Annotated in this window: 40 protein-coding genes, 1 riboswitch and 1 other annotated feature (1 of these 42 cut by a window edge); of the genes, 5 read left to right on the forward strand and 35 right to left on the reverse strand. The window is 35.9% G+C overall.

Going from position 1 to position 45,483, the window contains the following annotated elements:
- The 4 genes from ADH99_RS01065 to ADH99_RS01080 form a co-directional block, all read right to left on the reverse strand.
- A protein-coding gene (locus ADH99_RS01065; RefSeq protein ID WP_049555468.1) for a GNAT family N-acetyltransferase crosses the window boundary here: on the reverse strand, window positions 1-70 show its start. 347 nt of this gene lie to the left of the window's left edge; only the first 70 of its 417 coding nucleotides appear in the window; the start codon lies at window positions 68-70; the stop codon falls past the left edge of the window.
- 110 nt (window positions 71-180) lie between these two features.
- On the reverse strand, window positions 181-792 hold the full coding sequence (rpsD, locus tag ADH99_RS01070; RefSeq protein WP_005605618.1) for a 30S ribosomal protein S4: 612 nt from the start codon (window positions 790-792) through the stop codon (window positions 181-183).
- 206 nt (window positions 793-998) lie between these two features.
- The gene (locus ADH99_RS01075; RefSeq protein ID WP_244266388.1) at window positions 999-1,742 is read right to left on the reverse strand and encodes an acyl-[acyl-carrier-protein] thioesterase; all 744 of its coding nucleotides are present in this window, start codon (window positions 1,740-1,742) and stop codon (window positions 999-1,001) included.
- 21 nt (window positions 1,743-1,763) lie between these two features.
- Window positions 1,764-2,354 (reverse strand): immunity protein Imm33 domain-containing protein, encoded by a 591-nt coding sequence (locus ADH99_RS01080; protein WP_244266387.1) that lies wholly within the window; start codon window positions 2,352-2,354, stop codon window positions 1,764-1,766.
- 116 nt (window positions 2,355-2,470) lie between these two features.
- On the opposite strand from ADH99_RS01080, the gene ADH99_RS01085 reads away from it, so the two are divergent.
- Window positions 2,471-3,751 (forward strand): hydroxymethylglutaryl-CoA reductase, degradative, encoded by a 1,281-nt coding sequence (locus ADH99_RS01085; protein WP_049555466.1) that lies wholly within the window; start codon window positions 2,471-2,473, stop codon window positions 3,749-3,751.
- Window positions 3,752-3,799: 48 nt separating this feature from the next.
- Here the strand turns inward: ADH99_RS01085 and ADH99_RS01090 are convergent, their stop codons facing one another.
- From ADH99_RS01090 to ADH99_RS01180, 19 genes are all read right to left on the reverse strand, one after another.
- Window positions 3,800-4,327, reverse strand: coding sequence for an adenine phosphoribosyltransferase (locus tag ADH99_RS01090; RefSeq protein WP_049555465.1), 528 nt, complete (start codon window positions 4,325-4,327; stop codon window positions 3,800-3,802).
- A gap of 24 nt (window positions 4,328-4,351) precedes the next feature.
- Complete coding sequence (gene recJ / locus ADH99_RS01095; protein WP_049555464.1) at window positions 4,352-6,667, reverse strand: single-stranded-DNA-specific exonuclease RecJ; 2,316 nt, start codon at window positions 6,665-6,667, stop codon at window positions 4,352-4,354.
- Between the two features lie 12 nt (window positions 6,668-6,679).
- Window positions 6,680-7,477, reverse strand: a complete 798-nt coding sequence (locus ADH99_RS01100) for an SDR family NAD(P)-dependent oxidoreductase (protein ID WP_049555463.1) — start codon at window positions 7,475-7,477, stop codon at window positions 6,680-6,682.
- Window positions 7,464-8,408, reverse strand: a complete 945-nt coding sequence (rnz, locus tag ADH99_RS01105) for a ribonuclease Z (protein ID WP_049555462.1) — start codon at window positions 8,406-8,408, stop codon at window positions 7,464-7,466. The genes ADH99_RS01100 and rnz overlap by 14 nt, the downstream gene beginning before the upstream one ends.
- 1 nt (window position 8,409) lies before the next feature.
- Window positions 8,410-10,233, reverse strand: coding sequence for an acyltransferase family protein (locus tag ADH99_RS01110; protein ID WP_049555461.1), 1,824 nt, complete (start codon window positions 10,231-10,233; stop codon window positions 8,410-8,412).
- Between the two features lie 12 nt (window positions 10,234-10,245).
- Window positions 10,246-11,553: a GTPase ObgE gene (gene obgE / locus ADH99_RS01115; protein WP_049555460.1), complete on the reverse strand. Its 1,308-nt coding sequence runs from the start codon at window positions 11,551-11,553 to the stop codon at window positions 10,246-10,248.
- A gap of 31 nt (window positions 11,554-11,584) precedes the next feature.
- Complete coding sequence (gene glyS / locus ADH99_RS01120) at window positions 11,585-13,654, reverse strand: glycine--tRNA ligase subunit beta (protein ID WP_049555459.1); 2,070 nt, start codon at window positions 13,652-13,654, stop codon at window positions 11,585-11,587.
- A 20-nt stretch (window positions 13,655-13,674) separates the two neighbouring features.
- A complete protein-coding gene (gene glyQ, locus ADH99_RS01125) occupies window positions 13,675-14,559 on the reverse strand; it encodes a glycine--tRNA ligase subunit alpha (protein WP_005605637.1) in 885 nt (294 codons plus the stop codon).
- A 14-nt stretch (window positions 14,560-14,573) separates the two neighbouring features.
- The gene (locus ADH99_RS01130; RefSeq protein WP_049555458.1) at window positions 14,574-14,816 is read right to left on the reverse strand and encodes a hypothetical protein; all 243 of its coding nucleotides are present in this window, start codon (window positions 14,814-14,816) and stop codon (window positions 14,574-14,576) included.
- Window positions 14,817-15,100: 284 nt separating this feature from the next.
- On the reverse strand, window positions 15,101-15,883 hold the full coding sequence (gene recO / locus ADH99_RS01135) for a DNA repair protein RecO (RefSeq protein ID WP_049555457.1): 783 nt from the start codon (window positions 15,881-15,883) through the stop codon (window positions 15,101-15,103).
- Window positions 15,884-15,894: 11 nt separating this feature from the next.
- The gene (gene era, locus ADH99_RS01140) at window positions 15,895-16,803 is read right to left on the reverse strand and encodes a GTPase Era (protein ID WP_005605640.1); all 909 of its coding nucleotides are present in this window, start codon (window positions 16,801-16,803) and stop codon (window positions 15,895-15,897) included.
- A gap of 9 nt (window positions 16,804-16,812) precedes the next feature.
- Window positions 16,813-17,193, reverse strand: a complete 381-nt coding sequence (locus ADH99_RS01145) for a diacylglycerol kinase family protein (RefSeq protein WP_049555456.1) — start codon at window positions 17,191-17,193, stop codon at window positions 16,813-16,815.
- Window positions 17,183-17,671, reverse strand: coding sequence for an rRNA maturation RNase YbeY (gene ybeY, locus ADH99_RS01150; protein WP_049555455.1), 489 nt, complete (start codon window positions 17,669-17,671; stop codon window positions 17,183-17,185). The genes ADH99_RS01145 and ybeY overlap by 11 nt, the downstream gene beginning before the upstream one ends.
- A 151-nt stretch (window positions 17,672-17,822) precedes the next feature.
- Window positions 17,823-20,015 (reverse strand): HD family phosphohydrolase, encoded by a 2,193-nt coding sequence (locus ADH99_RS01155; RefSeq protein WP_239652321.1) that lies wholly within the window; start codon window positions 20,013-20,015, stop codon window positions 17,823-17,825.
- Window positions 19,996-21,003 carry a PhoH family protein gene (locus ADH99_RS01160; protein ID WP_049555453.1) on the reverse strand — a complete coding sequence of 336 codons (1,008 nt, stop codon included), beginning with the start codon at window positions 21,001-21,003 and terminating at the stop codon, window positions 19,996-19,998. Before ADH99_RS01160 ends, ADH99_RS01155 begins: the two co-directional genes overlap by 20 nt.
- A gap of 22 nt (window positions 21,004-21,025) precedes the next feature.
- Complete coding sequence (locus ADH99_RS01165) at window positions 21,026-21,472, reverse strand: GatB/YqeY domain-containing protein (RefSeq protein WP_049555452.1); 447 nt, start codon at window positions 21,470-21,472, stop codon at window positions 21,026-21,028.
- 95 nt (window positions 21,473-21,567) lie between these two features.
- Window positions 21,568-21,741 carry a 30S ribosomal protein S21 gene (gene rpsU, locus ADH99_RS01170; protein WP_005605651.1) on the reverse strand — a complete coding sequence of 58 codons (174 nt, stop codon included), beginning with the start codon at window positions 21,739-21,741 and terminating at the stop codon, window positions 21,568-21,570.
- 156 nt (window positions 21,742-21,897) lie between these two features.
- A complete protein-coding gene (locus ADH99_RS01175; RefSeq protein WP_239652322.1) occupies window positions 21,898-22,392 on the reverse strand; it encodes a Fur family transcriptional regulator in 495 nt (164 codons plus the stop codon).
- A gap of 1 nt (window position 22,393) precedes the next feature.
- Window positions 22,394-23,296 carry a deoxyribonuclease IV gene (locus ADH99_RS01180; protein WP_049555451.1) on the reverse strand — a complete coding sequence of 301 codons (903 nt, stop codon included), beginning with the start codon at window positions 23,294-23,296 and terminating at the stop codon, window positions 22,394-22,396.
- 142 nt (window positions 23,297-23,438) lie between these two features.
- On the opposite strand from ADH99_RS01180, the gene ADH99_RS01185 reads away from it, so the two are divergent.
- The gene (locus ADH99_RS01185) at window positions 23,439-24,857 is read left to right on the forward strand and encodes an N-acetylmuramoyl-L-alanine amidase (RefSeq protein WP_049555450.1); all 1,419 of its coding nucleotides are present in this window, start codon (window positions 23,439-23,441) and stop codon (window positions 24,855-24,857) included.
- Between the two features lie 50 nt (window positions 24,858-24,907).
- On the opposite strand, the gene thiI is transcribed toward ADH99_RS01185, so the two are convergent.
- The 4 genes from thiI to ADH99_RS01205 all read right to left on the reverse strand — a co-directional run bounded on the left by thiI (window position 24,908) and on the right by ADH99_RS01205 (window position 31,817).
- Window positions 24,908-26,125: a tRNA uracil 4-sulfurtransferase ThiI gene (gene thiI / locus ADH99_RS01190; RefSeq protein WP_049555449.1), complete on the reverse strand. Its 1,218-nt coding sequence runs from the start codon at window positions 26,123-26,125 to the stop codon at window positions 24,908-24,910.
- A gap of 13 nt (window positions 26,126-26,138) precedes the next feature.
- Window positions 26,139-27,263 carry a cysteine desulfurase family protein gene (locus ADH99_RS01195; protein ID WP_049555448.1) on the reverse strand — a complete coding sequence of 375 codons (1,125 nt, stop codon included), beginning with the start codon at window positions 27,261-27,263 and terminating at the stop codon, window positions 26,139-26,141.
- 22 nt (window positions 27,264-27,285) lie between these two features.
- Window positions 27,286-29,700 carry a leucine--tRNA ligase gene (gene leuS / locus ADH99_RS01200; RefSeq protein ID WP_049555505.1) on the reverse strand — a complete coding sequence of 805 codons (2,415 nt, stop codon included), beginning with the start codon at window positions 29,698-29,700 and terminating at the stop codon, window positions 27,286-27,288.
- A gap of 46 nt (window positions 29,701-29,746) precedes the next feature.
- Window positions 29,747-29,942: a binding site (T-box leader), on the reverse strand.
- A gap of 18 nt (window positions 29,943-29,960) precedes the next feature.
- A complete protein-coding gene (locus ADH99_RS01205; protein ID WP_244266386.1) occupies window positions 29,961-31,817 on the reverse strand; it encodes a LysM peptidoglycan-binding domain-containing protein in 1,857 nt (618 codons plus the stop codon).
- 151 nt (window positions 31,818-31,968) lie between these two features.
- Here ADH99_RS01205 and ADH99_RS01210 point away from each other — a divergent pair, with 151 nt between their 5' ends.
- Window positions 31,969-32,571: a tRNA (mnm(5)s(2)U34)-methyltransferase gene (locus ADH99_RS01210; RefSeq protein WP_082160281.1), complete on the forward strand. Its 603-nt coding sequence runs from the start codon at window positions 31,969-31,971 to the stop codon at window positions 32,569-32,571.
- A gap of 43 nt (window positions 32,572-32,614) precedes the next feature.
- Here the strand turns inward: ADH99_RS01210 and metK are convergent, their stop codons facing one another.
- Window positions 32,615-33,787, reverse strand: a complete 1,173-nt coding sequence (gene metK / locus ADH99_RS01215; RefSeq protein WP_049555446.1) for a methionine adenosyltransferase — start codon at window positions 33,785-33,787, stop codon at window positions 32,615-32,617.
- Window positions 33,785-33,865: riboswitch (SMK box riboswitch) on the reverse strand. (Overlaps the previous gene by 3 nt.)
- Before the next feature lie 146 nt (window positions 33,866-34,011).
- The gene (locus ADH99_RS01220) at window positions 34,012-35,577 is read right to left on the reverse strand and encodes an LPXTG cell wall anchor domain-containing protein (RefSeq protein WP_049555445.1); all 1,566 of its coding nucleotides are present in this window, start codon (window positions 35,575-35,577) and stop codon (window positions 34,012-34,014) included.
- A gap of 285 nt (window positions 35,578-35,862) precedes the next feature.
- On the opposite strand from ADH99_RS01220, the gene ADH99_RS01225 reads away from it, so the two are divergent.
- Window positions 35,863-36,684, forward strand: a complete 822-nt coding sequence (locus tag ADH99_RS01225) for a hypothetical protein (protein ID WP_049555444.1) — start codon at window positions 35,863-35,865, stop codon at window positions 36,682-36,684.
- 29 nt (window positions 36,685-36,713) lie between these two features.
- Here the strand turns inward: ADH99_RS01225 and nth are convergent, their stop codons facing one another.
- The 6 genes from nth to ADH99_RS01255 form a co-directional block, all read right to left on the reverse strand.
- Window positions 36,714-37,352, reverse strand: a complete 639-nt coding sequence (nth, locus tag ADH99_RS01230) for an endonuclease III (protein WP_049555443.1) — start codon at window positions 37,350-37,352, stop codon at window positions 36,714-36,716.
- Between the two features lie 3 nt (window positions 37,353-37,355).
- Window positions 37,356-38,045: a DnaD domain-containing protein gene (locus tag ADH99_RS01235; RefSeq protein WP_049555442.1), complete on the reverse strand. Its 690-nt coding sequence runs from the start codon at window positions 38,043-38,045 to the stop codon at window positions 37,356-37,358.
- Window positions 38,046-38,112: 67 nt separating this feature from the next.
- Window positions 38,113-39,414, reverse strand: a complete 1,302-nt coding sequence (gene asnS, locus ADH99_RS10405) for an asparagine--tRNA ligase (protein ID WP_049555503.1) — start codon at window positions 39,412-39,414, stop codon at window positions 38,113-38,115.
- Between the two features lie 30 nt (window positions 39,415-39,444).
- A complete protein-coding gene (locus ADH99_RS10410; protein WP_049555441.1) occupies window positions 39,445-40,632 on the reverse strand; it encodes a pyridoxal phosphate-dependent aminotransferase in 1,188 nt (395 codons plus the stop codon).
- Window positions 40,633-40,645: 13 nt separating this feature from the next.
- Window positions 40,646-41,122 (reverse strand): DUF5590 domain-containing protein, encoded by a 477-nt coding sequence (locus ADH99_RS01250; protein ID WP_049555440.1) that lies wholly within the window; start codon window positions 41,120-41,122, stop codon window positions 40,646-40,648.
- Window positions 41,123-41,221: 99 nt separating this feature from the next.
- Window positions 41,222-43,849 (reverse strand): exonuclease domain-containing protein, encoded by a 2,628-nt coding sequence (locus tag ADH99_RS01255; protein WP_049555439.1) that lies wholly within the window; start codon window positions 43,847-43,849, stop codon window positions 41,222-41,224.
- 274 nt (window positions 43,850-44,123) lie between these two features.
- On the opposite strand from ADH99_RS01255, the gene ADH99_RS01260 reads away from it, so the two are divergent.
- Window positions 44,124-45,440, forward strand: a complete 1,317-nt coding sequence (locus tag ADH99_RS01260) for an ISL3 family transposase (RefSeq protein WP_049554475.1) — start codon at window positions 44,124-44,126, stop codon at window positions 45,438-45,440.
- Window positions 45,441-45,483 lie beyond the last annotated feature (43 nt).

The following is a 45,483-nucleotide window of genomic DNA, read 5'->3' on the forward strand; positions in this document are numbered from 1 at the left end:
ATTCTACTGCTTCATATATAGGCAATACATCTACTAAAGTGATTTCTGGATTATCAACATAGCGAATCATATGATTCAACCCCTTTAACTTTTTTTCGTTTATTTACTCTCGTAAAAATTATAAATAAAAAAACTGGAATCCACAATAGTGAATTCCAGTTCTGAAATTGTCTAATAAGATTAGCCAAGTTTGTTATAGTATTCAACGACTAGTGATTCGTCAACTTCAGAAGTTAACTCGTCACGTAATGGTAGACGGTTTAATGAACCTTCTAATTTTTCTTCGTCGAAAGTAACGAACTCTGGACGACCATATAAAGCTTCTAAAGCTTCTTTAATGATTGTTAAGTTACGTGATTTTTCACGAACACCCACAACATCGCCAACTTGTACTTGGAATGAAGGGATATCTACGCGTTTACCGTTCACAGTGATGTGACCGTGGTTTACTAATTGACGTGCTTGACGACGAGTAGTTGCTAAACCTAAACGGTATACTACGTTATCTAAACGTTGTTCAAGAAGAACCATGAAGTTTTCACCATGTTTACCTTCTTTAATTTTGCCAGCTTTTTTGAATAAAGTAGCAAATTGACGTTCGTTCATACCATACATATGACGTAATTTTTGTTTTTCTTGTAATTGTTGACCATACTCAGATAATTTTTTACGGCTGTTTGGTCCGTGTTGACCTGGTGCGTATGGACGACGAGCGATTTCTTTTCCTGTTCCTGAAAGTGAAATGCCTAAACGACGAGATAACTTCCAGCTTGGTCCAGTGTAACGTGACATTGAACATTCCTCCAATAATTGTTTATTTTTTTGGAGTAAAATAATCGCGAAATCTTCGATTCGTGCAGTCACTACAAGGGTTCACCTTTGCAGCCGTGGTTACTACCTTACCCTAAAGGCTAGGACTGTTGACGAGCTTCTATATTTCTGCTGCATATTTTACACAAAAAGTATTGTACCCTATTTCCTATGAAAATACAAGGATTTTACTTCACTTCCCATTCAAGAGATAGGTGGCAACATTTTTGATTATCGGATTCCAATTGATGGAAAGTTCGAACTCCATTTTCACTTTCGCGTATTTCATAAAAACTCTTAACTGTAGCTTCGGGTAAAATTTCCTTATCATATTTTACAAGAACTGATTTTAAAGAATGAGTCTTAATAAATTCCATGCCAAGGCTATCCATCACCCAATCGAAATACTTTGCGTTATTCACATGGTGATTATAATCGATATCATTCAAGCGAACGCGGTACGTTTGAACATTTGCTTTCTCCAAGTCGATTTTTGGAACTCTTGGATTCCGACGATTATCCTTTTTATTCTCAATTGGATATTCGTTAAGCACTTCTTCATCTAGTGAGATGAGTTTTCGCTCTTCAATATTAATCATTGAGAAAGTTGTTAATGCATCTACTAGTACTTCTTCTTCTAAAGACAAAATTGTATAACGACGGAACGTAAAGAACTTGTTATATCCAACAGGCTCCGTTTCGACAATAATTTCTTCTTCTAATTTAGGAAGACGATTAACCGTTAATTGGTTTTGAATCACAATCCATGAAAGACCTTTTTGATAGATCAAATCAGGATGCGCTAGACTACGTTCTTGTTTGCGAGAAGCTAACATCATAATCCCAACAACATGACTTAGAGATAACTCTCCTTTCCAATTACACTCATACGCCTTCACAACATGATTCATACGACAAATTGATTCTACCATAGTACATCCTTTCGTTATTGACTAGTTCCATACATCTTCGCTATCTGTATTCAATACTGAAACAATGTCATGCCCCTTGAATAAGATAATATAGTCGGTTGGTAAATGCATTACTTCATATAATTCTGGGTAATCTGGAAAGATTTCATACGCTTGATTTCCTTCTAGTGGTTGAGGATCAATCGTTTGATCGATTGGAGCAATATACCAAGTTTCATCATCAAAACGGTGTGCATACCACTCATCCACTTCAAAAGTATGGTTAGCAATCACTAATGGTCCATCGAAACGGAATGGAATCAGATGGCCTAATGTTTTCGTACGTTTTCCAGTTTGAATCGTTTTACGAATAATATCTAGGAAATAAGAGAAATCTTCCACCCATTCATCTAATAGTTTATGTTCGTAATTTTGAACGACTACTTGGAAATCTTCCCCTTTAGGAATGACTTTCACTTGTCCATAATGAATTGGAATTAAAGTGTCGACCTCGTCCCAATTCTCCTCAAAATATTCTTCTACGAAAGTAAGCAACTCTTCTGCTTCTTTTTGGTACTCTTCATCCGCCACTAAAATCAGACGGCGACCATTCACTTCACGAATAAATTCCATAAAATCTCTCCTTTCACGTTTACTAGTGTACCTCATTTTTAAAAATTTTACCTGTATCATACCCGCAAACTCTAAAAATTTGTTATACTGAATGAAAGCATGAAAGGAGCACATTGATGCAAAACAACCCTTTTTACAAGTTTTATCAAAAATCTCTTGACGAAAGAAAAGAAATATTATTCAATCATCCTACTTTGACTAGTAAAGCTAAAGAGCAACTAAACAAAGGTCTAGCGCTACCTGAATCCATCGCAAACCAAATGGTCGAAAACCAAATTGAAATATACGGCCTACCCTATGGAATCGTTCCAGAATTAATCGTGAACGGAAAAAGTTATATCGTTCCAATGGTAACGGAAGAACCTTCTGTTATTGCTGCAGCGAGCTATGCTTCAAAATTAATCAACTTAGCTGGTGGAGCCACAACGTTACAAGAAAAGCGCGAAATGATTGGAGAAATTGCCATTGTTAAATCTCCTCTAACACTTGAAGAAGTAAAAACTAAACTAGAACAACAAAGAGAATCGCTCTTTTCGATTGCGAATAATGCTCATCCTTCTATCGTGAAACGTGGCGGAGGAATTCGAGAAATATGGGTCGAAGAAAAGTCTACTGACAAAGAAGGATTTTTCATTTTCTACGTATCAGTTGATACAAAAGAAGCAATGGGAGCAAATATGCTGAACACCATCCTTGAAGCACTCGTATCACCAATTGAAGCAATGACTTGCGGCGAAAGCATTATGGCCATTCTATCAAACCTTGCAACAAACTCCGTTGTCACTGCTAAATGCGTACTCTCTCCTAGAATCTTAGATACAAGAACGACTAAAGGCGAAGAAGTTATCAGCCGAATCGTTTTAGCAAGTGAATTTTCTAAAGCGGACCCTTACCGTGCAACTACTCATAACAAAGGAATTATGAACGGTATTGACTCTGTTGTCATCGCTACTGGAAATGACTGGCGAGCAATCGAAGCTGGTGCTCATGCTTATGCAAGTTTAAGCGGACAATATCAACCACTGACAAATTGGACAAAAGATGAGGCAGGGAACTTAGTGGGGACTATCACTCTTCCTCTTCCTGTTGGAACGGTCGGAGGTTCAATTGCAATTCATCCAGGTGCACAATTTGCACACGAGTTACTCGGTCATCCAAGTGCTGTTGAACTAGCGGGAATCATTGCATCGATTGGTTTAGCGCAAAACCTTGCTGCTGTAAGAGCTCTTGTAACAGATGGCATTCAAAAAGGACATATGAGACTACAAGCGAAATCCTTAGGACTAGCAGTTGGAGCAACAGAAGATGAACTTCCGCTTCTTATGAATTTACTCGCTAAAGCACCTCACTTAAATCAAGAAACTGCCAAAGCTCTATTAGAAAAAATAAGAAAATAAAAAATAGACTTCCCTAGCTTAATGCTAAGGAAGTCTTCTTTATTTTCATTATCTTTCGTCTTCAGTGTATTCCATTAATGTGAAGATGTCGTATTCGCTAATTTTTTCGCGACCTTTTAAGTCTGTTAATTCTACTAAGAACGCTAAACCAACAACTTCACCGCCAAGTTTTTCAACTAATTTTGCAGCGGCAGCCATTGTTCCACCTGTTGCTAATAAGTCATCACAGATAAGAACTTTTTGACCAGGTTTTACAGCATCTTTGTGTAAGTGTAATTCTGCTGATCCGTATTCTAAATCATATTCAACAGCTACTGTTTCACGAGGTAATTTTCCTTTTTTACGAGCTGGCGCAAATCCGATTCCTAATTCATACGCTACAGGACATCCAACGATAAATCCACGCGCTTCAGGACCAACAATCATATCAGCACCAATTTTACGTGCATAGTCAACAATTTGTTGAGTTGCGTATTGGTAAGCTTTTCCGTTTGCCATTAATGGAGAAATATCACGAAAAATAATACCCTCTTTAGGATAATTTGGAACGCTAGCAATATATTCTTTCAAGTTCATCAAGAACTCCTCCTTTTATTTATCCTATTGCGATTCAATCCAATTTTTCAATTCTTGAAACTGACTATAATTGAATTTTTTTTCAAGCAATAATTGTTCTTTTAACTTCTTTAATAAAACTGACTCTTCCAAGTCATTCGTTTTAGGACTTGTATGAATAAACAAATGTCCGTTTTCTATTTTAACAAATTCTAACTCAAAAAACACTTTTAATATAACTCGAAATTGTTCAATCGGAATTTTTAAGAAATTAGCGACTGAGACTAATTTTTCATTGTAAGGAAGTTGTCCATGGGATTGGATATATTTATACACACTACCAAACTTGGACTTATCTGGAATTCCTGTGGTCACAACTGAGTTCTTCGTATACGCGATGATATATAGCTTTTGAGGAAATTCCATTTTAAAGAAAGTTTCCACTTCCTCCACTTTTTCAGGTAAATCAAATAACACGATCGCATTTGCGGTTGGAATCTCATTTGAGGAAACAAAAGATGAAAAATCCATCACGCTTGAATTACTTGGAATTCTTGTTTGTAGTTCTTTTAAATACACTTCATTTGAAGCTAAATAAAGGGCATTTTCAACATCAAGATGATCTTTAGTAATCTTCGAAGTCCGCCAGTCAATAACGATTCTACCTTTCACAGCGATATCTTTCACCATTAATTGAGGAAGGCGATTATTCTGCCATTCATTAATCTCTAATGTCCCAGCAATACTAATCTTCGTATCTGGTTGAAGAGAAGCTACCCATTCCCCTTTACTAAAAGCCATTGCTTGTAGCGTATATGTAGAATTATCTTCTTTCAAATGAAGCTTCAAATGTTTTTTATCCGCTCCTAGCAATTGAGTAGACGCCACTTGGATTCCATCTAGAGAAACAACTGGTTCTGGATTATCCGTACCAAATGGTTTCAGACTTGCTAATGACTCAATCCATTCAACCGTAATATCTTTTAATGGAAGAACTTCATCAATCGTTAACGTAGCCTTCGCATCTAATAAGTCTTGATGGTCTTTAGCATATTGTTCTAGCCCATCAATAATCGTTGGAAGCATAATTGTTTCAACTGTCAAACCAGCAGCCATATGATGTCCACCGAATTTTAGGAGATGATTTTTCACACTAGTTAACGCATCATAGAGATTGAACTCTCCAAATGAACGTCCACTACCTTTAGCAATTAATCCGTCATCACTAATGCCTAACACAAGAGTCGGTTTACCAGTCTGTTCAACAATTCGACTCGCTACAATTCCAAGTACGCCTTCATGCCAACCTGGTTGAGCTAACACAAGTATAGGTTGATTCATTTGTTCTTGAATAAGTGGGGTGGCCTCTTCGACAATTTGATTGACGATTGACTGACGTCTTTCATTCTCCGATTGCATGAAATCAACAATACTCTGTGCTTCTTCATCGTCAAACGTTGTCAACAACTGAACACCTGGAGTAGCATCTCCAAGGCGACCTAGCGCATTTAAGCGCGGTCCAATTTGGAAACCAATCGTCTTTTCATCTAATTTATCCATTTTAACTGATAGTTTTTCTAATAATGAAACAAGTCCAATTCGTTGCGTTTGTTTCATTTGAGCGATTCCTAGTTTAGCAATCGTTCTATTTTCATCTGTAAGACTGACTAAGTCCGCAATTGTTCCAATCGCTGCTAATTCTACCATTTCTTCTGGAAACTCTCCTAGAAGCGCGTGAGCAAGCTTAAAAGCCACACCAGCACCCGATAAATCTTTGCATGGATAATTAGCCTCTGGATGACGTGGATGGACAACTGCATAAGCTTCTGGAATTTCACTTGGAATTTCATGGTGGTCCGTTAAAATCACATCACAACCATTTTCCATCGCATAACGAATTGGTTCATGCGCTGCAATTCCACAGTCTACCGTAATAATGAGCGTATGGCCTTCTTCAAGTGCGCGTTCAAACGCTGGAATATTTGGACCATAACCATCTATAAAGCGATTTGGTAAATAGTACGATACTTGAGCTCCTAGCATTTCAAGCGTTTCGTAGAGAATCGTTGTACTCGTAATCCCGTCTGCATCGTAGTCGCCATAAATATGAATCAATTCTCCATTTTCAATAGCTTCTTGAATACGCCCTACCGCTTTATCCATATCGTGTAAAAGGAATGGATCGTGGATTAGATGTGGTGTTGGCGAAAGAAACTCTTGCATCTCTTCTACTGTTTGAATCCCACGCTCCACACATAAGCGGACGAGATTTTTGGATACCCCACTTTCACTCGAAAGAGATGTTACGAGTTCTTCATCCACATTCTCTTTTAACTTCCATGCATAATTTGCAAAACTCATCGTACACCTCCTCTACTTTTTATTGAAAATACTCCCTAATAGTTTGTCTCCTATTTTCGGGAATAACACATTTAATTTACTTGCAAAGTTCATTGCTTTTGGCAAATTCACTTCACGTTTTTCTTTTGCAATTCCTTTAACAACTTCTCCTGCTACCTTCGCTGGATCTAATACTACAGCGCCTAATTGCTCTAAGTATTTTCCAGTTGGCTCGGCTTTATCAAAGAAGTCTGTCGCAATCGGTCCAGGATTCACAGTCATCACATGAATACCATATGGTTTTAATTCTAAACGCAGTGCATTCGAATACCCTAACACTCCAAATTTGGTTGCTGAATACACGGATGATTTTACTGTTGCCGATTTTCCAGCTTGAGAAGCGATATTCACAATTACTCCGCTCTTATCTTCAATAAACCTAGGTACAAAATGCTGAGTGATTTTAATTAATGTATTCAAGTTTAACTGAAGCATTTGATTAATCTCAGATTCACTTAAGTCTTTAGCATATTTAAGGTAGCCAAGGCCAGCATTGTTGATGACCATCGTAATTTTGTATTTTTCATCAAGAGTTGATAATAAGTCTTGAACAGACGCATCATCGGTTAAATCACACGAATAAATATCGACAGGTTTAGACGTGTTCAATCTGCATTTTGAGGCTACTTGCTCTAGTTTAGCAGTGTTTCGAGCCACAAGTATGAGTTGTACATTTCTTTTAGCTAATTCCAGTGCGATTTGTGCGCCAAGCCCACCGCTTGCCCCAGTGACAAGAGCCACTTGATTTGTAAACCATTTAGCGTCCTTCATGATGTTTAATCCTTTCAACAGTCACAATGTCGAAGTCTTTGACAACTTGAACATTATCAAAGATTGTTTTTGCTTCGTCTTCTAACTCTTGGGATTGTTTTCCAAGATAGCGAGCACTAATATGCGTTAACAATAGTCGTTTAACCTCAGCGTTTTTAGCCACTTCAGCTGCTTGAAGACTTGTTGAATGGAAATGACGATAAGCTTGTTGGCCTTTATCGCCTTCGTACGTTGCCTCATGGACAAGTACATCCGAACGATATGCTAAGATTTCACTAGCTTCACATTTACGAGTATCCCCGCAAATGGTCACCACGCGTCCTTTAATATCCGGAGAAATATAATCTTGTCCATTCACGATTGTTCCGTCTTCTAGAGTAATGGTTTCGCCTTTTTTCAACTTACCAAAGAGTGGCCCAAAAGGAATTCCTAACTCTTTTAAACGGTCTGCTTGCAGTTCGCCTGGTTGATCCTTTTCAGTCACACGGAAACCATATGAAGGAATCCCATGTTCGAGTCGCTTCATTTCTACTTTAAAGTGTTTATCTTCGAAAAGAAGCCCTTCACTTTCAAATTCAACAACTCTTAAAGGATATCCCAATTTTGAACAAGAAGCTTTAATCGTTGTATCGATAAAGTTTTTAATCCCTTTAGGACCATAGAGGGTTAAATCATCTTCTCCGCCTTGGAAAGAACGACTAGTAAGAAGTCCTGGTAAACCAAAAATATGATCCCCATGCATATGTGTAATGAAAATCTTCTTGATTTTTCCTGGACGAATATTTGTATTTAAAATCTGTTGCTGTGTAGCTTCTCCGCAATCGAATAACCACACTTCATTAATCTCATCGAGAAGCTTTAATGCAATTGAAGTGACGTTTCTCATTTTAGAAGGTACGCCAGCACCTGTTCCTAGAAATTGCAATTCCATTTTAATTTCCTCTCAATGTTTCATATATTTTTTTCGCAAAGAATAGCGCTTCTTCATGAGCACCTACTTCCGTTACATACGATTTATGTGAATAGAACCAATCTTGGTCTTTGGAATACTCATTCCAGTCAAGAACATGGACATTCGAATACTTCTCACTTACAGAAGAGTACACGTTATTGACATCATCTCTCCAGGTTTTAGACGTTGTTGTCGTAACAAGGAAGATTTGTTTTTCCATACCGATCCGTTTCAATTCACTTTCCAATTGTCCTTTTGTAAAAGCACTATTAGCACCAAACATTAATACAACGATGTCATTTAGTTGATTCTTCGATTTTAATTCGTTAATCGTTGAAGATAAGTCTGTTACTTGTGCAATCGTTGTTGCATGCATCACGGCATTAGGGTAAATGGTCGTGAGTTCATTGGCAATTGCAAGAAGGGATTGGTCTCCGATAAAGGTAATTGAACTATTACTACTAAAGACGGTTTCTTCACGAGTTAAACCAACCACGTTATTAATGGTTTTCAGTAATTTTTTATCCGTTTGTTGTGTATTATCCACAATTGTTTGGTTTGTATGGATTAATTCTGTAAGAGTGGCCTCTTGTTCAGACAGTTTACTTGTAGACTGTACTAAACCAACTGCTAAAATGATGAGTGGCACTACACAGATTCCAAAGAAAATTTGTTTTCCAAAAGCTGTTTTTTCATTCAACAGCCCCATTATTTTACGGGCCATTTGAAGATAACGTCTTTTCTCAAACACTTGATACCAAACTTCTCCAAAGAAGAGAATCAGTACTAATTGGATGATGCCGTGAATTAAACTACTTGAACCAATAATGCCCATTTTTGCTTGGTATAAGACAATAATCGGTAAGAACCATAAATAATACGATAAACTCCTACGACCAATCACTGTTAATGGTTTGAAACGGAATAAAATCCCTGTTCCTACTTTTGGATGCAAGCTCATCAAAATCACAGCTGCAACTGTTAAATCAAAAAGCAACATTCCACCACGATAAGTAATATCTTCGTTACGTCCGAGCGTAAATAATAAAATGAACATTAACACAATTGGGATTAAGCGTAAATATTGCTCATACGGCAACCTAGATTTATGTTCCTTTTGGAAACGATCTAAAGGATATAACAATGCCGTACATGAACCAATAAGCATTGAAAACAATCGGGTCCAAGTGCTCATCGTGACATACGTTAATGAGTCTGCTCCCTTATAACTAAAGAGCATTAATCCAAATGAAGCTGTAGCTAACACAACGATAGCCACAAACAATGTATTATGCTTCTTAACGAATAAACTTAAGAATGCAAACACAATCGGCCACAATAAGTAAAATTGAAAGGCCAATGAGATATACCATAAGTGTTCAAATGGATTTTCCGTTAATAAGTTTGGAATAAACGTTTGAGCTCTAAGAATCTGCCACCAGTTATTTAAAAACACTAAACTGGAAGTAAATGATCCTCTTAAGTTCACCAACATCTCATTTTGAAACAATGTAATATAAATGAACACTAGAACAAGCATTGCAATTAAAGGAAGTGCAATACGTGCTAATCGTTTTAATAAAAACTGCTTCAAAGGGATCTTTCCATCGTTCATCAAACTTGTCATTAACCGGTTTGTTATAAAGTAACCAGCTAAAATGAGGAAGATGTCCAATCCAAGAAATCCACCCGGCAAGCGATAAGAATACAAGTGATAAATAATGATACTAAGGATTCCTATCGCTCTTAGGCCGTCAAATGAAGATACGTAAAAACGTTTTTCCATCTCACTTCTATCAATCATATTCAAAACTCCTTAATCAACGAACTCGAATGAGAAGTTTAGAATGCGTACTAAATCGCCATTTTCAGCGCCTTTTTCACGTAAAGTGCTATCTACACCCATTCCACGTAATTGACGTGAGAATCGCATAACAGACTCATCATGTTCCATATTAGTCATCTTGAATAGTTTTTCAATCTTGTCACCATAGAGTACCCAAGTTCCATCTGGATCTCTTGTAACTTTGAATGGTGCTTCCTCTTCTTCTAATCCATAAACGATATGTGTTTCCACTACTTCTTCGTTTAATGGGAAGAATTCTGTTTCTTCTAACACTTCAGCAGTTCTAGCAAGCAATGCTTGAAGGCCTTCACGACGATAGGCAGAAATTGAGAAAATCTCTGGCATTTCTTCGCCTTCAGCCAAGCTATCCGCTAAATCTTTCTTGAACTTCTCTAAGTTTTCTTCTGCTTGAGGTTGGTCCATTTTGTTAGCTACGATTAGCATTGGACGTTCCAATAAGCGTAGGTGATAACTTCCTAATTCCTCTTGAATAATCTTGTAATCTTCAAAAGGATCACGGCCTTCCATTGCGGCCATATCGATCACATGAAGTAATACTTTTGTACGTTCGATATGTTTTAAGAAATGAATTCCAAGCCCTACACCTGTATGAGCTCCTTCAATTAATCCAGGTAAGTCTGCAACAACGAATTGCTCGCCATTTGGAGACTGCGCCATTCCTAATTGAGGATTCAATGTTGTAAAGTGATAGTCCGCAATTTTGGGTTTTGCGCTTGAAATCACGGATAGTAAAGTGGACTTCCCTACAGATGGGAATCCAACTAACCCAACATCTGCTAAAACTTTTAATTCTAAATCAAGTTCAAACTCTTCCCCAGGTTCACCATTCTCCGCAATATCTGGCGCTGGGTTTTTATGTGTTGCGAAACGGATATTTCCTCGACCACCACGGCCTCCTTTAGCAACTACTACTTCTTGTCCATCTTCCACTAAGTCAGCAATCAGCGCTTTTGTTTCAGCATTTCTAACGATTGTTCCTGGTGGAACTTTAACGATTAAGTCTTCTGCTCCACGGCCATACATACTCTTACTCATGCCGTTTTCACCAGGTTTCGCTTTAAAATGACGTTTATGACGGAAATCTAGTAAAGTTCTCAGTCCCGAATCTACTTTAAAAATGACACTTCCGCCTTTACCGCCGTCTCCACCAGCTGGACCTCCATCTGGTACGTATTTTTCACGACGAAAGGCAACCATCCCGTCTCCACCTTTACCGGCTTTGACTTGAATCGTGGCACGATCATAAAATACTGCCATTTCATTCACTCTCCTTTCTGTATGAGGGTTCTTATTTAACGATTAATGATGTGAAATCTGCTAAATCTAAAATGATTTCAGATAGTAATCCTAAGAATCTTAGACGATTACGACGAGTTGCTTCATCGTCCACCATAACCATATTTTCATTGAAGAAATCATTAATTTTTGGTGCCATTGCTTCTAAATGACTGTACAACTCTTCTGGACTTAATGAACCTACTTTTTTATTCAATTCTTGAATAGCTTTCACTAAGTTACGTTCACTTTCTGTTTCAAGACGATCTTCTAAAATTTCCCCACTCGCCTCAACTTGAGCTTTTGCACTAATATTGATAACACGATTTAAGGCCTCTGTAATTCCTTTAAATTCTTCAGATTCAGAAACGGCTGAAAGAACTTTTGCAGCTTTTAATTGTTCAGGAACTGATGAAGTATGACTATTTACAACCGCATCGATAATATCATGACGTTTTGTAATTGTTGCAATACGTTGTGCTACACGTTCACGAATAAAGCTTAAGATAAACGTTTCGACTTCTTCCTCTTTACCTGATAGGAATTCAGCATAGTCAAGACCTAATAATAATTTAGTAAAGTCTTCAATTTCAATGTTCCAATCAAATGCTGCAAGAATTTGTACTAGCCCCATCACTTGACGACGAAGCGCATATGGGTCATTTGATCCTGTTGGAAGCATTCCAGCAGCTGTAAAGCTTAAGAAAGTATCTAATTTATCTGCAACCGCAAGTAAAGCACCTGGTACAGAAGAAGGCAATTCACCATCTGCACTTGTCGGCATATAGTGTTCAGGGATTGCCTGTGCTACTTCAGGAGTTTCTCCTTGTTTTAAGGCATAGATTTCACCCATGATTCCTTGTAATTCAGGGAATTCGCCAACCATGTTTGTTACTAAGTCAAATTTGTAGATTGAAGCGGCACGTTGCGCTGTGACAACGACATCACTTGGTAAGTTCAACTCTTTTGCAATACGACCCACAAGTAATTGGACGCGATCCATTTTCTCTGTCATAGAACCAATTTTGGCATGGAAGTTTAATGTTTCTAATTTCTTCAAGAAAGTCGTCATCGGAATCTTTAAGTCTTCTTCGTAGAAGAATAACGCATCTTCTAAACGAGCTGTTAACACTTTTTGATTTCCTTTTGCGACATTTTCAATCATGTAATCATTCCCGTTACGTACTGAAACGAAGAATGGTAATAATTGTTTTTCCTGGTTATACACAACAAAATAACGTTGGTGTTCTTTCATTGACGTCACTAATACTGGTTCTGGAACGACTAAGTATTTTTCATCAAAAGTACCCGCAAATGCTGTTGGGTATTCTAAGATTGAGCTTACTTCTTCTAATAAGTCTTCATCGATTGGAATAATCCAGTTATTTTTTGCAGCTAATTCTTCAATTTGCTTGCGTACTAATGCTTTACGTTCATCTTGGTTTACGATGACAAATTGTTCAGCCAATGCTTTCTCATAGTCTTCTGGGTTTTCAATCGTTGCTTCTTTTCCAAGGAATCGATGTCCTCTTGAAACGCGTCCAGCTTTGACATCTAATACGCCGATTTCTTCGATGACTTCATTGCCGTATAACGCAACAATCCAGTGAATTGGACGTAAGTATTCAAATGTATGAGCTGCCCAACGCATGGTTACTGGGAATTTCATATCTGTAATCACAGAAGATAAGTTTTTAACCACTTCTTTTGTTGATTTACCAGCGATATGTTGTTTCACATGAATGTATTCAACGCCATTCACTTCTTCAACGTAAATATCATCTGTTGTTAACCCTTTTCCACGAACAAATCCTTCAGCTGCTTTTGTCCAAGCTCCATCTTTTTGAGCGATTGCAAGCGATGGTCCTTTAAAGATTTCTTCTCGGTCAGCTTGTTCTTCGACTAAGCCATTTACTCGAACTGCTAATCTTCTAGGAGTTGCAAATGCTTCTACGGATTCAAATTCTAAGTTTTCATCTTTGAAGAAGTCTTCTACACGTTTTGCTAATTGTTCTGAACTTGAACGAACATATTGAGCAGGTAATTCTTCTAAACCGATTTCTAATAATAATGATTGTGTCATTCTTTCTCCTCCAAACTCTCTTATTTCTCTTTCAATAATGGGAATCCTAATGCTTCACGTTCAGCCACGAATGTTTTCGCGATTGTACGAGCCATTTTACGAATACGACCAAGGAATCCAGCACGGTCAGTTGCAGAAATTATTCCGCGGGCATCCATTAAGTTAAATGCATGAGAACATTTCAATACATAGTCATAAGCTGGGTGAACTAAGCCTTTTTCCATTAATACAGTCGCTTCTTTTTCAAAGTCTGTAAATAATTGCATTAATAATTCTGCATTGCTTTCTTCAAAAGCGTATTTAGAATGTTCATATTCTGGTTGAGTGAAGATATCCCCATATTTAACATCTCCAGTCCATACTAAATCATATACACTCTCTACTTCTTGAATGTATGAAGCAAGACGTTCTAAACCATAAGTGATCTCACTTGTTACAGGGTGACATTCTAGACCACCTACTTGTTGGAAGTATGTAAATTGAGTGACCTCCATTCCGTCAAGCCATACTTCCCATCCTAAACCAGCACAGCCAAGAGATGGGTTTTCCCAGTTATCTTCCACGAAACGAATATCGTGTTCTAATGGGTTGATTCCAAGAGCTTCTAGACTTCCTAAATATAATTCTTGAATGTTTTCAGGAGATGGTTTCATCACTACTTGGAATTGGTGGTGTTGGAATAAACGGTTTGGGTTTTCCCCGTAACGACCATCTGCAGGACGACGTGAAGGTTCCACGTACGCGGCATTCCAAGGTTCTGGTCCAATCGCGCGAAGGAATGTATAAGGACTCATTGTCCCTGCCCCTTTTTCAGTATCGTATGCTTGAAGAAGCAAGCACCCTTGGTTAGACCAATAATTTTGTAATGTTAAAATAATTTCTTGAACACTTAATTTTTTTGCCATAATTGTTCCCCTTTCTATTGTGCATTCACTACTGGATAAAATTCATAAATCACTCCAGGAATCACTTCACATTTTACTTCTTTAATTGCTTCATTTCTCGTTTTAAAACCGTACATTGAATGGTTAACACTTGTTTGGAATTGCTCCAACACTTCATCTTCATATCCGATGACACTCACTTTAATTGGTGCTAAAGAAACCACCTTCAATTGAAAATCTTTGAATTCTGAAGCTGGAATAACCATTGTAAAATCCATATTATTTCCTCCTTTGGCTAAATAAAAAAGTCCCTATGTACACAAAAAGCATACATAGGGACGACTGATCGCGGTTCCACCCTAATTTCTTGGTTCAAAACCAAGCTTCATTGTTGATAGACTCAAGTGCGCCACTTTTAATGACCCATGATATGGATTCCACCAGCCCATACTCTCTTTGACATTTTATCATTAAAAATCTCACCGTCAACATCCTATTAATCTTCCACTATAGTACCGATAATTGCTTAAAAAGTCAAGTAAAGACAGCGTTTTGCCTACTCTTAATCTTGTCCTCTTTTCTGCATTAACGTTTCCCATTCGACCATCTGATCTAAAAATTTTTTACTCTTCAAACGTATGCCCACATACTCTTCCATAATGGTATCAAATAGACGTCTTAATTCACTTGTAGTCTCACCCGACAACTGAATAGACCCTATTTGTTTTGGAGAAGAAACAAGAGCTAATTGCCTTGCTACGTACAATGCCTTTCTAGACAGTTGCATGCGATACTCATCTTCGTCTAAATGATTCTTACACAGGCATCCATGCTTCTGAATCGAAAAATCAACTAAGTCCGTATCCCTATTACAAATGACGCAATGTTGCCATTCCACCTCGACTCCATAGTAACGTAGAATCTTGATTTCAAAGAAACGCAAAATCACTTCTGCATCGATTCCATTATTAATGGCTTCAATAGAGTCCCACAGCAGTTGAAATACCGTCTTGTTCACTATATGGTCATCCATCACCGCATCTGTTAATTGTGTTAAATACGCTAAAACAGCTTGAGCTTTTACATCATTTAACACAATCGTTGCAGGCTTAATATCGTGACTATCCTTTAGGAAACTAAACCCATTTTGATGAATATGCCCAAGAAAAGTCGCTCTTGTAAACACCTGTGTTGCAGCCGTTAATGGATGATTGCTTTGTTGTGCATTTCGTAAAAAGAACATCAACTTTCCGTGGTCTCTCGTCAAAATTTTTACGAGCATATCTTTTTCTCGGTACGTCTGTCTCATTATGACAATTCCATCAAAATAGTGGTAATAATCCATTTGATTTCATCCTAATCTCTATAATCTGTCTCTTTATATCCGTATTCTTGTAGATTACTTTTACGTTTACGCCAATCTTTTTCAACTTTTACCCACAATTCAAGATAAACCTTATTTCCGAGTAATTGTTGAATATCGCGTCTAGCTCTCGTCCCTATTTCTTTCAAGAGACGTCCACCTTTACCGATAATAATACCTTTTTGTGATTTTCGCTCCACGATAATATTTGCATAGACATGAACCTTATCAAATTCATCCTTTTGCATCTTATCCACTGTTACAGCCACCGAATGAGGAATTTCTTCCTGCGTTAACTGTAAAATCTTCTCACGAATTAATTCTGAAACCACAAAGTATTCCGGGTGATCGGTTATTTGGTCTGCTGGATAATATTGTGGACCTTCAGGAAGAGCTTCTATAAGTGCTTCCATTAATTCGTTCACATTATTTCCTTGTAATACTGAAATTGGGAACACTCCCGCGAAATCAAGTGCATCTTTATAACTTTCAACACGCTCTAATAACACTTCTGGTGTAACAAGGTCAATCTTATTTAACACTAAAAAAATCGGTGTCTTAATCCCTTTTAGCTTTTCAATAATGAAGTCGTCACCAGGGCCACGTTTTTCACTGACATTGACCATAAATAAGACTGCATCCACTTCTTTTAAAGCAGAATAGGCACTCTTCACCATGAATTCACCGAGCTCATGTTTTGGTTTATGAATTCCAGGCGTATCTAAAAAGACAATTTGAGCGTTATCTTTAGTATAGACTCCTTGAATTTTATTTCTTGTGGTTTGTGCTTTATCAGACATAATGGCAATCTTCTGACCTAACACATAGTTCATAAATGTTGATTTGCCGACGTTAGGTCGCCCCACAATCGCTACAAATCCTGATTTAAATGATTTTGTCATACTCTCTCCTTAAAAATGTATCCATTTTGGCAAAATTATAATCATCGCAATAACGACAGTAAAACCTGCGCTTAACAATACTCCACCTGCTGCAATATCTTTTGCCTTTTTAGCTTCAATATGATATTCCTTTTTCACTAATAAATCTACCAAATTTTCAACAACTGTGTTTAATATCTCCATGACTAATACTAAAAATATACAAAGTAATATAAAACACCATTCGAGTGCAGTTAGTCCAGAAATGAAACTTATCAATATGGCCAACGCTGCCATGGACAAATGAGCTTTCATATTCCGTTCTTCATGAATAACTGTTTTGATTCCGTGTAGTGCATGTTTCATTGAAGTCAAAAAGGTTGAATTTTTTCCCGTTTGTCTATCCGTCATTTCTAGTTAACCCATAAGCATCTAAGATTTCTTGTTGCAATCCTGTCATTTCAGCTTCCTCTTCTTCAGTCTGATGGTCATAGCCATTTAAATGTAAAAATCCGTGAAGTGCTAAAAATCCAAGTTCTCTTTCAAGCGAATGACCATAATCTTCTGCTTGTTCTTTTGCACGGTCTAAAGAGATGACAATATCTCCAATTGAAGTCACGAAACTATCATCTTCCTCCATAATTGACTGCATGCTTGCAAAATCATCATCGTCATCATCCAATGCAAAACTGATAACATCCGTTACTTTATCGATATTTCTGAAATCACGATTGATTTCTCGAATCCGTTCACTAGATACGAAAGAAATACTACATTCTTTTGTTTGAGGTATTTCTAGAAAATCTGCTGCAAAAGATACCACCTTATAGACCAGTTCTTGATGACTTTCTGGAACTACTTCTGTTTCATCAATAATTTCAATAATCATTTTAAAATCTCCTTTATTCATGTCACTATTATTTTAACAAACTCCCTACATTATTGGAACTTTGACGAATGTTGAACTAAACATTAAATAAAAATGATCCTTTCCCCAAAAATTGTTCATTAAACAATCTTAAAGGAAAGGATACTAACTCTTAACTAGGTTTTTTTACAATTTTTGGATACTCTATTCGCGAATGGAATGTTCCGTTTAGAGAAGCCACAATATTTTTTTCTATAATGGACAACTCTTTCATCGTAATATCACATTCTACAAACTGACCATCTTCCAAGCGATTCATAATGATAGAATGAACCAAATTCTGAACTTTTTCTAAAGTAGGCTCTTTCATCGCTCGAGTTGCAGCTTCTGCACTATCTACAATATTAATGACCGCCGACTCTTTGGTCTGAGGTTTTGGACCAGGATATCTGAAATCCTCTTCGATTGCATCCGGATTTTCTTTTAGGGCTTCTGCATAAAAATATTTCATCAAAGTAGTTCCATGATGTTCTGCACAAATATCAATTACTGATTTTGGTAATTGATGTTCTTTTAAGATTTCTACTCCTTTACGAACATGATCAAAAATGATTTCTTTTGATTCATAAGGCCCAATCATTTTATGCGGACTTTCCATATGAGCAGGCAAGTTTTCAATAAAGAAGAACGGGTGCTCTGTTTTTCCAATATCATGATAATAGCTTGCTACTCGTGCTAATTGAGAATCTCCCCCAATTGCCTCAACACAGTTTGCTGAAATATTAGCCACCATTAGACTGTGGTGATAAGTCCCTGGTGCTTTTGTAATTAAATCTTTTAACAGAGGTTGATTTGGATTAGATAACTCTGCCCATAAAAGAACTGAACTATCCTCAAAAAGATAAGTTAAATATGGCATTAAAATGACTGGAATTACATATGATAAAAATCCACTAATCGCTGCAAATGCAAATAACCAACCAGATTGAGTAGAAACTAGTTCATAATTACTAAAAAATACAAACGGAATCATTAACGAAACAGGAATTACAATTTGTAGAAGTAATTGTTTAAACCAAGATAAGTTTTTCCAATAAACTTCTTGAACAACTCCTAACCAAGCCGCAAGAGAAAAATAAACAGTTGTTAATGCTATTTCAGTATTGATATTGTCACTACCAAACATAAACCAGACTAAAATCGGATAAACTAACATCGCAATAATTGTAAAGAAAAATTTTGAGGTTAATTTATAAATAAGATAGATTAATCCAGCAATTGGAAAAGCAACACCAATATAATCAATCCCTCTATTTTGCAAGAACGATAAAATTTTCAACAGAACAGCCCCCATTGAAAAAACAAAAGTAAACACTGTTAATTCATTTAACCGGGTATCCCAGTCTTTACTTGAAACTCCCACTTTATATCGAAGCGAGAATACTAGAAGACTAACGATAAAGATTCCAAGGAAAATCAAGTAACTATAGAGTTGATGATAATTGTTTGTTGTTCCATTGATACCGAGTAATTCAAGAATACGTAAATCTTCTTGAGTTATAATATGTCCTTCTTGGATGAGAACTTGACCTTGAAGAATTCTAACGGTTGAGACGCTTTGCTTTGCATTCTCTTTTGCACTGTTGGTTGCATCTTTATCCACTACATTATTAGCAACAATGCTATTGGTTAACAATTGTCCTAATAATTCACGTTCTGAATCAGAGAATCCACCATTAAACAAAGATCTTTTTGCAACTTCTTGCGCTTGCAACAGATTAGAATCTGTAATAGAAGAAGCCATTTGTTCCTTCGTTGCGTCTTCTACAGCCTTCTCATAGCTCTCTAATTTTTCAGAACTAGCCGATAAAAGCTGAACAATAACACTATCTTTAATATACAAAGCAAAATCTCGAATGGCTTTATTTTCCCTATCTAAACTTTTCTTAAAATAGCTTAATCTATCTTGAATTGTAGCTACTTTTGTAGATGTTTCTCCAGTCGTTGTGGTAGTTGAATCTCCCCCAAATATTTCGCTTGATGATTTGGCCGCAACAGTTTTAATCGCTTGGAAAAACTGCTTTACTTTATCAATTTGTTGTTGTTGTTTGGTTTGGTCAAAAACATAAATATCTCCAATACCATCCATCGCCATTTGTTGATTTTTTGCGGTTTGCTCTTTATCCTCAATTGTTCTTGGAGAACGAATTGTTTCTTTAGCAACTTGATTTAACTCTAAAGAATAAGAAGTTGGCTGTACATTACTCCACCCTAAAATGAGTAACACTAAAAATGTCATCCCTAATAAAGCAGGTAGATAGAGCATTCCTAAAGTTTCTTGAAACTTACGGAGCTTTTGTCTCACTTTCTTCACCTCGTTCCTTTTCAGTTTCCGTTGGTGCTGAATATGCATTAATAATTTCAGATACGATTGGATGACGTACAACGTCTCCTGCATCAAATTCTACAAACGCAATTCCATTGATTCCTTTTAGCTTGCGTTCAGCATCTAAAAGACCACTGGCTTGATGTCCTTTTGGCAAGTCAATTTGAGACTTATCTCCATTGACAATCATTTTTGAACCAAAACCTAAACGAGTTAAGAACATTTTCATTTGCGCTCTAGTTGTATTTTGAGCTTCATCTAAAATGATAAATGAATCTTCTAGAGTACGCCCACGCATATACGCTAACGGCGCCACTTCAATGACTCCTCGTTCTAAGAGTCGATTCGTATGTTCCATACCGTATACGGTATAAAGAGCATCGTATAACGGACGTAAATATGGATCTACTTTTTCTTTTAAGTCTCCTGGTAGGAAACCTAAATTTTCACCGGCTTCAACGGCTGGACGAGTTAAGATTATTTTCTTCACTTCGCCTTTCTTCAATGCTTGAACAGCCATTACAACGGCAACAAACGTTTTACCCGTTCCTGCAGGTCCAATGCCAAAGACCACATCAGTCTTCTTAATGGCATGAATGTATTGTTGTTGCCCATATGTTTTGGCACGAATCGCTTTTCCTGCAAATGTACGGCCAATTTCTTCGTTATATAAATTAACAAAGTAATCCAAAGTACCTCGTTTAGCCATCTTCACCGCGGTAATGATATCTGTTTTAGAAATACTAATCCCACGTGCAATCAAGTCTTGAAGTTGGTTTAGTAGTTCTTTAACTTGAGCAACATCCTCTTCTTCACCAGTAATAAAGAGTTGCTCCCCACGATGAGTAATTTGTACTTTGAATGAATCTTCAATAAAACGAATATTCTGATCTTGAGAACCAAATAATTGAATTAGTTGAGGATTATCGCTTAATTCAACACTTGCTTTTACGGTTTCTTTTTCCAATCAGTTATCCTCCAATCCACACTTATTTATTTAAGTATGCTTTTACTTGTTCTTTAATGACATTACCGTCTGCTTGTCCTTTAAGTGCTTGCATTACTGCACCCATTAATTTACCGAATTCTTTTTGTGTTGTCGCTCCTACTTGTTCAGCAATTTCAGCAATTTTTTCTTGTACTTCTTCTAAAGAAAGTTGTGCTGGTAAGTACTTTTCAACAATTACTAATTCACCTTGTGTTTTTTCAACTAGTTCTGGGCGATTTGCTTTTTCAAATTCAACAATCGAATCACGGCGTTGTTTGGCTTCACGAGATAGAATAGTTAATTCTTCTTCAGGTGTTAGCTCTGATTTTTTGTCAATTTCAGCCGCTTGAATTGCTGTTTTAATCATACGCAAAACTGCTAACGTTTCTTTATCTTTTGCTTTCATCGCTGTTTTAATATCGTTGTTAATCGTTTCTTTTAATGACATTATTCTCTCTCCATTCTTGTATTTCGTTTGATTGATAAAAAAAGACTGGGACCTATAGCCCCAGCCTGACATAGTCATATGATACACAGAGTTGACTAGAACTTGCGTTTACGAGCTGCCTCTGATTTTTTCTTACGTCTTACACTTGGTTTTTCATAAAACTCACGTTTGCGAGCCTCTTGTAAAGTTCCGGTTTTAGAAACAGTACGTTTGAAGCGACGAAGAGCATCATCAAGTGATTCGTTTTTACGAACAACTGTTTTTGACATATCCTATTCCCTCCCTCCGAGCATTTAAAAGTAACTGTTTTCTTTTGAATAGAATAACCAAACAAACGAAATGTCCTTTTTTTATTATAGGAAAGGTTCACTAAAATGTCAATTAACTTCTATACTGTCTACGAACTTTTTTAGGAAAACCTTAATTTATGCTTTAGTTGTGCATTTTTCGCAAAGTCCAAAAATCTCGAATCGATGAGAGTGAATTTCACAACCTTCTAATTGATCTTGGAAGAAGTCCATTGGGCACATATCTATTTCTTTTGTACTACCACACTTTTCACAAATAAAATGATGATGATGCCCATGTGTTTGGCAACGGAATCTAAATAATTTCTCACCATTTAGTTCTGTTTCTTCTAAAATATTTAATTGTACAAAGGTATATAAATTACGATAAATTGTATCATAACTTAATTGTGGAAACTCTGAAGCAATTAACTCTTGCACCTGTTTTGCTGACAAGTAACGATTCGCATCATTTAAAATTTCAACCAATCGTTGGCGTTTATTCGTGTGCTTGTAGCCCGCTTCTTTTAGAATCTCTAATGCTTCTTCAACATGATTATGTGAGTGGTTATGATGATGTTCATGATGGTGCTCACAATGTTCGTGACCACAGCAATGATCGTGTGAATGCATATTATTTCCTTCTTTCTTGATTTAATAACTCTTCAATCCAATGTGAATCAAATTTTCCAGAACGAATCATTTCAATCTCTTTCTTGTATGGCGCAATCTGAACATTATCTTCCACTTTAATCCATGGAGTTTCAAGAATTTTAGGGAGATTTTTAAATTCTGGGACTTGAATAACATTCATTAACGCATCAAATCCAATTTCTCCAAACCCAAAATTTTCGTGTCTATCTTTATGGGCACCCACAGGATTTTTAGAATCGTTGATATGAAGAACTTTAATGCGATCAAGTCCTACCGTTTTATCGAATTGTGTCAATACTCCTGATAAATCGTTTATAATATCGTATCCAGCATCATGAACATGACAAGTATCAAGTGTAACCGATAAGTGTTCATTGTACGTCACTCCATCAATAATACGAGCTAGTTCTTCAAACGAACGAGCTAACTCTGTTCCTTTTCCGGCCATTGTTTCTAAGGCGATTTGAACTGTTTGGTCTTTTGTAATTACTTGGTTTAGACCATAAATTATTTGATTCAATCCAACGTCAACACCAGCACCTACATGAGAGCCTGGATGTAAAACAACTTGTGTAGCTCCGACTGCTTCAGCACGTCTCAATTCTTCTTTCAAAAAATCAATTGCAAAATCAATATATCCTTCTTTTGTTGTATTAGCTAAGTTAATAATATAGGGAGCGTGAACGACTACTTCCTTGATTCCATTTTCAGCCATAAATTTCTTGCCTATTTCAGCATTTAATTCTTCTATTGGTTTTCTTCTGGTATTTTGCGGAGCTCCCGTATACACCATCATAACATTTGCCCCGTAACTAAAGGCTTCTTTAGCAGATCCTAATAGCATATCTTTACCGCTCATTGAAACATGAGATCCAATTAACATGTCAAACCTCCAATTTGCTCTTATTCTTTTTTATTGTACCTAATAAATTCGACTACAATCAAGTTCAAAGCAACTTTTTATACACAAATAAGTGTTTTATTGTTATAATGAAATAGAAATACTTAATTTTAAAGGAGTCTCTATGGATTCATTATTGCATTTATTTAAAAAGAAAAATACACAACAATTCATAGCTTTCATTTTTATATTATTAACACTTTGGTTAATTGCCTATCCATTAGTCAGTGAAAAAACTGCTTCTACAAATGAAAACAATTCGCGTCAAACGGTCGTAGAGAATTCAAATACAAACTCTACCACACAGACAACTTCAAGAGTTAAAAATAAAATTGTTCAGTTTGCTGTAAATACTGGTTCTTCGAATGTACAGGTTTATCAAAAGATGGATTCAAAGTCAATCCCAATAGGTGAAATCTCTCAAGGACAGTATTTATTGTCTCTACATAAATTAGACAACGGGTGGATACAAGTTCAGTATAATGAACAAATTGGATATGTGGAAGAAAATGACACCATCTTACTAACAACCTTAATGAAAGGTTATGCAAATGGAGGTTTGAAGATTTATCAAACTGCCGAAAAAAACACTAAAGAAATTGGGACGATTCCCGATGGTGAGATTTTCTATCTTCTTGAAGACGTTTCCGATAAAACTTTAAAAATCCGCTATAAAGAGACTGAAGGATATGTAGATAGCGATTCTTCGAACTATACAATTGAATTAATACAAGAAATATTGAATAAACAAGCTGGGCTTCCAACGACTATTGATTCCAATAAAATGTTTGTAACGAAGCTAAAAGAAACTCCAATCTACTCTCAATCATCTATCACTTCAGATTTAATTGGAACGGTAGATAAAGGAACGCAATTTGTATATGAAGATAGAGAGGGAGATTTCTACAAAGTTTCTGTAGGCAATGGAAAATATGGATATATACCATATTGGTTAGTCACCGCAAACTTCGCAGGGATAGAAACAGATGACGCCCTCCCACAAGGAATTAAAAATGCAACTATTGTCATTGACCCTGGTCACGGTGGAGATGATCCTGGTGCTGTAGTAAACTTTAGTGAAAAGCATGAAGCTGATCACACACTTTCAACTGCTTTCTTAGTTAAGAAAGAATTAGAAGCATTAGGCGCAAAAGTTATTTTAACTAGAACTGACGATAGTTCCGTTTCCTTAGCAGATCGTGCTGAAATTAGTAATAAAAATAATGCAAATGCATTTATTAGTATTCACTTTGATTCTGCGGAAGTCGATAGCGCTAGTGGAACTACAACCTATTATTATAGCGATAAAAGTGAAAATCTCAGTCAAACCATTAATAAGTATTTATCACGTAACTTACCTCTTAAAAACCAAGGAAGCAGATTCCAAAACTTCATGGTATTAAGAGATAATGCTCGTCCGTCTATTCTTCTAGAACTTGGATACTTAAACAATCAAGGTGATAATAAAGTGATTTCTTCTCAAGAATATCAAGAAAATATCGCAAAAAGTATAGCAAACGCCCTAAAAGAATACTTCCAATAAACCAAAGAAGCGATGCTATTCCATATGGAATAGCATCGCTTCTTTTTATTTTAAAATAAATCATCAATCTCTTGTTGAGCTGTTTCAACGGCGGTTGTGTAATTGGCAGTAATTTCCTCAATCACTGTCCCCTCTACAGCCTCTTTAATTAAACCTTCAACATTAAGACGCGCTTCATATTGACGTGCCTTTTCGAGTTTTGGTTTTGTCTTTGGACTTGGTGGAGCAAACACCGTACAGCAGTCTTCAAATGGTTGAATCGATAATTCAAAAGTATCAATTTCTTCAGCAACTTTGATAATATCGAGTTTATCCATTGTTGCCACCGGACGAATTATTGGTGTGTTAGTCACGTCATTAATCGCCAGCATGCTATCTAAAGTTTGAGAAGCTACTTGCCCTACTGATTCCCCATTAGCAATTGCAAGTGCACGTGCGTTTTCTCTAAGTTGATCCGTAATACGAAGCATGAAGCGACGCATAATCGTCATTAAATAAGCTTCTGGTACACTCTTCTTAATTTCCTCTTGAATTCTAGAAAATGGTACCGTAAGGAATTGAATACTTCCTCCAAAACGAGCAATTTTTGCAGCTAAAAGTTTTGTTTTTTCAAGCGCTTGAGGACTCGTATATGGTGGGCTTGCAAAGTGAACGCATTGAATCTCCATCCCACGTTTCATCGCAAGATACCCTGCTACTGGAGAATCAATCCCGCCAGATAACATGAGCATCACTCGACCACTTGTTCCAACAGGAAGTCCGCCTGCTCCAGGGATGGTCTTAAGACTCACCATTAAGTGTTCACGGCGTACATCGATACGAACTGTAATATCTGGTTGTTTTAATTGAACTTTGATATCTGGAAATGCTTCAAGAACAGCATCTCCTAAGAACAGATTGATTTGGTTTGTATCCATCTCGAATGTGTGATCCGAGCGTTTTGTCATAATTTTAAACGTCTTACCTTCAAGATTTTCTTGGCTTAGTAAATCAAGAACGACTTTCTTTGCCACTTCCATATCTTTTTCAACGATATATACTGGCGAAATTGATTGAATCCCAAAAATTGGTTTTACCTTTTCGATAACAACTTCTTCAGGCGCTTCATGTAAATCTAAATACATAAAGTCATAATCAGGAATCACCTTTACCTGAGGAAAATCTACTAAGGCTTTTTTTATATTTGACGCTAATTTTTGAGTGAACATCTTCTTGTTTCTACCCTTTGTAGAAAGTTCACCATAGCGAATCAAAATTCTAGTTTTCAAAGGTTTCCTCCTTTTATTTTAAAAATGAAAATTGTTTCATTAACTGATGCAATACATCGATAAACTGTTCGACTTCTTCTTTCGTGTTGTCGTTTGAGAAGCTTACACGAACGGCTCCTGTTGCCCATTCAGTTTGCACATCCATCGCATAAAGTGTACTTGATGAATCTGCTTTTTTACTTGAACAAGCAGAAGTCGTAGAAATATAAATGCCATGATTTTCAAAAGCATGGACAACGACTTCTCCACGAACACCTTTAATGGCAAAGCACAACACATGTGACGCTCCATCTTCAGGTGAGAAGATGCGGATTTCAGGTTTTGTAACAAGCTCTTTCCATAGTTGGCTACGAAGTTCACTTGTAACCGATTTTTCCTCTAAGGCCATGCGTAACGCCTTTGTAGTCGCTACAATACCTGGAAGGTTTTCTGTCGTACTGCGTTCCCCTTTTTCTTGTCCTCCACCTGTTAAGAGAGCTTGAATCTTACGTCCAAATTTCTTATACATAATTCCAACGCCTCTTGGTCCATGGAATTTATGCGCAGATAGACTTAATAAATCTATGCGTCCAAGGGCTAGTAGCTGGCTTGCGCTCTCCAGTGCTTGAACAGCATCCACATGAAAATGAATCGATGGGTATTCCTCTAGTACTTTAGCAATCTCAGCAATCGGTTGAACTGCTCCGACTTCATTATTGACAGCCATTACACTCACTAGAATCGTATCTTTGCGAAGACTCTCTTTCAATTGCTCTACATTTACAATTCCTTTTGAATCGACATCTAAGTACGTCACTTCAAACCCAAAGCGTTCAAGTTGCTTACAGGTTTGAAGGACTGAAGGATGTTCAATCTTTGTGGTGATGATATGTTTTCCAAATACAGACTTCTCAAGAGCAGTTCCTTTAATAGCCCAGTTATTCGATTCAGTCCCTCCTGAGGTGAAGAAAATCTCCTCAGGTTGAACTGATAATAAACTAGCCACTTGTGCTCTAGCTTTTGTCAACACTTGATGGGCATCGACTCCTAATTGGTGTAAGCTCGATGGATTTCCGAAGAACTTTTGGCTAACTTGAACATAGCTCGTTAATGCATCATCATAAATTTTCGTTGTTGCTGCATTATCAAAATAAATCATTCTACTATCCTTTCAAATTCCATTAGTTCGCAACGATGTTTACTAAACGTCCTGGAACGGCAATTACTTTACGGATTGTTTTTCCTTCAATTGCAGATTTTACTGAATCATGTTCTTTAGCAAGTGCTTCAAGAGCAGCAGCATCTGCGTTCGTTGGAACCATTACGCGTGCTTTAATTTTTCCATTTACTTGGAAAATCACTTCAACTTCGTCTTCTACTAATTTAGATTCATCGTAAGTTGGCCATGGTTCGTAGCTAATTGATTCTGTGAATCCGAATTTACTCCAGATTTCTTCAGCCATATGTGGTGCTAATGGCGCAATCAATTGTACAAGACCTTTCATGTAGTCAAATGGTAATGCATCTGCTTTGTATGCTTCGTTGACGAAAATCATCATTTGAGAGATTGCAGTATTAAAATGCAATTCTTCGAAGTCTTCTGTCACTTTTTTCACTGTTTGATGGTACACTTTATCCAATTTACCATCATTTAGTTTTGTGATACGGTCACGCATCTTACCATTATCATCAATCATCAATCTCCAGAAGCGATCTAAGAACTTACGGCTACCTTCCAGTCCTTTTTCACTCCAAGCAATCGATGCATCTAGTGGTCCCATGAACATTTCATAAACACGTAATGTGTCAGCACCGTATTCACGAACTACATCGTCAGGGTTTACAACATTCCCTTTAGATTTAGACATTTTTTCATTACCTTCACCTAGAATCATTCCTTGGTTAAATAATTTTTGGAATGGTTCTTTGTTAGTAACAACGCCTAAATCGTATAACACTTTATACCAGAAACGCGCATATAGTAAGTGAAGAACGGCATGCTCTGCACCACCAATATATAAATCAACTGGTAACCATTGTTTTACTTTTTCAGGGTCTGCAATTTTTTCTTTGTTATGTGGATCAATGTAACGTACAAAGTACCATGAGCTTCCTGCCCATTGTGGCATTGTATTTGTTTCACGACGACCTCTCTTACCTGTTGCAGGGTCCGTTACATAGAGCCAGTCTTCAATCGCTGCCAGTGGTGATTCCCCAGTACCACTAGGACGAATTTTATCTGTTTTTGGTAGTACTAATGGCAATTCTGATTCAGGAACAGTTGTCATTGTACCATCTTCCCAGTGGATAACTGGAATTGGTTCACCCCAGTAACGTTGACGAGAGAACAACCAGTCGCGTAGACGATAGCTTACTTTTGCTGCCCCTACGCCATGTTCTTCAAGCCATGCATTCATTTTAGCAATTGCGTCAGCTTTGTTTAATCCATCTAGAAATTCTGAATGAATATGTACACCATCACCAGTGTATGCTTCTTCTTCAACGTTTCCACCTTCGATGACAGGAATAATGTCTAAGCCAAAAACTTTAGCAAATTCGTAGTCGCGTTCATCATGTGCTGGAACGGCCATAATCGCACCTGTACCATATGTGCTTAATACATAGTCTGCAATCCAGATTGGAATTTCTTTTCCGTTTACTGGGTTAATTGCGTACGCTCCAGTAAATACCCCTGTTTTTTCTTTAGAAAGTTCCGTACGTTCTAAGTCAGATTTTGTAGAAACAGCAGCAATATAAGCATCTACTGCTTCTTTTTGTTCAGGAGTCACAATCTTTTGAACTAATTCATGTTCTGGAGCTAATACATTGTAAGTCGCTCCAAATAATGTATCCGGACGTGTTGTGAAGACTTCAAAACTCTCTTCTGTTCCTTTTACATTGAAACGAACTTGAGCACCTTCTGAACGACCAATCCAGTTACGTTGCATATCTTTAATACTTTCAGGCCAATCCAACACATCCAAATCTTCTAATAGGCGGTCTGCATAAGCAGTAATTTTAAGCATCCATTGTTTCATTGGTTTACGGTAAACTGGATGTCCTCCACGTTCACTCTTACCATCGATAACTTCTTCGTTAGCAAGTACTGTTCCAAGCGCTGGACACCAGTTCACTGGAATTTCAGCTTCATATGCAAGTCCCATTTCCACTAATTTAGTGAAAATCCATTGTGTCCATTTATAGTACTCTGGATCTGTTGTGTTAATTTCACGGTCCCAGTCATAACTAAAACCTAATTCATTAATTTGACGTTTGAAGTTTGCTACGTTTACTTTCGTGAATTCTGCCGGATCATTTCCTGTGTCCAGAGCATATTGCTCTGCAGGAAGTCCAAACGCATCCCATCCCATTGGATGAAGAACATTGTACCCTTGTGCACGTTTCATACGAGAAACGGCATCAGTTGCTGTATAACCTTCTGGGTGACCTACGTGAAGTCCTTGTCCTGATGGATACGGGAACATATCTAATGCGTAGAAGTTTTTCTTAGAAGGATCTTCTGTTGTTTTGAATGTATGATGTTCTTTCCAATATTTTTGCCATTTTGGCTCTATTTCTAGATGATTAAATGTCATCTGATTCACTCCTTTCAAAATTAAAAACGCCCCACCTGTCATTGACAGATAGGACGCAATACGTGTTACCACCTAATTATTTTACTCTTCTTACCTGTAACGCTGGCGAGGCGGAAACTCTTACTAATCTTTCAGAGTTCGGCTAAAAAGGCGAGTTCAGTTTATCGAATTGATGCATTTTCACCAACCATGCACTCTCTACTACTTTCAAAGAAACTTACTATTCCTCTATCTGCTTTTGTGAGTATTATTCTAGCAGATTATTTTGAAACTTTCAACACTTGACCAACTCGGATAACATTTGAAGTTAAGCCATTTAAAGCTTTTAATTGTTCTAATGAAAGTCCGTAAGTTCTAGCAATACGCCATAACCCTTCTCCCGCTTTAACTGTATGAGTTTTAGCCCCAGAAGAAACGGCTTGTGTTGATGAGTATGAGGCAGTTGTTTGTGCTGAACCTGACACTAATAATTGTTGACCTGGACGGATTGTACTAGTTTCTGATAATCCATTCACTGAAAGTAATGTTCTTAATGAAATTCCATGATTATGAGCAATACGATATAAAGTATCTCCTGCTTTTACAGTATAGGTCCCTGAAGTTGAAGTTGCTTGACTAGCGGTACTTACTGGAGTGGCAACTGTTGCATTTGAAGCTCCTGAAACGTTTAGTGTTTGACCAGGACGAATCACTGAAGATTGAGATAGTCCATTTAATGATAATAACGAATTCAAGCTCACACCTGAACGACGAGCAATACTATATAATGTATCCCCTGCTTTTACAGTATAGGTCCCTGAAGTTGATACTACTGAAGATGCGCTATTTGTTTTAGTACTTACTGGAGTTGAGAAGTTTCCTTCTGATTGACTCACTGTTAAACTTTGACCAGGATAAATGATAGATGATTGAGATAAACCATTTAATGTTAATAATGAATGTAAACTCATTCCTGAACGACGAGCGATACTGTATAAAGTGTCTCCCGATTGGACAACATAGTTTCCACCGCTTGTACGAGCTGTAGAAGTAGATGTTCTAACTACTGTAGCAGAAGCTTCACCACCAACTACACGTAATGTTTGTCCTGGACGAATGATACTTGATGTAGAAATTCCATTGGATGAAATTAATTGAGATAAGCTCATCCCGAATTTACGACTGATACCATATAGGGTATCACCAGCTTTTACAGTATAAGTACCATTTGCTTTTGAAACAGATGTAGTACTTACAGGAGTTGATACTACTGTATTAGTAGTTTGTTTTGTATTATTTCCTAATGATAAAGATTGTCCTGGACGAATCACTGAATTTAATGATAATCCATTTAAAGACAATAATTGATTTACACTAACACCCGATTTACGGCTGATAGCATATAATGTATCCCCTGCTTGAACAGTATATTGTCCTCCAATTGAAGATTTTTCTTCAATTGACGCTGCGATAGCCGTAGCAGTTCCATTATCATATTTTGTCAATCCAAATTGTTCAATAATGCGGTTTAATTTAGCATAATACGCAGTGTCCGTTGCATAACGGCCAGTTAAATAACGTGTAGCATCTTGATAGCTATTTGTACGGCTCTTCCATGCACCAGAATAGAACATTGGAGCCCCTTTAATCCCATTAACAATTTTATCTACATAATCATCCATTGATTCTTTGTATGATGGATATTTTCTAAAATTATCATGAATACCGTAGTAGTTTTGCGCTCCAGCATCTTCTAAAGTATACATATTGACAGATTGACCATTGTAGTTCCCTTTTACACCAAATAAGTTATGGTTTGGTTCAGAAGCTAACGCACTTGTTCCCCATGCAGATTCTAGAGCTGCCTGTGCGATCATTACTGAAGTATAGACATCTTTTCCTTCAGTAGCTTGTTGAGCTGCAGGAATAATCTTATTTAAAAAACGTTGAGCTGGAGTTTGTACTTGATTCGTAGGTACAGTATATGCATGAGATTTTGGCGCTAATGCTAAACCTGCTACTGTAGTTGCTCCAACGACAGCAACTGTCTTTTGTAAATTTTTATTAGCAGCTTTTAAAGCCTTCATTTGATTTTCTTTTTTTAAACGTAAATATCTTTCGTGTTTTGTTTCTGTCATCCTTTTATCCTCCATCTAAAAACTAATTCGTAATCCATTATAGTAGGATAAAATTGAATGTGTAGGGGAACGTTGCGCGAACACGCAAAACGTCGTATACTCTTAATATCCGTAAAAAATATGTAACAAATTGTAAAATTTTACTTAAGAGGTGTTTATTTTGAAGAACGCTCAACAATTTAGCCACGAAATGATACTTTCCGCAAATTTAGAAAATGGACTATTTATCGACGCAACCGCAGGAAATGGACATGACACACTTTTTTTGGCACAACATATAGATTCGACTTCAAAAATTTTATCTTTTGATATTCAAGAAACAGCTAGTTTACAAACAAGACAATTATTACAAAAATATGACTTAGCCCCAAAAGTGACTTGTATTCTAGACTCTCACGCGAACATTTCAAACTATTTAGAACCAGACGAGCGTGTTAGATTAGCTATTTTTAATCTTGGTTATTTACCTGGAAGTGATAAAAAAATCATCACAATTCCCTCTTCCACTCTGGAAGCCATCCAAATTTTGCTTGGACGACTAGAGAAAAATGGAAAAATAATCATCGTTTCCTACTATGGTCATGACGGTGGGTTAGAAGAAAAGGATGCTGTTGAAGAACTCATTTCAGCTCTTTCTCAAAAGGAATGGTCCGTTTTAAAATATCAATTTATCAATCAAATCAACTGCCCACCAATTTGTTATGTCATAGAAAAAAAGCAGAAAATTATCATATATGATAATTTTCTACTTTAAATGAAAAGCCAACCTCATTGAGGTTGGCTTTCTTCATGATCGTTTAAGCAAAATAAGCTTTTAACTCTTCTACTTTATTCAGTTGTTCCCATGGAAGTTCAATATCTGTTCTACCAAAATGACCATAAGCTGCAGTTTGTTGATAGATAGGTCTACGTAAGTTTAGTGTTTCAATAATTCCTTTTGGAGTTAAGCGGAACTCTTTACGAATGACTTCAATGATTTTATCTTCTGGTACGTGGTTAGTTCCAAAAGTATCTACAGCAATTGAAACAGGTTGTGCAACCCCAATGGCATAGGCTAATTGGATTTCGCATTTATCAGCTAAACCAGCTGCAACAACATTTTTTGCAATATAACGAGCTGCATAACTTGCAGAACGGTCTACTTTAGTAGAGTCTTTACCAGAGAAAGCTCCACCACCATGACGTGCATAACCACCGTAAGTATCCACGATAATTTTACGTCCAGTTAATCCTGAGTCTCCAACAGGTCCACCGATAACGAATTTACCAGTTGGATTAATAAAGTAACGTGTTTCATCGTCAAGTAATTCAGAAGGTACGACTGGTTTTACAACATACTTAAGTACGTCTTTTCTGATTTGCTCTTGAGAAATCTCTTCATCATGTTGTGTACTTACAACAATTGTATCAATACGTTTTACTTTATGTTCAGGAGTATATTCAATTGTTACTTGAACTTTTCCATCTGGACCTAAGTAATCTAATTGTTTTTCCTTACGAACTTTTGCAAGTTGATAAGCTAACTTATGACTTAAATCAATTGGCAATGGCATATAAGATTTCGTTTCGTTTGTGGCATAACCAAACATTAAACCTTGGTCCCCTGCTCCAAATTCTTCTGCTTGCCCACGAGTTTCTAATGCATCATCAACACCCATTGCAATATCTGGTGATTGCTTGTCTAAAGAAACCATCACCGCAACTGCATCAGCATCGTATCCATACTTGCGGTCAGTGTATCCTATTTTACGAATCGTATCACGAGCAACTTGTTGGTAATCAACAACCGCACTCGTTGTGATTTCTCCTACTAAAACGACTAAACCAGTGTTTACTACTGTCTCACAGGCTACACGAGCAGTTGGATCTTGAGTAAGAATGGCATCTAAAATACCATCACTAATTTGGTCTGCGACTTTATCGGGATGTCCTTCTGTTACGGATTCCGATGTAAATAAAATTTTTTCCATTTCTTTTCCCCCATTCAATTCCGGTTACAAGGCATCTACACATGGTGCATCCTTTCGGGAATATCATTTTTAACTTTTCCTATTATAGCACTTTTATAAAAAAATGATAGTAAAATCAATTATCATTAAGTACTCAACGGAAATTTATAATCGACTTAAATACAAATTTTAAACTTAATAAAAAAGCCTAAGTATAAACCTAGGCTTTCCATATTAAATATTTGTTATTTTTGTTCTTTACGAATAACTACAAATGAAGTCACTAAGAATAAGCCTGCTAATAAAACTAAAATATTATAATTCGAAGTACCAGTATTAGGCAATTCTGGTTTTTCTTCAGTAGTTGTAGTGTTCTCTGTCGTTTCAACAGTACTTGGCACTTCTGTTGTCGTTGAAGGAGACTCTGTTGTAGTCGTTACTGTTGTAGCCTCTTCAGTTGTTGTGGTTGACGTTGTAGTTGTAGAAGTCGTAGTAGTTGTTGTAGTCGTAGTTGTAGTTGTTTGTTCTTTTGGATTTACAATTGTTTTTGTAACTGTTCTATCAGCCGCAAAGTCAGCAATATTTACATCTGTTTCAGGTGTTTCAATTTTATATCCCGGAAGTGTTTCAACTTCTGTAAGTGTATATTTATCTTTTAATAATGAAGGTACCGTGATATTTCCATTAGAATCAGTGACATATTCTCCTATTACTTGATTATTTCTTAATCGAGTCAGTTTAAATTTCACCCCAGCTAATGGTTTATTTTCATCATCTACTTTATGAACATTAATGGTGAATACATAACCAATTCCAGACCCTCCGGCTACTTGCACAGCAGAAGCATTTGTGACTTCTTTTTGAACAATTCCTTTCGCTTTTAATCTCGCATCATTTTTCAACAGTTCTCCGTCTAATGGAGAATAGTTTAATCTGACATCATATGAAATACGATATTGATCTGTTTCACTAATATCTCCTAGTTCAGCAACAAAAGACTTTCCATCTGCACCAAAAGTAATTTTATGTTGACTTGTTACATCCGTTCTGTCAGTAAATTGCCATTCACCATTTACGTAATTAAATTTTCCTTTATAAATTCGAAAACTATCTTTCACATAAGAAGCATTATGATATTGTAACTGATCTTCTATTGTAACTTCTTTTAAATTCTGCTTCGTTCGGTTAACAGAAATATTGTAGGAAACAGTTTTATAGTCTGTATTGTTTACCCAACTAGTTTTTGTGAAAAGTGTTGGATTTCCATCTCCAATGCCTTTGAATTTGATTTTTCCAGCGACTTTTGTTTCTTTGTTTACGGTTAGATCTATCGAAATCTCTCCAGCTTGTGGGTGTTTTTTGAAATCTACTCTAGCATAGAAGAAGAATTTACCATTTGTATCTGAATGCTTTTCCACATAATCCGTATATTCTAATGTTAAAGTTTTGTTATTGGCATCTACTGTTGCATGCGCAATCACTTCTTTTGTATTGACATCTCGAATTTCAAAGCTAGTCGAAGTGATAATCAATGCATCAGGAACTGTTAAAATCGTCTTGTCGCCTGCTTTAACATCCTTATCGCTTAAATCAAATGTAGCATTAATTCTAAAAGTTGCCCATTGTGCTAGATCCCAATCTAACTTTCCGCCTTCATTATTAGAAATACTTAAACTAGTTATGGCATCAGCAAAATTACCAGTAACTGTCGGAGAGGTATCCGCAGAAGCATTTCGTGAAGTTAGGGAGAAGAGTGCTGCTAAAAATACTAATAAGAACGATAAAAATGCAATTTTTCTGGTTTTTTTCATATTTATTCCTCTTTTCTTGGTTTACTGGTAATAAATCAATGATTTATATGTTCATAATATCACATTTACATAACAATTAACATAGGATAATTGTTAAATATTCTATATATTCACATTTTCATCAAATGAAAAGATGAACATATATAGAAAAAATTTTCATTGATTTCATATTAAAGAAATAGTTTTCTTTTTGAAGAATCTAAAAAACGCCTTTAAATCCCCTCATCTTGACAAGAACGGCATTATTCCATATCATTAAACTATAATTAAGAATGAGGTATTTTTATGAACAACGAACCACAGTCTATGTCCGTTTCGAACATCTTACATCAACTAACCTCTCCTTGGCTGAATTTTATTTTAGCTCCTTTAGGATATTGTTTAATCGGACTTCTTCTTGCTGTAAGACAACAACAATTTCACTTTACTCATTTTTCAGTATTGTTTTTGTTCTTTGTCATTATTTATTTGCAAGAAAATTCATTTAGAAAATTTGCTAACCATCCAGAATTGAAAAGATGGATTTTTATAGCTATTACAGATATACTGCTACTTTCTCTTCTAGTCTATTTTTATCAAAATGTATCTTTAAGAATTGTTCTTCTTTTACTTTTAATAGTGATTCTGAACCACGGTCACTTGTTTGAATTGAAGACAAATGATATGTTTTATATTTATCATTCATTTTTAAATAGTATTTCAAAATATTATTTGGGGAATTTCATCACTTTGTTTATTTTAAGTGGCGCGGTTTCTAAAGAAATTGGCATTCAATTATTCCAATACATTTTATTTGGATTATATGTTTCTCATGTTAAATCACGTTTGGTTGAAATTAGAGAAGGAAAAAGACACTATGGTCCAGTAGTCGCAATTTGTACTGTTTTATTTAATCTTTCTTGGCTAATTGGAACAATTATCTACTTTGTCTGGTATCTAGGCTCCTTCAGTATTTTGGGAACCATTTTATTCTCATTATCCTTATTGATTCCAATTTTATATCAAATATACTATCGAAAAGAATTTTCTGTTAATCGACAATTTACATACTTACATTGGTATTTAATTGTAATGTCATTTTTATATGGATTTTTCTTTATCATTTAAAAAAACGTTGGACATTGTCCAACGTTTTTTTAAACTTCTTTTTGACCATATGCACAAAGATCTAACAATGGACATCCCTGACACTTCGGACTCCTAGCCGTACAATGATATCTTCCAAAGAAAATCATCCAATGATGAGCCCTTCCCCATTTATTTTTAGGTAACTTTTTACATAAGGTTTCTTCAATCTCAAGAACGGATGCTGACTGTTTACAAATCTGTAATCTTTTGCTTACTCTTTCCACATGAGTATCTACAGCAAAAGCTGGTAAGCCAAAAGCAACACTTAGTACAACATTTGCTGTTTTTCGCCCTACACCTGCTAGCGAAACCAATTCTTCTCTTGTTCTTGGAACTTCACCATTATATTTTTCAACAAGTTGCTGGGCACAAAGTCTAATATTTTTGGCTTTATTTCGGTATAATCCTAATGATTGAATACACTCAATTACAACTTCTTCTTCACTATTTGCTAGAGCATGAGCAGTGGGATAAATTGCAAAAAGCTTCGGCGTCACTTTATTAACGCCTTTATCTGTAGCCTGTGCACTTAAGATCGTTGCAATTAAAAGTTGAAAAGGTGTTTCATGATTCAATTCACAGTGCGCATTAGGAAATAGTTTTTCCATTCTCTCTACTGCTTCAATAGTTTTTGCTTTCGATAACATAAATCACCTTTTCGTCCAATGAATCATCGGTACTTTAGTTTTATCTAGAGGACTAGCTTGTAGTTCAACTTGATTATTTTTGATTCGACTCTTTTCAGTAGCAAGCTGTTGTAAAGTTTTAATTCCTTTTCGATGCCAACTCAAAAGAATCTTATCCATATATTTAATCGTGAAGACCTGATTTAATACACATTCCTTTAATGCTGCAATAATAATTTCTTGTGGATAATGATCCTGGTGAATCCAACTAGATACATTCTGAATTTCAAAGGAACTAAGTGGTCTGCCAAATTCCTGTTCAATTAAAGCTAACAAGTTAATATCAGACTGTTTTTGCTCTTTATTTTTGATGGAATGTTGCTTATATGCAATCTCTAATTGTTGCATTAAAGGTTTAAAACTGTAATAATCTACCTTTTTTTCAGTTTGAGTTTCTCTTTGTTGAATGACTAGTACTTGTCTATCCATTAAATGTTGAATAATTCCAAATAATTGCTTTTCATCCAGTCCAAATGTTTTACAAGTTTCTTCTACATTTAAAACGAAGTATTCTTCTGTATGCCTTTGTAATAACCAAGAAATTAACAAACATTCATCTGCACTTAATTGTAAATGCCGATAATATTGTATCAATACATTAGGTACTGTTGTGGAACCACTAAACATCCAATACTCTTGGAATGTTATTGCCATTTGAATTCCTCCCTCTTCTAAAAAAGAGCCAACGACACATGTCAGCGGCTCCTTTATTTTCATTTTATTATGGGTAAATACGGTTTAGTAAGCGTGGGAATGGGATAGCTTCACGAATATGTTTCGTACCAGCTACAAATGTTACCATACGTTCTAGACCAAGTCCAAATCCTGAATGAGGCACAGAACCGAATTTACGTAAATCTAAGTAGAATGCGTAGTCATCTGGATTTAATCCATTTGATTTAATTCTGTCTAATAATTTATCATAGTCCGTTTCACGCTCACTACCCCCAATAACTTCCCCGTATCCTTCCGGAGCAAGTAAGTCCGCACATAATACACGACTTTCATTTCCAGGAACTGGTTTCATGTAGAAAGCTTTAATTTCAGTTGGATAGTTGATGACGAATGTTGGAACACCAAAGTGGTTTGAAATCCAAGTTTCGTGTGGTGAACCGAAATCATCTCCATGTTCTAGATGTTCGTAGTCCGTATCTTCATCATTTTCGTGCGCTTGTAACAAATCAATCGCTTCATCGTATGTGATACGTTTGAACGGTTCGCTAATATATTTCTTCAATAATTCAGTATCACGTTCAAGAGTTTCTAACGCATGAGGTGCACGGTCTAGTACTCCTTGAATTAACGCTTTAACGTATGCTTCTTGTAAGTCTAATGACTCGTCATGTGTTAAGTATAAATACTCCGCATCCATCATCCAGAACTCAGTTAAATGACGACGAGTTTTAGATTTTTCTGCACGGAATACAGGTCCGAAGTCGAATACACGACCAAATGTCATTGCTCCAGCTTCTAAATATAATTGACCAGATTGTGTTAAAAATGCTGGTTCTCCAAAGTAATCCGTTTCGAATAATTCTGTAGAATCTTCTGCCGCATTTCCTGAAAGAATTGGACTATCGAATTTAATGAATCCATTTTTATCAAAGAATTCATACGATGCATATATAATCGCATTACGAATTTCCATAATAGCATGTTGTTTTGTTGAACGTAACCATAAGTGACGGTGGTCCATTAAGAAGTCAGTACCATGCTCTTTTGGAGTAATTGGGTATTCATGACTCTCACCAATTAACTCAATGTCTTTTACCAATAACTCATATCCTAATTTAGAACGAGTATCCTCTTGTACAACACCTGTTACGAATACAGAACTTTCTTGAGTTAATCCTTTTGCTAATTCAAATGTTTCTTCATTTACATCAGCTTTCACTACAATTCCTTGGAAATAAGCTTTTCCATCACGCAATTGTAAGAATGCGATTTTTCCGCTAGAACGTTTATTGGTAACCCAAGCACCAATTTTAACGGTTTGTCCAACGTAATCTTTTGCTTGATTCATTGTTATAGTTTTCAAAATATCCCTCTTCCTTTACAAATATGATTCAATAAATTCTTTAATACGTTTTGCTGCTTCTCTTAACTCTTCTTCACTACTAGCGCAGCTAAGCCTTAGAAAGCCATTGCATCCAAAATTCTCTCCAGATACAGTAGCCACTCCAGCTTCTTCCAAAAGTTTTAAAGCAAATTCTTCTGACGAGGCAACACCAACAATATGCATGGCTGTTTTTATATTCGCAAACAAATAGAAAGCTCCTTTAGGCTTTTCACACTTGATTCCTTGAATTTCGTTCAGAAGTTGATGAAACAAGTCAATCCTTAATTGAAATTTTTCACGCATCTGCGTCTTAACGACTTCCATATCTTCATCAAACGCACGAATAGCCGCATATTGAGTAACCGCAGCAGGATTGCTAGTCGTATGGCTTGTAAGGTCATTTAAAGCTCTTATAACTTTTTGAGGACCAAAAACATATCCTAAACGCCAACCCGTCATTGCTACAGATTTCGATAAACCATTTACAATAAGTGTATTATCAAAAATTTCCTTTGATAAGCTGGCCATACTAATTGAATCTTCACCATACACTAATTCATAATAAATTTCATCTGCTATTACAAAAATGTCGTGTTCTAAGGCCCAATTTCCAATTGCAAATAGCTCATCTTTTGTATAAAGGAGCCCGGATGGATTCGATGGCGCATTTAATAACAAGAGTTTTGTCTTTTCAGTCACATATTCATTTAGTAAGTCAATCGTTACTTTAAATGAATTTTTTTCTTTAGTTTCAATATATACTGGAACACCTTCTGCTAATTGAACTTGCTCAGCGTAACTAACCCAATAAGGGATTGGAATTAACACCTCATCTCCAGGGTCGACTAAAGTCATGAAAACTGAATACAAAGCAAATTTTGCTCCTGAAAAAGTTGCTACTTGATTCTTTTCTAAACGTATTCCGTCTCTTCGATAATGATAATCACAAATTGCTTGGCGTAAAGAATCTATTCCTAACGCTGGAGTATAGTGATCCGTTTCATGGCTTTTTAAAGCAGTAATGGCTGCATCTGTGATTTGTTCTGGAGTATTGAAATCTGGTTCTCCAATCGAAAGACTAATAACCTTCCGACCTTTCTCCTTTAATTCTCTGGCCTTTTGAGTCATTGCTAAAGTCCCTGACGGTAAAATTCTTGATACTCTCTTTGAAATTTTAACCATAAATCACCAATTTCTATATATTCTCAATATCTTTAATCCATTGTCCATTCTGAGCCGAAATATAGTAGTAACCAATTCTTTGATTATTCATTCTATAATTCACTTCCCATACTGGTTCTCCATTTAAAATACCCATTCTCGCTTCTAAAACCTCAACATCTGGTTTTGCTTGAGCTGTAATGGAACGTGCCTCTTCTTCGTTCACTACTGCAGATTGCTGAAGAATGGTCACTTCTCCACCTTCTTCAGGAGTAATCGCATAAATTGCTTTTCCTTCAGTGTCTTCACCCATAATTGTGTAGTAAGATTTGTCATTATTAAACCAATAAAACTTAGTTACCTTAGAAAACTCCACTTTGGGAGCCATCAATGTTAATGCTTCATTACGTTTTTTTATTTTTGGATCAACACTCGTTAAAAAGATTTGTGCGCCAGCTAAAAATAATAGAAATAAAGTGAGTAATAGAATAAACATTGATTTTCTTTTCATCAATTTCTCTCCTCAACTCTAACTTTCATAGATAAAGGTATTATACGCTATTCTAAGCAAAAATACCAACATCCCCTTATAAAATAATCCTAAACTTAGTTAATCTTTATTTTTTATACGCGCACTATTCAAACATTTTTTGAAGGTCTTTTCGATAACTATTGCACTTTCTGGAAATATATTTTTTACTTTCTCGGAATACTTACTAATAGAGGCTCGTACATCTAAAATCCATATTTCTGCATTCTTTTGTGATGGACGACTAAATCGACCTAATCCTTGATAAAGTTGAAGAAGCATCATTTTAATCGAATAATGAGCAAAGTAGGAACGATTCTGTTCTTTCATCTCCAATTGAACAATTTGTTGATGGGTTGTAACTGGATTTGGAAAAGGTAATTTAGTAATTACTAAAGAGTCTATAGAAACTCCACCACTATCAAATCCTTCCCAGAAACTGTATACTCCTAATAAAATGGAATCACTCTTTTCTTGGAATCTTCTTTGAATTTTCCGTCCTAATTGAGATCCTTTTTGAGCTAGTAATTCAATATGATTTTTTTTACAATAATTAACCATCAAATCTTCTACTGCCATCAATGCCTCAATGGAATGCATTAAAACTAACATTCTGCCCCCATTACGTTCATAAATCTGTTGAATACAATATGCGATTTGTTCGTGATATTGGTTACTTGAAGCTGCAGTAACAGAAACTAAGTCATTTGGAATAAAAATATGGTGGGCGGACGAATTCACTTTGGAGTCCATAATTGTAAGGTTCTCTTTTGCTTTTAAATCGTAAAATAAAGGAGTAAAAGTTGGAATGGTTGCAGAAATCCCTATTAACTTCTTAATTGTTTTCTTAAAATGATTAAAAATGTGAGTAACTGAGTCAACTCTCGATACTTCTATTGTTGTTTGTCCAAATTGGTCTTTTCGTTCAATGACGAAATACGAATGATTGGACTCTTGGAATTTGAGCAAGGAATCCTTCATTTCTTGTAATAATTGAATGCTATTCTCAAATAAACTTGTCTTTCCTGAATTTTCTTGAAGATAATTCATTAACTGAATAATGGACTTTGTGAACGCTCGAATCATTTCATGATGAATCGTTTCAATCCATTCTTCATTTGTAAAAACAATAGATTCCTTCAAATAGTTTCCTCTATTCAATTCTTCAAACCAAGTTTCATATAAGTCACAAATTTCTAAAAGTTTGCGGTTTATTGTTCTGGACAAATGCTCCTCATCTTTCGAAAAATTTGTCATCGAATTTAGATAGTAATCACTCCATAATTGTTGTAATAAGAACAAGTTCGAGAATTTAATCGGTACGGTTCCGTATTGTTCTAGTGAGTGTTCAAACTGTTGCACTTCGTCTAATAGAACAATTGGTTTCATCTGATGAGACATTGTAGACGCATAATGAATTAAAAACGCATGATTTGTTACTACAATATTGCTTTTTTGAACAGATTGAACCGCTTTAGTCCAATATAAACTTTCCTTTTTAGAATTCTCTTTCACACAAATATCTTTCCAAAGAGATGATTGGTATAGGACTTGATTACATTCTGATAAATCTCCTGTTTCAGTTTCAGTAATCCAAACAACTAAGCCCATAACTGACAAACTGACCCTTGGACTCTTGTCATTTTTTAACTGACTAATTTTGTAAGAGAAAGCTTCTAAATCAATATAATTTCTTTGTCCCTTTATTGAAACAATAGGATTTTTAATCTTTAAGGCGCTTACTATTGGAAGTACACTATCTTCATACAATTGTTGCTGAAGTAATAAATTTGAGGTAACAATCCAAATAGGTTTTTGTTTTGTCGCCTTTTCAAGAGCAGCAAGAAGATAAGCATACGTTTTCCCAGAACCAGGAGGTGCTTCTATAAAATGAATGGGTTCCTCTTCTTCTAATGTTTCAAGAATTTTTTTAATAATTTTTCTTTGAGAATCATTATCTTTTAAAAATTGATTTTCAACTAATTGACTATAGGCATTCAACGCAGAAACTTTAGTAGTTGTTGGAAAACTTTTTTCTTCAAAAACCTTCTTCGACACTACAAAACCATTTTCAATTAAATAATTATTACTATCTTTTCCTTTAGAAATACTGAGGGCTTCCTTAAAAATATCCCCCGTATCCCCAATAAGTTCACTTGAAAATTCAACTAATTGTTCAAGCGTTACCTTAGAAAAACTACGAATTTTTTCTTGAAGTATTAAAAATAATTGGGCAGTTGCCCGAGCGTCACTTCCAGCTGTATGAACTTGCGTATGAGGAATTTTTAACATATTTGTTAAGTCACTTAAACGATAACTAATAGCTGAAGGATAACAAATTTGAGCCAATTGAACAGTATCTATAAAAGGAACTTCTAACTCAATCCCTAGAGCCTCTTTTAAAGCAGCAATGATAAAAGGTCCGTCAAATCCAACATTATGGGCTACAAGAGTTCGACCTTCTAACAGATTGTAAATATTCATTGCCACTTCATCAAAATAAGGTGCTTTTTCAACATCAGCATTTGTTACACCCGTTAATAACTGTATTTCAAAGGGAATACTCTGCTCCGGATTTATGTTTAAAGTCATATGTTCAACAATTTTATGATCAGTGATCAAGGTACACCCAAATTGGAAAATACGGTCCCCTTGTTCGTACTTAGGTCCCGTTGTTTCTAAATCGATGACGGCATATTTCCTCTGCATTCGCAATCCCCCTTTCTTCGTATTCTCATCTATATTAGTGTACTAACTTCTTTAAAGGGTTGCAACCAACAAAATACACATTCGCCGACTATCATTTATTTTTTATCAAAAAAAAGAAGCTAGAGAGCACCTCTAGCTTCTTTTCGAATATTTATGGTTCTATAATTTTTAGGGTTGATGGAAATTTTCCACAACCCTATTTTAGTGTATACAAAAAGGCCAACATCCATTATATTAAAAGCGCCTAAACCTAATACAAAAGGATGATGACCATATGAACAATATACTAGAAGCTACGCTACAAATCAAAGATAAAAATATTATTTGGGATAATAAAGTTCAAGAGAAGATATTTAAAAAGAGAAAATCTTTATTTTATTCAGCTACATATACGCATAAACCAGAATTTTGTACCGTCTGTGGATGTGTTAGCCAAAATCATAATATTGTTAAAAATGGGACGAAAACTTCTCGTATCACTCTCTGTTCTGTTTCAGGCCTTCCGGCCTACTTAAATCTACGCAAGCAGAGATTTCTCTGTAGAGAATGCGGCTCTTCATTTACCGCAGACACTAGTCGAATTGTAGAAAAACACTGTCATATCTCGAAACGATTAAAAAACGAAATCAAATCAAAAATAAGTGAAACAGTATCTGAAACATATATCGCAAAAGAAACAAATGTTTCAGTTCATACTGTCAGACGTATCATAGATGATACAGCACGATTCTTAACGATTAAACCATTACATGATTTACCTGCGCATTTATGCTTTGATGAATTTAAATCCGTTAAATCTTCCGATAGTAATATGAGTTTCATTATTTGTGATAGCACTACACACAAGCTGGTCGATGTTGTACGAGATAGAAAATCTTACAATTTGAAAAGATATTTTCATCGTTTTGAGCCCAAGACTAGATTAATGGTAAAAACTATCTCAATCGACATGTACCTACCGTACATTCAATTAATAAAAGAAATGTTTCCTAACGCAAAAATTATCATTGATCCTTTTCATATCGTACAAGCCTTAAATAGAGAATTAAATCGTACTCGGGTACGTGTCATGAATAAGCATCGTTATAAAGACCCTAAATTATATCGAAAGTTAAAACACTATTGGAAGTTCATTTTAAAGAATCCTAACGAACTTCAGAACTATAAATATAATCGTTATAAGCTTTTTGAAAGTTTTATAACAAGTAAAGGAATCGTGGATTATATTTTGGAAAACAATCCATCTCTTAAAAATGATTATGAGGTTGTACATTCACTTCGTGAATGTATTCAAGCTAGAGATTATATAGAATTCAAGGAAATGATTGAAGCAGCTACACAATTAGACCTATCTTCTGGTTTAAAAAGAGTATTAAAAACTCTAATTACTTACCTGCCATATATTCAAAATACTTGTGAGCATCCAACTAGAACAAACGGACCTATTGAAGGAATAAACAATAAAATAAAAGTGCTCAAAAGAAATGCCTATGGCTTTAGAAACTATTATCACTTTAGGAACAGGATTATTTTAATAACAAAAATGTTTGGCCCAAAACAAAAAGGAATTAAGCAACAATTAGTTGCTTAATCCCTTCCTAATATTCTTCATCAACACTATTTGACAAAGAGCC

The sequence above is a fragment of the Granulicatella sp. 572.rep1_STHE genome (assembly GCF_001073445.1).
In the GTDB taxonomy this organism is placed as follows: Bacteria; Bacillota; Bacilli; order Lactobacillales; family Aerococcaceae; genus Granulicatella; species Granulicatella adiacens.

Coding starts and splice junctions, on each gene's coding strand:
- rpsD (WP_005605618.1), bottom strand. CDS start 792: ATGTCACGTTACACTGGACCAAGCTGGAAGTTATCTCGTCGTTTAGGC.
- ADH99_RS01075 (WP_244266388.1), bottom strand. CDS start 1,742: ATGGTAGAATCAATTTGTCGTATGAATCATGTTGTGAAGGCGTATGAG.
- ADH99_RS01080 (WP_244266387.1), bottom strand. CDS start 2,354: ATGGAATTTATTCGTGAAGTGAATGGTCGCCGTCTGATTTTAGTGGCG.
- ADH99_RS01085 (WP_049555466.1), top strand. CDS start 2,471: ATGCAAAACAACCCTTTTTACAAGTTTTATCAAAAATCTCTTGACGAA.
- ADH99_RS01090 (WP_049555465.1), bottom strand. CDS start 4,327: ATGAACTTGAAAGAATATATTGCTAGCGTTCCAAATTATCCTAAAGAG.
- recJ (WP_049555464.1), bottom strand. CDS start 6,667: ATGAGTTTTGCAAATTATGCATGGAAGTTAAAAGAGAATGTGGATGAA.
- ADH99_RS01100 (WP_049555463.1), bottom strand. CDS start 7,477: ATGAAGGACGCTAAATGGTTTACAAATCAAGTGGCTCTTGTCACTGGG.
- rnz (WP_049555462.1), bottom strand. CDS start 8,408: ATGGAATTGCAATTTCTAGGAACAGGTGCTGGCGTACCTTCTAAAATG.
- ADH99_RS01110 (WP_049555461.1), bottom strand. CDS start 10,233: ATGATTGATAGAAGTGAGATGGAAAAACGTTTTTACGTATCTTCATTT.
- obgE (WP_049555460.1), bottom strand. CDS start 11,553: ATGGCAGTATTTTATGATCGTGCCACGATTCAAGTCAAAGCCGGTAAA.
- glyS (WP_049555459.1), bottom strand. CDS start 13,654: ATGACACAATCATTATTATTAGAAATCGGTTTAGAAGAATTACCTGCT.
- glyQ (WP_005605637.1), bottom strand. CDS start 14,559: ATGGCAAAAAAATTAAGTGTTCAAGAAATTATTTTAACATTACAAAAT.
- ADH99_RS01130 (WP_049555458.1), bottom strand. CDS start 14,816: ATGGATTTTACAATGGTTATTCCAGCTTCAGAATTCAAAGATTTTCAA.
- recO (WP_049555457.1), bottom strand. CDS start 15,883: ATGGATTATTACCACTATTTTGATGGAATTGTCATAATGAGACAGACG.
- era (WP_005605640.1), bottom strand. CDS start 16,803: ATGACAAAATCATTTAAATCAGGATTTGTAGCGATTGTGGGGCGACCT.
- ADH99_RS01145 (WP_049555456.1), bottom strand. CDS start 17,193: ATGACGGATAGACAAACGGGAAAAAATTCAACCTTTTTGACTTCAATG.
- ybeY (WP_049555455.1), bottom strand. CDS start 17,671: ATGATTATTGAAATTATTGATGAAACAGAAGTAGTTCCAGAAAGTCAT.
- ADH99_RS01165 (WP_049555452.1), bottom strand. CDS start 21,472: ATGTCATTAAAAGAAACGATTAACAACGATATTAAAACAGCGATGAAA.
- rpsU (WP_005605651.1), bottom strand. CDS start 21,741: ATGTCAAAAACAGTTGTTCGTAAAAACGAATCACTTGATGATGCTCTT.
- ADH99_RS01175 (WP_239652322.1), bottom strand. CDS start 22,392: ATGCATTCACACGATCATTGCTGTGGTCACGAACATTGTGAGCACCAT.
- ADH99_RS01180 (WP_049555451.1), bottom strand. CDS start 23,296: ATGTTAATTGGATCTCATGTTTCAATGAGCGGTAAAGATATGCTATTA.
- ADH99_RS01185 (WP_049555450.1), top strand. CDS start 23,439: ATGGATTCATTATTGCATTTATTTAAAAAGAAAAATACACAACAATTC.
- ADH99_RS01195 (WP_049555448.1), bottom strand. CDS start 27,263: ATGATTTATTTTGATAATGCAGCAACAACGAAAATTTATGATGATGCA.
- leuS (WP_049555505.1), bottom strand. CDS start 29,700: ATGACATTTAATCATCTAGAAATAGAGCCAAAATGGCAAAAATATTGG.
- ADH99_RS01205 (WP_244266386.1), bottom strand. CDS start 31,817: ATGACAGAAACAAAACACGAAAGATATTTACGTTTAAAAAAAGAAAAT.
- metK (WP_049555446.1), bottom strand. CDS start 33,787: ATGGAAAAAATTTTATTTACATCGGAATCCGTAACAGAAGGACATCCC.
- ADH99_RS01220 (WP_049555445.1), bottom strand. CDS start 35,577: ATGAAAAAAACCAGAAAAATTGCATTTTTATCGTTCTTATTAGTATTT.
- ADH99_RS01225 (WP_049555444.1), top strand. CDS start 35,863: ATGAACAACGAACCACAGTCTATGTCCGTTTCGAACATCTTACATCAA.
- nth (WP_049555443.1), bottom strand. CDS start 37,352: ATGTTATCGAAAGCAAAAACTATTGAAGCAGTAGAGAGAATGGAAAAA.
- ADH99_RS01235 (WP_049555442.1), bottom strand. CDS start 38,045: ATGGCAATAACATTCCAAGAGTATTGGATGTTTAGTGGTTCCACAACA.
- asnS (WP_049555503.1), bottom strand. CDS start 39,414: ATGAATCAAGCAAAAGATTACGTTGGACAAACCGTTAAAATTGGTGCT.
- ADH99_RS10410 (WP_049555441.1), bottom strand. CDS start 40,632: ATGGTTAAAATTTCAAAGAGAGTATCAAGAATTTTACCGTCAGGGACT.
- ADH99_RS01250 (WP_049555440.1), bottom strand. CDS start 41,122: ATGAAAAGAAAATCAATGTTTATTCTATTACTCACTTTATTTCTATTA.
- ADH99_RS01255 (WP_049555439.1), bottom strand. CDS start 43,849: ATGCAGAGGAAATATGCCGTCATCGATTTAGAAACAACGGGACCTAAG.
- ADH99_RS01260 (WP_049554475.1), top strand. CDS start 44,124: ATGAACAATATACTAGAAGCTACGCTACAAATCAAAGATAAAAATATT.